This is a genomic window from Mumia xiangluensis, assembly GCF_010994095.1.
GTDB classification, from domain to species: Bacteria; Actinomycetota; Actinomycetes; order Propionibacteriales; family Nocardioidaceae; genus Mumia; species Mumia xiangluensis.
Genome location: NZ_WJYO01000001.1, coordinates 966,453 through 1,022,574 on the forward strand (window position 1 = coordinate 966,453; position 56,122 = coordinate 1,022,574).

Sequence of the window (56,122 nt, forward strand, 5' to 3'; positions counted from 1 at the left end):
CCGCCACGACAGCCACGAAGCGTCGCGGTTTCTCGACCACCGACCTCGCCCTCATCGCGGCCTTCGCCGCCCTCATCTCGGCCTGCGCCTACATCGGCGCGATCCCCGTCGGCTCTGCCGGCGTACCGATCACGCTGCAGACCTTCGCCGTGATGCTCACCGGCTGCCTTCTCGGCCCGGCCCGCGGGTTCGCCGCGGTGTCGCTCTACCTCGCGCTCGGCGCGATCGGCCTGCCGGTCTTCGCCGAGCACTCGTCCGGGCTCGGCGCGTTCACCGGGGTGAGCGCCGGCTACCTGATCAGCTTCCCGTTCGCGGCGGCGCTCGGCGGCTTCCTCGTCAAGTACGTCGCCGGGCCGACGCGCAAGACGCGTGCGGTGTGGGTGTTCGCGTGCTCGATCACGGCCAGCATCCTGGTGATCCACCCGATGGGCATCATCGGCATGATGCTGCACCAGGACGTCTCGTTCCTCACTGCCGCGAGCTGGGACACCCCGTTCTGGCTGGGTGACCTGGTCAAGACGACGTTCGTCGCGATCATCGCCGCCGAGGTGCACCGGGCCTTCCCGAAGCTGCTCCACCCCTGACCGTGCCCACCCTCACCTTCGACGCCGCCGGCGTCACCGTCGACACGCCCCACGGTCCCAAGGTCGTCCTCGAGCCCACGACGCTCGAGCTGACCGAGCGACGCGTCGGCGTCGTCGGCGCCAACGGCTCCGGCAAGTCCACCCTGGCCCGCCTCGTCAACGGTCTCGTGACCGCCACGACGGGGCGGGTCGTCGTGGACGGCGTCGACGTCTCCAAGGACCCCTCACGCGTACGCCGTCGCGTCGGGTTCGTGTTCACCGATCCCGCCGCGCAGGTGGTGATGCCGACGTGCGTCGAGGACGTCGAGCTCTCGCTGCGCCGGCACGTCAAGGGCGCGACCGCTCGTCGGGCACGAGCGATCGAGATGCTGGCGTCATTCGGGCTGGCCGACCTCGCCGACACCAGCGTCCATGCGCTCTCGGGCGGGCAGCGCCAGATGCTCGCGCTCGCCGGGGTGCTCGCGGTGGAGCCCTCCGTCGTCGTCGCCGACGAGCCGACGACCCTCCTCGACCTCGCCAACACCCGCCGCGTCGGCGACGTCCTGCTCGGGCTCGAGCAGCAGCTCGTGCTCGTCACCCACGACCTCGACCTCGCACGACGGTGCGACCGCGTGCTGGTTGTCGAGGACGGGCGGATCCGGTACGACGGCGCGCCCGACGCCGCCGTCGACGACTACGTGGCGTCCGTCGAGGCGCGCGAGGGCGCCGGGCTGTGAGCACGCCGCAGCTCGTCGGCAGCTACCAGCCCGGCGACTCCCTGGTGCACCGGCTCCCCGTCGGGGTGAAGGTCAGCACCCTGGCGGTGTTCAGCCTCTGCGTCGTCGCCGTCCGCAGCATGCCCGCGTCGTGGGTGTTCCTCGCCCTCGCGCTCGGAGCCGCCCTGCTCGCGCGCGTCTCGGTCACCGCGCTCGCCCGGGCGGCCCGCGGCGTGCTTCTCGTGGCGGTCGTCGTCGCAGCGTTCCAGTGGTGGCTCAAAGGACCCGACCGGGCGATCGAGACGGTGGTGGACCTCTTCGCGCTGGCTCTCGTCGCCGTCGTGCTGACGGCAACGACCCCGGTCAACGCGATGCTCGACGCGTTGGTCCGCTGGATCACGCCGTTCCGCCGCCTCGGGGCCGAACCGGACCGCGTCGCGCTCACCGTCGGGCTCGCCGTCCAGGCCATCCCGGGCACGATCGCGATCGCGGTCGAGACCCGGGACGCGGCGCGGGCGCGTGGCCTCGAGCGCCGGCCCCGGGCGTACCTCTCACCGTTCGTCATCCGTGTCGTCGCGCGCGCCCAGGAGACCGGCGACGCCCTCGCGGCGCGCGGCCTCGGCGACGACTGACGCGCGACCCGACGTCGTCACCAGCTCGCGTGCAGCGGGCGCCCCTCCTCGTACCCGGCGGTGCTCTGCAGCCCGACCACGGCACGCTCGGCGAACTCGGGGATCGACCGCGCGCCGGCGTACGTCGCCGAGGAGCGCACGCCCGCGATGATCTGGTCGACCAAGTCCTCGACGCCCGGGCGCTCGCGGTCGAGGTACATCCGGGAGCTGCTGATGCCCTCCTCGAACAGCGCCATGCGCGCCCGCTCGAAGCCGGCCGCGTCACGGGTCCGGTTGGAGACGGCGCGGGCGGACGCCATGCCGAACGACTCCTTGTACGCGCGGCCGTCCGCGCCGATGCGGAGGTCGCCGGGGCTCTCGTAGGTGCCGGCCAGCCACGAGCCGATCATCACGCTCGCGCCACCGGCGGCGAGGGCGAGCGCGACGTCGCGCGGGTAGCGCACGCCGCCGTCGGCCCACACCGTCCCGCCGAGCTCGGCTGCTGCGGTCGAGCACTCCAGCACCGCCGAGAACTGCGGGCGCCCGACGCCGGTCATCATGCGGGTCGTGCACATCGCGCCGGGACCCACACCGACCTTGGCGACGTCGGCGCCGGCCTCGAGCAGGTCGCGCGTGCCGTCGGCGGACACCACGTTGCCGGCGACGATGGGGACGCGGCGACCGGTCTCGGCCTCGTACGCGTCGCGCTCGGCCACGACCAGCGGCAGCGCCTGCAGCATCTTGGCCTGGTGGCCGTGCGCGGTGTCGACCACCAGCACGTCGACGCCCATCGCGAGGAGCTCCTTGGCCTTGCCGCTGACGTCGCCGTTGATGCCGATCGCGGCACCGATCACGAGGCGGCCCTGCGGGTCGAGCGCGGGTGTGTAGAGCGTGGAGCGCAGCGCCCCCTTCTTCGTCGCGACGCCGACGAGGACGCCGTCCTCGAGCACCGGCGCGTACGACAGGTGACGCTCGCTGAGGGCGTCGAAGATCGCGCGAGGCTCGTCGGCGACGTCGAGCGCGAGGACGTCGGAGCTCATCACCTCGTGGACCTGCGCGAAGCGGTCGATCTCGGCACCGTCGTGCTCGGTGACGACTCCGACGGGCTTGTCGCCGTCCACGACCAGGATCGCGCCGTGGGCGCGCTTCGGGAGGAGGCTGAGCGCCTCGCCGACGGTCGTGTCAGGGGTGACGGACACCGGCGTGTCGTACACGGGGTGCGCCGCCTTGACCTGCGTGACGGACCGGGCGACGACGTCGAGCGGGATGTCCTGCGGGATCACAGCGATGCCACCACGCCGCGCCAGCGTCTCGGCCATCCGGCGTCCCGACACGGCCGTCATGTTGGCGGCGACGATCGGGATCGTCGTGCCGATGCCGTCGGGCGTCGTGAGGTCGACATCGAAGCGCGAGATCACGTCGGAGCGTGACGGCACCATGAAGACGTCGCTGTAGGTCAGGTCGCCCGACGGCTGCAGGTCGTTGAGGAATCGCACCCCTCCAGCCTACTGATCGGCACGACCGGACCGCTGCCCCTGGAGCGCCGCGGGCTCGCGACCTGTCAGCCCTCGGTGGGACGGTGGCCGTATGCCTGCACACCAGCACCTCGTCCCGCGGTCCGTCGACTACATCGAGATCGCCGTCACCGACCTTCCCGCCGCGTCAGCGTTCTACCGGGACGCGTTCGGGTGGGAGATCGTCCCGTACGGCGACGAGTACGCCGGCTTCCGCACCCCCGCGGAGTCCGGGAGCGACGAGGCAGGAGGCCTGCGCCTCGCGGCCGAGGTCACGCGCGGCAGCACGCTGGTGCTCCTGTACGCCGACGACCTCGAGGGGTGCGCCACGGCCGTCGTCGCAGCGGGCGGTCGTGTGACCGAAGGCCCGTACGCGTTCCCGGGCGGGCGTCGGTTCCACTTCCTCGACCCGAGCGGCAACGAGCTCGGGGCCTGGTCGCAGGCCTGACCTCGGCCGTACGACCGGGTTCAGGAGCCTGTCGTCTTGGCGGCGCGCAGCCGCTCCCAGCCGAGCGCCCCGAAGGGCTCGGCTCCGCTGCGGATCGCGGCCGTGACGTCGAGTGCCGACTGCTCCGCCAGCGTCACGAGGTCGTCGGGGTAGCCGTAGTCGCTGCTGTGCTCCGCGAGCTCGTCCTCGTCGAGCACCTCGACCGTGCCGTCGATGGTGAGCACCACGTCGAGGTCGAGGTCCAGCATCGTCACCCGGTCAGGGCGCTCCCACGCGGCGGGCGTCGTCATGTCGACATAGAGACGCCAGCGGAGCCGACCCGGTGGGGCGTCCTCGACGGCATGGAAGGTCGCGACGTACGGCGCGGTGTGCGGGACGAGGGTGAGGCTCGCGACCACGGTGCGCACGTCGCGGCCCGGTCGGACCATCCGCGACCCGGGGGGCATGAAGAGCCACGCGCCGTGCTCGTCCGCACCGGCGAACGTCGTGTCGAACTCCCAGTGGGGGCGGCCGCCGTACTTCGTCGTGACCTGACGGACCGGGGCACCGACAGCAGGCCATACGTGCTGCTGCGGTGGCGTCACGCGAGGGTCAGGCGGCCATCGCGACCGGGCACGGCGGTGCACCGGCGGAGCGGATCGGCCCGTGGCCCTCGTGCAGCGCGTACGTGCGGGCGACCGAGGCGACCAGGTCGAGCATCGTGATGCCGAGCGCCGTGCACACAGCGGCGATGATCTCCGACGAGGCCTCCTTCTGGCCGCGCTCCACCTCGGAGAGGTAGGCCAGCGAGACCTGGGAGGACTTGGCCACGTCGCGCAGCGTCCGACCGCGGGTCCGGCGAACGTCTCGCAGCGCGTCACCCAGTGCCTGGCGAAGCAGCGGTGCGGGCTCCGGTGCGGGCGGGACGGGTGCGAGCGACGTGGTCACCCCTTCACGCTAGGCGGGTGACCCAAGCCCGCGCTATCCGGAATCGCCCTCGTTCGCTCTCAGCGGACGGCGACGAGCGCCTCGTCGGCTACGATCTGCGGCTGTGAGCAAGTCGGCGTCAGACGGTCAGGTGCGGCGCACCAACACCGCACTCGCTGTCTTCGCCGCCCTCCCCCTCGTGCTCGCGGGGCTGGTCCTCTGGCGCGGGTACGACGACCTGTCCGACCCCGCGGACGGCATCCCGATCACGGCGATCCTCGCGATGTGCGTCGGCGGGTCGCTGTATCTCGCGGGTGCGCTGGTCGGTGGTGAGGCGGGGTCGTGGATCACGCGGTTCGGAGGCCTGGTCGTCAAGGTCACCGTCGGCGGGTTCCTCGTGCTCGTCGTGGGCGGCTGGCTGCTCGGGTCGGCGATCGGCGTCGACGGGGTCGGCCGCGGTCCCGAGACGTCGGGTCAGGCCCGTACGATCGCCGTCCTCGCGGTCATCGGTCTGCTCGCGCTCGTCATCACGTGGATCGGCGAGCGGCGACGCAAGCGTGAGCGCACACGCGACGAGTCGCCTGCGGGGAGGCCCTAGCTAGCCGAGGTCGACGTGGAACTCGCGGCCCGGAGCGTCCGGACTGTTGAGCGCGTCCTTGTGCACGACGGCGCGGTAGCAGCGTGTCGCGTACCGCATGCGGAGCCCGTTGTGGCCGCTCGCGTGGCTGTCGTACAGCCCGCGGACCTGACGCAGGATGGCGTCGCGTTCGCTCGGCGGCCTCGCGGCGATGGAGGAGCGGGAGGCGACCAGGTCGAGCAGCGCATCGAGGTCGAGCTGCTGCCAGAACCCGTAGCTCGTCGTCGCAGGCAGGTCGAACAGCCCTGAGAGGGGGAGCGAGTCGGCGATCTCATCCAGGTCCTCCGGCTCCGCGTCGATGATCGAGGTGAGGCGGCGGACCCACGGCACGGACTCGTCACGGGTGTTCCACACGAGGGAGAGATGGCCGTCGGTGCGGAGCACACGCGCGATCTCCGGCAGGCAGCGCAGCGGGTCGAACCAGTGGAACGACTGTGCGGCGACGACGACGTCGAACGCGCCGGCGTGGAAGGGCAGCCGCTCGGCCACTCCCCGGGCGACGGGGACCTCGAGGTGCTCGGCGAGCTGCCGGAGCATCTCGGCCGAGCGGTCCAGCGCGACCACGTCGTGACCGGCGCGGAGCAGCGCCTCGGTCATCTGGCCGGGGCCGGCGCCGAGCTCCAGGACGCGGACGGGCTCGTCACCGACCAGCCACCGCACGGCACGCTCGGGATAGGACGGCCGCGCGTTCGCGTACTGGCCGGCACACCCGTCGTACGCCGATGCACGCTCCGAGGACCTGTCCACAAGGCCGAGGCTACCAACGGACATCGGACGCCCAGGTACTCTGCAGGGCGTGCCTGACCCGTTTTCCGCCCTGATCGACCTCGACGGCGTCCCGTCGGCGTTCGCAGCGACCCGCGACGGGATCGACTCGCTCCTGCGCGACCGAGGCCTGCGTCGCAGCACCCCCGAGATGACCGCCGACTCGCTCCTGCTCGGGGCCGCGGCGAGCGCGGCGATCGAGGGTGCCCCGTACGACCCGGACGGGCTGCGCCGTGGAGACGCGGATCCCCTCGCGCTGGCCGTGGCACGGATGACGACCGAGCTGCTCGGCCTGGTCCCGACCTGGAACCGGGCGCCGCTGCAGGCTGTCGCGCGCATCCACTCCCTGGTCGCGCGCGGTCGCGTCGACGACGACGAGCTCGGCCGTCCGGTGTCGCCCGAGGGGGCGCGCCGGCTCGGGACGCTCGCACAGGCGGTCGTCGCGCCGACCGAGGCGCCCGGCCTGCTCGTCGCGGCCGTCGTGCACGCCGAGATCGCGACCGCGGGAGCGTTCGCGTCCGACAACGCCGTCGTCGCCCGTGCTGCCGAGCGGCTGGTGCTCGTGGCCAAGGGCGTCGATCCGGCGAGCCTGACGGTCCCCGAGGCCGGACACCTCGCGGCGGGACAGGGCTATGCCAAGCTCCTCGGCGAGTACGAGGCAGACGGGACTCCGGGCGTGCACCGGTGGCTGCTCTACGCTGCGCAGGCCTACGCGGACGGTGCCGAGGCGGCGCCGGTCGATCCGCCGAAGGGTCCGCGACGTCGCGGGTGAGGCGGCACCCCGGCCCTCGTGCGTGACCGCGTCTGGCTTGACCGGCGCACAAGGCAGACGCGCCATCTGCGAGAGATGACGCGTCCTCGGTTCGCCTTGTTCTCGGTTACCAAGCGTCCTGAACTCCGTAGTACCACTTCGGGGCCTCGATGGGTTCTCCCGTAAGCGGAATCCCTCTAGGACGGGAAGGTCGCCGCGTGGGTACCGAGTGTCCGGCTTGCCGCCTTCTTGTCTCCTTTGTACCTGCTTGACCCTCGTTCGGCTACCCCTCGCGGATAACAATCTTCGGGCGGGGCGTGCCCCTGGCGCGACACGCCCGAGGAGTCAGTCGGGGTCCGTACGGCGTCGCCGCAGCTGATGCAGGGCCACCCCCGCCGCGGCCGAGACCGCCGCTGCAGCAAGCCCGGCGACCGCCACCTTGCTCCCGGTGGAGTCCAGCGACATGCGCGACTTCAGAGCGACCGGCTGGGCGAACTCGAGGATCGGCCAGCCCTCCTCGCCCGCCACGCGGCGCAACGTCTTGTCGGGGTTGACCACGAACGCGTTGCCGACCGCCGCGAGCATCGGGACGTCGGTCTCGGAGTCGGAGTAGGCGTACGAGGCGACGAGATCGTAGCCCTGCTCCGCGGCGAGGTCGCGGATGGCGTCGGCCTTGTGCTCGCCGTACGCGTACATCTCGATCTCGCCCGTGTAGAGACCGTCGGCCTCGACGAGCCGGGTCGCGATCACGTGGTCGGCCCCGAGCATCGCGCCGATCGGATCGACGACCTCTGAGCCCGAGGCAGACACGATCACGACGTCGCGGCCCGCCGCGTGGTGGGCCGCGATCAGCTCGACCGCCTCGACGTAGACCAGCGGGTCCACGACGGTGTGCAGGGTCTCGGCGACCACCTGCCGGACGGTGTCGACGTCCCAGCCCTTGACCAGCTGGGTCAGATAGGCGCGCATGCGCTCCATCTGGGCCTCGTCGGCGCCCTGGAGGGCGAACACGAACTGGGCGTACGCGCTGCGCAGCACCGAGCGGCGGTTGATGAGTCCCGAGCCGTAGAAGTGCTTGGAGAAGGCGAGCGTGCTCGACCTGGCGATGATGGTCTTGTCGAGATCGAAGAAGGCCGCAGAGCGCGTGGTGGCGGGAGGGACGGACGCCGCGTCGGACCTGGTCACGCGTCCAGCATAGACAGCGGCACTGTCAGAGCGCGCCGCGTTATCGGCCCCCGCGCGTCGCGGGACGGCTCGTCCACAGGCGACCGTGGTCCCCAGGTCGCCGGTCGTGCGGCCCCGCCGAGGCGGTGGACGATCCACTGTGAGTCCATGCCTTTCTCGTACGCCTCCGCGCCGCGTCCGTTGATCGTGACCGGGTCGGAGGAGCACCTCGACGCCGTGCTCAGGTTGTGCGCTGCCGCCGCGATCGAGCCGTTGGTGTGCGCCGAGCTGGCGACGGCACGGCCCCACTGGCCTGCCGCGCCGCTGGTGGTGCTCGGCGACGACGTCGTCGCCGGCCCTGGGCCAGACCTGCCCGTGCTGGAGCGGCGCCGAGACGTCGTGGTCGTCGTCCGAGATGACCCGCGCCCTGCGGTCTGGACGACCGCGCTCGCGCTGGGTGCGGAGCAGGTGCTCGTCCTGCCGAGGGACGACGACGCGCTCGCGCAGCTGCTGGCCGACCGCGCCGACGGGTCCGGTCGGACCGCCCCGGTCGTGGCGTTCGTCGGGGGTTCAGGCGGTGCCGGTGCGTCGTCGCTCGCGGCGAGCGTCGCTCGGACGGCCGCCCGCGCACCTGGCGGCCGTGACGCGGACGGCGACGTCCTGCTCGTCGACGGCGACCCGCTCGGCGGTGGCCTCGATCTGCTGCTCGGTGACGAGGCGCGGCCCGGCCTGCGATGGAACGACCTCGCGGCCACCCATGGACGGTTGAGCGGCACGGCCCTGCGGCGCTCGCTCCCGCGCGCGGACGGGCTTGCGGTCCTGTCGTGGGAGCGGGGAGCGCGGGACGTGCCGAGCGACGAGGTCGTCGCCGCCGTGCTCACCGCCGTGCGCCGAGCCCACGCCCTCGTGGTCGCCGACCTCCCACGCCATCTCGATGCTGCCGCCGCGGAGGTCGCCGCCCGCGCGGCCGTGAGCGTCGTGGTCGTCAGCGACGACGTGCGCGGGGTCGCTGCGGCCACCAGCGTCGTACGACGGCTGACCGGGTGGTCGAGCGACATCCGGCTCGTCGTACGCCGCCGGCGGGGCGGACTCCCGCCGGCCCTCGTCGCCGAGACGCTGGCCCTGCCGCTGCTCACCACGATGAGCGAGGACTCCCGGTTCCGCCGGGCCGTCGAGGACGGCGTCGGGCCCGTGGCTCGACGCTCCTCGGTCCGTGCGGCCGGGCGGAGCGTCTGGTCCCTGCTCGCACCCGAGCTGGCGCGATGAGGCGGCTCACCGACACCGCCCCCGACCACGCGCTCGTCATCGAGGTCCGCGACCGGATCGCGGCCGCCGGAGAGCGCCCGACCCCGGAGCGTGTCGCGGCCGCGCTCCGGGCGGGCGGACACGTCCACGGCGACCGTACGGTGCTGGCGGTGGTCGACGCCCTCCATCGCGAGACCGTCGGCGCCGGCCTCCTCGAGCCGCTGCTGCGCACCCCCGGTGTCACGGACGTCCTCGTGAACGGCCCTCGGGAGGTCTACGTCGATCGGGGTGACGGGCTCGAACGGGCAGGCATCGTGTTCGAGGACGACGATGCCGTGCGCCGGCTCGCGCAACGGCTCGCCGCAGCGGCAGGGCGACGACTCGACGACGCCTCGCCGTTCGTCGACGTGCGGCTCCCCGACGGCACCCGTCTGCACGCCGTGCTGGCTCCGATCGCCCGCCCTGGGACGGCACTCTCGCTGCGGGTGCCGGCCCGTCGCACGTACTCGCTCGCCGAGCTCGCCGCCAGGGGAGCGTTCGGCGACGAGGTCCACCGGATCCTGCGGGCGGTCGTCGAGTCGAGGGCGGCCTTCCTGGTGACCGGCGGGACCGGCACGGGCAAGACGACGCTGCTGTCGGCGATGCTCGGCGCCGTCAGCGACACCGAGCGGATCGTCGTCGTCGAGGACGCGAGCGAGCTGCGGCCTGATCATCCGCACGTGGTCGCCCTCGAGTCACGACCGGCGAACGTCGAGGGCGCGGGCGGCGTGGTGCTTCGCGACCTCGTGCGGCAGGCGTTGCGGATGCGTCCCGACAGGCTGGTCGTCGGCGAGGTCCGTGGCGCCGAGGTGGTTGATCTGCTGGGGGCGCTCAACACCGGGCACGAGGGCGGGTGCGGGACGCTCCACGCGAACACCCCGCACGACGTGCCGGCCCGGCTGGAGGCGCTCGCGACGGCGGCGGGACTCCCGCGCGCCGCGCTGCACAGCCAGCTCGCGGCGGCGCTCCACCTCGTCGTGCACGTCGCGAAGGGCCGGCGGAGCGGGACGCGGCGGGTCGCGGAGATCGCCGTCTTTCGTCCCGGGTCGGACGGCGTCGTCGAGTGCGTGCCGGCGCTCGACGTCGCCGAGGACGGGACCGTCGCCCTCGGGCCCGCTGCGGCGGAGCTGCACCGGCTCGTCGGTGCAGGGCCCGTGCCGGACGGCGGACGGGAAGCGGTGGGTGCGTGACGGGCGCCGCGTCGTACGACGTCGGTGTCGTCGCGGCAGGTGCGCTCGCGGCCACCGCCGGCTGGCTGCTCGCTGGACGGACTCTGGCAACCCGACAGCTCGCCACGGTGTCGCCGGCGCGGGAAGGCGCCTCCGACGAGCCGGCCGCACCACGCGGTCGGCTGCCGGGGGCACTTCCGATCGCGGTCGCCGTCGCGACCGTCGTCGTCCTCGCGGCGACGGGTGTGACCGTCGTCGCGGTGCTCGTGGCAGGCTGCGTGGCGTGGCTCGTCGCCGCACTCCGGCTGAGGTCGCGGGCACGCACCGCCCGTCGAAGGACGCACGCCCACGTCACCGCGGCGTGCGAGGCGCTGGCGGCGGAGCTCGCAGCGGGACTTCCGCCCTCGCTGGCCCTCGAGCGGGTCGCCGCCGACCACGCCGAGCTGCGTCCGGTCGACGCCCGTGTCCGCCTCGGCGGTGACGCCGCCGCCGCGTTCCGGGCGGCAGCCATGCAACCAGGTGCCGAGGGCCTGCGCGACGTCGCCGCCGCATGGAGCGTCAGCGTACGGTCCGGGGCCGGGTTGGCAGCGGTTCTGGACCGCGTCGTCGAAGGGTTGCGAGCCCGCGACGACATCGTCCGCGAGGTCGACGCCACCCTCGGCCCGCCTCGCGCGACCGCGCGACTGCTGGCGGTGCTGCCGCTCCTGGCCCTCGCTCTCGGAGCCGCGCTCGGCGGCAACCCCGTCGCGTTTCTCCTCAGCGGCGGCATCGGGTCGTGGTGCCTCGCGACCGGCGCCGCTCTGGCGGTCGCCGGCGTGCTGTGGGTCGAGCGCATCACCGACGGCGCAGCACGATGACGTTGCTCGCCACGCTCCTCGCCCTGCTCGCCGCCGCTCTCGCTGGTGACTCGGTCCGTGAGCGACGCCTGATGTCCACCCGCGAGGACGGCTCAGCGCGGGGGTCGGGGTCGACGCTGGGGCTGGGTCTGGGGCTGGGGTCGGGCTCGGGGACGGGGTCGACGGCACACGACGTGCCACGGACGTCTTCGGGGCTCCCGGCGTGGCTGACCGCGCCCTGGTTCGCCGGCCTGATGGCGGGCGTACTGATCCTCCTTCTCGTGGGTGGAGTGGTCGGGCTCGTCGCGGGCGTCGCAGCGGTACTCCCGGTCTCACGGTGGATCGGGCGCCTGGAGCCGGCGGCAGCGGCTCGGCGGCGTGCGGCGGAGCTCGCCGATCTTCCGCTCGCGCTCGACCTCGTGGTCGCCGCGGTGGACGCGGGTCGCCCGACCGGGCACGTCCTGTCGCTGGTGGCCGACGCCGTCGGCGGTGCGCTCGGCGAACGCCTCGACGGCGTCGCGGTCCGGATCGAGGTAGGCGCCGACCCGGTGACCGTGTGGCGCGAGCTGGTCGACGACCCGGTCCTCGCACCGCTCGCCCGCGCACTCGCCCGCGCTTCCCGCAGCGGAACGTCCGTCCACCGGTCGCTGGTTCGCAGCGCCGACGACCTGCGCTCGAGCGCGCGGGCCGAGGCGCTCGAGCGGGCGCGCTCCGTCGGAGTACGCACGGCGGCGCCTCTCGGGGCGTGCTTCCTGCCCGCGTTCCTCCTCGTCGGCGTCGTCCCGACCGTCGCGTCGACGTTCGTCGAGCTCGGTCTGTGACCCGTCCACACCCGAGCCTCGTCCCCAGGTCGTCGCGAGCGGCCGTTCGGCCGGTGCTCCAGGACCCACCTTGTCGGCGTGGCCGGGTCCACCGTCCGCAACACGTCCAGAGGAGAGCCCATGAAGTTCCTGATGACTCGTCGTGCCCACGCAGGTGAGCAGGGCATGACCACCTCCGAATACGCCGTCGGCACCGTCGGGGCCTGCACGGTCGGCGGCGCGATCTACACGATCGCGACGTCCGACTGGTTCAACGACTTCATCCAGAACGTCTTCGAGAAGGGGATCGAGCTCCTGCCCTTCATGTGAGGCCCGCGGGGCGCGGGCCCGGGCAGGTGCTCGAGCCCGCGCGCCCGGCAGGCCATCGGGCGCAGCTGCCTCGTCGAGCGCAGCCGGGGAGCAGGTCGCGGTGCGGAGCCGCGAGGACGAGGGAGGGACGTGCGATGGAGGCACGACGACAGGAGGAGCACGGCATGGTGACGGCGGAGACGGCGATGGTCGTCCCGTTCCTGGTCGCGCTGACGCTGGTGCTGGCCGCGGCCGCGATGGTCGGCATCACCCAGGTCCGGCTCGTCGACGCGGCGCGCGAGGGCGCTCGGATGGCCGCGCGCGGAGATGATCGCCGCGCCGTCGTCGAGGGCGTCGAGGGGATGACCCCGCTCGGAGGGGCGGTCGCGGTGACCGAGCGCGCGGACGGCACGGTCGAGGTCACGGTGCGCTATCGCGCGCGGCTCGACCTGCCCATCGTCAGAGCGTTCTCCGTGCCGCTCGTGGCGACAGCGGTGAGCGCCACCGAAGACGCGACGCAGCCGTGATGGCGCCACGAAAGGCCGACGAGAGCGGCGTGGCCACCGTGTACGCCGCGACGATCGCGGTCCTTCTGGCCGCCGCCTGCGTCGTCGTGCTCCAGGTCGCCGCTGTCGCGCGCCTCCAGCACCACGTCTCGTCCGCGGCCGACCTGACAGCGATCGCCGCGAGCCAGGCGGCGGTGAGCGGGGCGGACGCCTGCGGTGCGGCCCGCCGGATCGCCTCGGCCAACCGCACGGTCCTTCGGGAGTGCGAGCTCCGGGCCGCGGCGGCGACCGTGGTCGTCGAACGCACAGCCCGACTCTGGGGCCGCGAGCTCAGCGTGCGCCGTACGGCGCGGGCGGCACCGTCCGACTACGTCCCAGCGCGGGAAGGCCGGCGATGACGGCTCGTCTGCGGAGCGGCGGTTCAGGCGCTGGTACGCGGAGTGTTCCGGTCGTCGGGCGACTCCGCGGGGCCCGAGTCGGTGTCCGCGGGGCCGGAGTCTGCGTTGTCCGCGGGGCCGTCGGGGTCCGTCGCGTCCTGGGTGTCGCTCTCATCGGGGGGCCTTGGAGAGCCCCCGGCGGTGTCATCGACGTCGGTCGACCCCGCCGTGGTGGCAGGCTCGTCGTACGGCTCCGGAGTCGAGTCGTCGTACGGCTCAGCCGTCGCTGGGGCGTCGTACGGGTCCACGATCGAGGCGTCGGCGCCGAGGTCCGCGTCGTGCGCCGGGTCGTACGCACGCTCGCTCTCGGGGTCGTACGCAGGGTCGCCGGCCCGACCGTCGGGGTCTCCCGCGAATGCGGCGGGTGCCCCGGTGCGAATGCTGGCCTGCTCCTTCTCGTACCGCTTGTGCTCCTTGCGGAGCTCGCGGTTCTCCCGGCGGATGCGGTTGCCCCGGCGGATCCCACGGGCGATGAGCCAGGCACCGAGGACGGCGACGAGCGCGGTCACCGCGCCCGCCCAGAAGACCCCGATCCCGTCGGTCGAGATCGTCCACCCGAGGACGTCCACCGACACCGAGTCGGTCGCCTCCACGGTGGCGACGACCCCCGCCAGCACGGCAACCGCGAGGAGCAGCAAACCCAGAGCGATCATCGGACCCCCACCTTCCGATCGTGTCGCCACCATAGCCTCAGGAGCGGGGGTTCTCCGGGAGCACGCGCGGGTGGGTCAGGGACGGGCCGCGTCGCGTCCCTCGTCCTCGCCGCTCGTGACGTCGACGGCGTCGGCAAGGAGCGCGTCGAGGAGGATGACAGCGCCGTGCTTCGACAGCGGGTTGTTGCCGTTGCCGCACTTCGGCGACTGCACGCACGACGGGCACCCTCGCTCGCAGGCGCAGGAGGCGATCGCGTCGCGCGTCATCGCCAGCCAGTCGCGCGCGACGTCGTACCCCCGGCGAGCGAAGCCGGCGCCGCCGGGAAGCCCGTCGTGGACGAAGACGGTGAGCATCCCCGTGTCCGGATGCATGGCCGTGGAGACGCCGCCGATGTCCCACCGGTCGCACGTCGCCAGCAGCGGGAGGAGACCGATCGACGCGTGCTCCGCCGCGTGCGCGGCGCCGGGGATCTCGGCGGGATCGAGGCCGAGCGCCTCGACGACGCGGCCCGGGAGCGTCCACCAGACGGCGGTCGTCCGGAGCGTGTGCTCGGGCAGGTCCAGCGGAATCTCCGCCAGCACCTGCGCCGACCCGGACCGCCGCTTGACGTAGGAGACGACGCGGCTCGTCACGTCGACGTCCCCGAACGCGATCGACGCGCGACCCCAGGCCGTCACGGCACGCTCGGCGACGATCGAGATGTCGGTGACCGACCGCGCGGTGGTCGTGTAGTCGGGCCGGTCCTGACGGACGAGCGCGATCTGGTCGGTCGGGTCGTAGTGCTCGACGACGTAGGTCTCGCCGCGGTGGACGTAGACCGCGCCGTCGTGGACGGTCGCGTCCGCCCGCCCACCGTCGACGGTCCCGAGCAACCGCCCGGTCTCGTCGTCGACGATCTGCACCGCGGGACCACCGACCGATCGGATGTCGACGAGGTCGGCAGCCCGCTCGCGACGCGTCCAGAACCACCCTTGCGGGCGACGGCGGAGCCACCCCGCGGCGGTGAGTGCACCGACACCCTCGGCCGCACCGTCGCCGAACAGCGCCAGGTCAGCGTCGGTGAGAGGCAGCTCCTGCGCTGCGGCGGCGAGGTGCGGCCCGATCACGTGCGGGTTGGACGGATCGAAGACGGTGCCTTCGACGGGTGCGCCGAGGAGCGCCTCAGGATGGTGGACCAGATAGGTGTCGAGGGGGTCGTCGCGGGCCACGAACACCCCTGCAGCGCGCGACGCGCCGCGGCCGGCACGCCCGAACTGCTGCCGCAGCGCAGCCCGGGTCCCGGGGAACCCGGTCGTGACCACGGCGTCCAACCCCGCGACGTCGATCCCCAGCTCGAGCGCGTTGGTGCTCGCCAGACCGAGCAGCGCGCCGCTGCGCAGGTCGCTCTCGATCAGCCGGCGCTCCTCCGGCAGGTATCCGCCCCTGTAGGTCGTGATCCGGCTCGCGAGGTCCCCGTCGACCTCGGCGAGCATGCGCTGCGCCGACATCGCGACCGACTCGGCGCCGCGTCGCGACCGGACGAACGCGAGCGTCCGGACGCCCGCCGACACCAGGTCGGCGAGCAGGCCCGCGGCCTCGACCGACGCGGGTCGGCGTACCGGTGCGCCGTTCTCGCCACCGGCCGCCTCGACGAGCGGCGGCTCCCACAACGCGTAGGCGACCTCGCCCCGCGGCGCTGCGTCGTCGGTGACAGGACGCACGGCGAGGCCGGTGAGCCGGGAGGCGGACACGGCCGGATCGGCGACCGTCGCCGACGCCAGCACCAGCACCGGGTCTGCGCCGTAGTGCGCGGCGACCCGCCGCAACCGGCGAAGGACGTGCGAGACGTGCGAGCCGAAGACTCCTCTGTACTGGTGACACTCGTCGACGACGACGTACTGCAGCCCCGACAGGAACCGAGCCCATCGCGCGTGGGACGGCAGGACCGTACGGTGCAGCAGGTCAGGGTTCGTCACCACATAGTTGGCGTGGTCGCGAGCCCACTGGCGCTCCTCGCGCGTGTTGTCGCCGTCGACGGCAGCGGCGCGCACGGCATCCCACCCCGCGGTGAGCTGGTGGAGTCCCTGGAGCTGGTCGTGCGCCAGTGCCTTCGTCGGAGCCACGTAGAGCACGGTCGGGCCTCGGCCACGGCGCTGGTCGGCCGCGCGGCCCGCCTCGAGCGCGCTGAGCGCCGGGAGCTGGTAGGCCGTGGACTTGCCCGAGGCCGTCCCGGTGGCGACCACCACGTGCTCGCCGGCGTGCGCCAGCTCGGCCGCCTCCACCTGGTGCGCCCAGAGCGTGTCGATCCCGTTCTCCCTGTACCGCGTCCGCAGGGCGTCGCTGACCCACGCAGGCCACGGCGCGTACACCGCCTCGCGCGCGTCCTCGCGTGCCAGGTGCAGCAGACGACCGTCCGTTGCGCCCGGCAGCCGCAGCAGGGTCTCGATCGGATCGGGCACACCCCGAGTCTCCCAAGGGCGACAAGGACGGTGTTCCGCAGGCGGGGACCCGGCACCCGAATCCCGCCCGTCCGAGGGAGTCCGCGTGGTTCAATGGCCGAGTCCGCCGCCGTACGAAAGCAGGTCACCGCGTGGATCTCTCGCTCGAGGTGCGACCTCTCGACGGCTTCCAGGTCGTCGAGGTCGCGGGCGAGATCGACGTCTACACGGCGCCCAGGTTGCGGGAAGCCCTGGCCGACCTGATCGAGAGCGGCCACCACTTCGTGATCGTCGACGTCGAGCACGTCGACTTCCTCGACTCGACCGGGCTGGGCGTCCTGGTCGGCGGCCTCAAGCGCGTCCGGGCCAACGACGGGACCCTCGACGTCGTCTGCACGCGCGAGCGCCTGCTCAAGATCTTCGAGATCACGGGCCTCGCGAAGGTGTTCGGGATCTATCCGTCGGTCGACGACGCACTCCGCGCGCACCACGACTGACGACGTCCCCCCGCGACCGTCCCTGCGCCGGGACCGTCCGGATGCGGCCCGAGCCCTCGGCGTCCAGACTCTGGGAACCACCGAAATTCTCCCTAGCGAAATGGTTGTGGCCCAGGTCACATTGCTGGTTGTCTGTTCGGGCACGCCCGAGCCCAGCGCATTTCGTGCCGAGGAAGGATCCGTATGTCGTACGCCCCCCTGGCTGCATCCGAAGACTTGTCCCTGACCGGGGCCAACCTCACTCTTGTCGTCGTCGTCGCGGCGATCGCAGTGGTGGCGTTGGTGATGGCCGCCGTATTCCGCAAGCAGGTGCTCGATGCCGCTGAAGGCACCGAACGGATGCAGGAGATCGGCAGAGCCGTCCAAGAGGGTGCGTCGGCCTACCTAGCCCGCCAGTTCAAGACGCTCGGCGTCTTCGTCGTGCTGGCCTTCCTCCTGCTGTTCGTCCTCCCCGGCACGGCCGAGATCCGGGTCGGTCGCTCCATCTTCTTCGTCGTCGGTGCGCTGTTCTCGGCGACGATCGGCTACCTCGGCATGTGGCTCGCGGTGCGCGCCAACGTGCGCGTCGCCGCCGCCGCCCAGAATGAGGGCCGTGACCCCGCGATGCGGATCGCCTTCAGGACGGGCGGCTTCGTCGGCATGTCGACCGTCGGGCTCGGCCTCCTCGGCGCGTCGGTGGTCGTCCTCATCTACAAGGGCGACGCCCCGTCGGTGCTCGAGGGCTTCGGCTTCGGCGCGGCGCTGCTCGCGATGTTCATGCGAGTCGGCGGCGGCATCTTCACCAAGGCCGCGGACGTCGGCGCCGACCTCGTCGGCAAGGTCGAGCAGGGCATCCCTGAGGACGACCCGCGCAACGCCGCCACGATCGCGGACAACGTGGGCGACAACGTGGGCGACTGCGCGGGCATGGCCGCGGACCTCTTCGAGTCGTACGCCGTGACGCTCGTCGCGGCCCTGATCCTCGGCTCGGTGACCTTCGGCGAGCAGGGGCTCGTCTTCCCGCTGATCGTTCCGGCCATCGGTGCGCTGACTGCCATCCTCGGCGTCTTCATCACCCGTCCCCGTGCGGGCGAGAGCGGCCTCACCACGATCAACCGATCCTTCTACATCTCGGCGATCGTCTCCGCGGTCGCCTGCTCGATCGCCGCGTTCCTCTACCTCCCGTCCAGCTCGAGCGACCTCGACGGTGCGGGTGGCACGACGCTGCTGGAGGGCCTGTTCTCCCAGGTCCAGGGCATCGAGCAGCCGGGCACGTTCAACCCGCAGGTCGTCGCGGTCGTGGCTGTGCTCATCGGCATCGTGCTCGCGTCGGTGATCCTGGCGCTGACCGGCTACTACACCGGCACCGATCACCGACCGGTCAAGGACGTGGCCGAGACGTCGCTGACCGGTCCGGCGACCGTCATCCTCTCGGGCTTCTCGCTCGGTCTGGAGTCGGCCGTCTACACGGCGCTCGTGATCGCCGCTGCCGTCTACGGCGCGTTCCTGCTCGGCGGTGGCGCCATCTTGGTCTCGCTGTTCGCTGTCGCCCTGGCCGGCTGCGGGCTTCTGACGACGGTCGGTGTGATCGTCGCGATGGACACCTTCGGTCCGGTGAGCGACAACGCGCAGGGCATCGCGGAGATGTCGGGCGACGTGGACGAGAACGGCGCCCAGATCCTCACCGAGCTGGACGCCGTCGGCAACACCACCAAGGCCATCACCAAGGGCATCGCGATCGCGACGGCCGTGCTCGCCGCGACGGCGTTGTTCGGCTCGTTCACCGACATCGTCGGCGGCGCGTTCGAGGACGTCTCCTCGGGCATCACGAGCCTCACGACCGGCGAGTACCTCGGCCTGCTCGGTGTGCTCAACATCGCCGACCCGAACAACCTCGTCGGCCTCATCGTCGGTGCCTCCGTGGTGTTCTTGTTCTCGGGGCTGTCGATCGCAGCGGTCGGCCGCGCGGCCGGAGCCGTCGTGTACGAGGTGCGTCGCCAGTTCCGCGACATCCCCGGGATCATGGAGGGCACCGGTCGTCCCGAGTACGGCCGCGTGGTCGACATCTGCACCCGCGACTCGCTGCGGGAGCTCGCGACGCCGGGCGTGCTCGCGATCTTCGCCCCGATCGCGGTCGGGTTCGGCCTGGGCATCTCAGCGCTCGGCGCCTACCTGGCAGGCGCGATCGCCACCGGCACCCTGATGGCGGTCATGCTCGCGAACGCCGGTGGTTCCTGGGACAACGCCAAGAAGCTGGTCGAGGACGGACACCACGGCGGCAAGGGGTCCGCCGCCCACGAGGCGACGATCATCGGCGACACGGTCGGTGACCCGTTCAAGGACACCTCGGGGCCGTCGATCAACCCGCTGCTCAAGGTGATGAACCTGGTCGCGCTGCTGATCGCCCCGGCGATCGTGACGACCTCGTTCGGCGACGACGCCAACGCCGCACTCCGATACGGCATCGCGGGTGCCGCGGCCGCGATCATCGTGGCGGCCGTCATCGTCGCCAAGCTGCGCTCCAGCACCATCACGGACGACCCGGGGTCGGGCGACACCACCCCGGGAGGCAGCGACGGCGGCGCAGAGCCGGATTCGCGGACGACGCCGTCCGGCGTCGACTACGAGCCCACGAGCGACGACGACCGCGAGCCTCGCCACGGTCCCGTCCCGGATGCTCCGCAGTACGACCAGTCGGGCTGGGAAGACCCGCGACCGGTGTAGGAGGGACACAGGTTGCGTGGACCGGAGGGTCGTGCCGTCACGGTGCGGCCCTCCGGCACGTCCGTCGTCTCGTCCACGTCCGTCGTCTCGTCCACGTCCGTCGTCTCGTCCCCGTCCGCCGTCGGCCGGACGGCAACCCGGCAACCTACGCTTGACCCATGCTCCGCGACTCCGACGCTGCCGCCCTGCGTGACGCCCTTCGCGCCGCTCCCTACACGGTCGAGGCCGTCGCGGACCTCCTCGGTGCCGACGCGCACCGGGCGCTCATGCGCAACGAGACCACGCCCGCACGTCGCGCGACCTCGGACGGGTCGCCGCTCTCCACGCTGACCCGGCTCTTCGCCCTCCAGGTGCCGGTGCCGGTCGCCGACGCCGAGCGCGCGCTGCCCGGTCTCGTCGACTCCCTCGCGGTGGCGGGAGTCCTCGAGCGCTCCGTCGGTGAGGTGGCCGCCCGCGTCGACCTCAGGGCGTACGGCGACGACGTGAACGACTGGTGGGTCGTGTGCGACCTCACCCCCGGCCTCGACGGGACGCCGCGCACCGTCGGGCCGGAGCACGTCCTCGGCATCAGCGAGGCGTCGACGTCTCTGGCGCAGCTGACCGTCCGCAACCCGGTCGGGAGCGCGCTGGACCTCGGCACCGGCTGCGGAGTGCAGTCGCTCCACCTCGCCACGCACGCCGGCCGCGTCGTCGGCACCGACGTGAACCCGAGGGCGCTCGCGATGGCCCGCTTGACGGCGGCCATCAACGCCGACGACCCGGCGACACCGGCGTACGAGGTCCGCGACGGCAGCCTGTTCGCGCCGGTGCAGGGCGAGCGGTACGACCTGATCGCCACCAACCCCCCGTTCGTCGTCTCACCTGCCACCGGCGAACGCCTCGTCTACCGCGACTCGGGACTGCCCGGCGACGAGGTCGTGCGCCGCATCGTGACCGAGGCCCCTGCGCACCTCAACCCCGGCGGTTGGTGCCAGGTTCTCGCCAACTGGGTGCACGTCGAGGGTCAGCCGTGGACCGAACGCATCACGGAGTGGCTGACCGGCACCGGCTGCGACGCCTGGGTGCTGCAGCGTGAGGTCGCCGACCTGCCGACGTACGTCGAGATGTGGCTCGCCGACGCCGGCCTGCAGGGCGCGCCCGACTACGTCCAGCGGTACGACACGTGGCTCGGCTGGTTCGAGGAGCAGGGCATCGAGGCGATCGGGTTCGGGTGGCTCAGTCTCCGCAACGCCGGCCGCGACGTCCCGGTGCTGCGGCTGGAGGAGTGGCCGTACGAGATCGAGCAGCCGATCGGCCCGCACGTCGCCGCGTGGGGGGCGCGCACCGACGCGTACGGGTCGGCCACGGACGCTGACCTGCTGGCCGCGCACCTCGTCCAGGCGGAGGACCTCGTTCAGGAGACCGTCGGGCCGGCCGGGGCGGCGGACCCCGAGGTGATCATGGTGCGGCTGCAGCGCGGCGTGCGGCGGGCCAAGCAGCTCGACACCGTCGAGGCGGGCCTCGTCGGCGCCTGCGACGGCGACCTGTCCGTCGGGCAGATCCTCGACGCGCTGGCCCAGATCCTCGACCTCGACGAGGACGAGGTCCGGCGTACGACGCTTCCCGCCGTTCGGGCCCTGGTGGCGGACGGCTACCTGCACTGACCTGGCCCCAAGGTGGGCCAATGCCCACCCTCCTTGCGATCACGCGCTACCTTGGCCGCGTCGCGACTTTGCGACGCACTGTGGCATGCCGTGAGGCGCCGCGGACACTGTCCAGGACCAGGAGCACCGAGCACCGTGACCTCTCTTGTCATCGTCGAGTCGCCGAAGAAGATCGCTCAGATCGCCGGCTATCTCGGCAAGGGCTACGTCGTCGAGGCGTCGTTCGGGCACGTCCGCGACCTGCCCAACGGGGCGGCGGAGGTGCCCGCGAAGTACAAGGGGCAGCCGTGGGCGCGGCTCGGTGTGGACGTCGAGGGCAGCTTTGACCCGGTGTACGTCGTGCCGGCGGACAAGAAGGCACAGATCACCAAGCTCAAGAAGCTCCTCAAAGAGTCTGATGAGCTCATCCTCGCGACGGATGAGGACCGCGAGGGCGAGGCCATCGCGTGGCACCTCGTCGACGAGCTGAAGCCGAAGGTCCCGGTCCGCCGGATGACGTTCAACGAGATCACCCCTCAGGCCATCGCCCACGCCATCGAGAACACCCGCGACATCAACACCGACCTCGTCGACGCCCAGGAGACGCGCCGGATCCTCGACCGCCTGTACGGCTACGAGGTCAGCCCGGTCCTGTGGAAGAAGGTCATGTCGGGCCTCTCGGCCGGGCGTGTCCAGTCCGTCGCGACGCGGATGGTCGTCGAGCGGGAGTGGGAGCGCATCGCGTTCCGCGCCGCCTCGTACTGGGACCTCGACGCCCGCTTCGACGCCGGCGCCGGCAAGGATCCGCGGGTCTTCCCGGCACGGCTGCTCTCGGTGGCCGGTGCCCGCGTCGCACAGGGCCGTGACTTCAGCTCCGAAGGCGAGCTCACCAGCAACGACCCCACGGCCGTCGTTCACCTCGACGAGGCACGCGCCGCTGCCCTCGCCGAGGGGCTGCGCGAGCAGACCTTCACCGTGCAGTCGGTCGAGTCGAAGCCCTACACGCGCCGTCCGTACGCCCCCTTCCGCACGGTCACGATGCAGCAGGAGGCCGGTCGCAAGCTCGGCTGGGGCGCGCAGCGTGCGATGCAGGTCGCGCAGCGCCTGTACGAGGGCGGCTACATCACCTACATGCGTACGGACTCGACGACGCTGTCGCAGACGGCGCTGGACGCCGCACGGGCGCAGGTCCGCGAGCTGTACGGCCCGGACTACCTGCCGGACGCCCCGCGGACGTACGCGTCGAAGGTGAAGAACGCGCAGGAGGCGCACGAGGCGATCCGCCCGGCCGGCGAGTCGTTCCGTACGCCGGCGGAGACCGGGCTGTCCGGCGACGAGTTCCGCCTGTACGAGCTGATCTGGATGCGCACGATGGCATCGCAGATGAAGGACGCCAAGGGCAACACCGTCACAGTCCGCATCGGAGCCACTGCGACCTCCGGCGAGGAGTGCGTGTTCACCTCCTCGGGGCGCACGATCACGTTCTACGGGTTCCTGAAGGCGTACGTCGAGGGTGCTGACGACCCCGAGGCGGACTCCGACGACAAGCAGACCCGGCTCCCCGACGTGGCCGAGGGCGACTCGGTGACCGTGGACGCGCTCGACGCATCCGGTCACACCACGAAGCCCCCGGCGCGGTTCACGGAGCAGACGCTGATCGGCGAGCTCGAGAAGCGCGAGATCGGCCGCCCGTCGACGTACGCCTCGATCATCCAGACCATCCTGAACCGCGGTTACGTCTACAAGAAGGGGACCGCGCTGGTCCCCTCGTGGGTGGCGTTCTCGACCGTGCGGCTGATGGTGCGGCACTTCGAGCGACTCGTCGACTACGACTTCACGGCGATGATGGAGGACGTCCTCGACGAGGTCGCGGCGGGGCGCGAGGAGCGGTCGAGCGTCCTGCACGGCTTCTACTACGGGGGCAAGGACGAGGACACCGGCCTCAAGAAGCTGGTCGACGGCCTCGGGGACATCGACGCGCGCGAGCTCTCGACCTTCGAGCTCGGGGACGGTGGCGAGGGCATCGCGCTGCGCGTCGGACGGTACGGTCCATACCTCGAGGGACCCGACGCCGACGGCGTGCTCCAGCGGGCCAACGTCCCCGACGACCTGCCGCCGGACGAGCTGACGCTCGACAAGGCCAAGGAGCTCCTTGCGAACCCGGCCGGTCAGGACCGCGAGCTCGGCACCGACCCGACCACGGGTCGCGTCGTCGTCGCGAAGAACGGTCGCTTCGGGCCGTACGTGACCGAGGTGCTTCCCGAGGACGCCCCCAAGAAGGAGAAGCCTCGTACGGGGTCGCTCCTCAAGTCGATGGACCTCGACTCGGTGACGATCGACGACGCCGTCAAGCTCCTCGCGCTCCCGCGCGTGGTCGGCGCCGACCCCGAGACCGGCGACGAGATCACGGCCCAGAACGGCCGCTACGGGCCGTACCTCAAGAAGGGCACCGACTCGCGTTCTCTCGAGACCGAGGAGCAGATCTTCGACATCACGCTGCCCGAGGCACTCGCGATCTACGCGCAGCCGAAGCAGCGCGGTCGTCGCGCGGCCGCCGCCCCGCTCAAGGAGCTCGGCGAGGATCCGGAGTCCAAGAAGCCGGTCGTCGTGAAGGACGGGCGCTTCGGTCCGTACGTCACGGACGGCGAGGTCAACGCGACGTTGCGCAAGGGCGACGAGGTCGACACGATCACGCTCGCGCGGGCGGCGGAGCTGCTCGCGGAGAAGCGCGCCAAGGGGCCGGTCAAGAAGACGGCCCGCAAGGCGCCCGCCAAGAAGGCGACCGCGAAGAAGGCGACGGCGAAGAAGGCTGCAGCGAAGAAGACCGCAGCGAAGAAGACCGCCACGAAGACCGCGGCGAAGAAGACCGCCACGAAGAAGACCGCGGCTTCGACGCCGGAGTCCTGAGGGTGGGGATGCGTGTTGCGTCCGCGCTGGCCGGCCTGACGGCAGTCGGAGTCCTTCTCGCGGGGTGCGGCTCGGAGGAGTCGCCCGCGAGCGAGGCCACGGCATCGGCGTCCCCGACGGCCGGTGACGCGACCGCTTCGCCGCCCGAGGTCGACGGCGGAGGGAGCATCGACCTCCAGGGCTACGCCAGTGTCGAGGAGCTCGCGGACGCGTCCCCCGTGGTGGTCCTGGGGACGGTCGCGTCGTGGGAAGAGGGTCCGATCGTCGATCTCGGCGACGAGCGCGCGCCGTACGCCGTCCTCCTCGTCGCGGTCGACCAGGTCGTGAAGGATCGCGACGGCGTCGCGAGCGGTGACACCATCGCCGTCCCCGTAAGCCTCGAGGGCGAGGCCGTGGCCGCTTACGCCGAGCGCGCCCCGGAAGGATCCAACGTCGCGTTCCTCGGCGGTGCGGACGTCGGTCTGTCGATGTTCGACGGGCCGAAGGCAGCGGAGGTCGAGAATCCCGACGCCGGTTCCGGTGACGGGAGCACCCTGCTGTGGGGTGACGTGCAGGGCGTCATCGTCGAGACCGGGTCCGGTGAGCTGGCGAACCTCGACGACTACGGGCGTGGTGCCTTGTGGGCGGAGCTCGTCAAGGTTCCTGCCGGCGAGCAGTTCGGGATGCTCGCGCAGCGGATCATGGCCGCCCGCGGCTGAGCTGCGCCGTACGCCCGCCGGCTCACTCTGTCGACGGAACGTGTCCTAGGGAGACGCCGCTACGGCAGCGCGGCCAGGACTTCGGCTGCGGCGCGCTCGCCGGACGCGATCGCGCCGTCGACGTACCCGCACCACCGCTCCGCCGTCTCCGTGCCCGCCCAATGGATCCGACCGACCGGCGTACGGAGTGCTGAGCCGACCTGCGTCCAGGCGCCCGGCGGTAGGTGCGCGCCGTAGCACCCGCGGGTCCACTCCTCGGCCGTCCAGTCCTTCGCGAGGTAGCCGACCGGGTCCATCGCCTTCGGTCCGAGGTGGCTCGCCAGTCCGCGCAGCACGGCGTCGCGGGCGCGGTCCGCGTCCATGGACCCCAGCCGCACCGCGTCCTCGCCGTCGACGAGCACGGTCAGGACGCCGTACGCATCGTCGGGCGGACTCGTGTCGAACACGACCTTCGTGGGGCCCTGGTCCGAGGCGATCTCGCCGGACAGCGCGGCGTCGCGCCAGAACGGGCGGCGATAGACGGCGTGGACCTTCACGACGCTGCCGTGCGGCATCCGCTGCGTCAAGAGAGTGCGGTCCTGCGGGAGCCCAGGGAGGTAGTCGATGCTCGACGCCAGCGCCGGCGGCACGGTGACGACGACCCGGTGCGCGGTCGTCGCGCCGGACTCGCTGTGGACGGAGATGCCGTCCGCGTCGTGCATGATCGTGCTGACCGGCTCGTACAGGCGGACCCACTGCCCGAGGTCCTCGGCGAGGCGCTCTGCCACCTGCTGCATCCCGCCGACGACGCGGGCGTCGTGGGCGCCGCCGCCGGTCGTGAGGAGGTGGAGCAGACCACCGCCCGACTGCGCGTAGAACAGCACGTGGAGCAGCGACACGTTCTGGGGCGCGGTCGCGAGCACGGCCTCGCAGGCCAGCCGGAAGTAGTCGCGCCCCTTGCCTGTCAGGCAGGTCCGCCGGATCCAGCTCTCGAAGGTCTGGGCGTCGTACCGAGCAGCGTGCTCGCCGCGCCACGGTGCCGCGACGTCGACCTTCTCGGCGGCTGCGGAGAATCGGAGCATCCCTTGGGCGATGTCGGCCGTGGTGACGGGATCGAAGGAACGTGCGGCGTCGGTGTACCGGCGCGACTTGCCGCGCATCGACATGAGCGCGTCCCCGGGGCGTACCTGAGGTGTCGTCGCGATCCCGAACCGCTCGAGCTCGGCCAGCAGCAGGGTCTGGTCCGGGGCGACCCAACCGGCGCCCGAGTCGACCACGAGGCCGGCGAGCGGCTTGGGATCCGCCTCCGAGTCGGTGCCGACGGGCGGCACGGGCTCGGAGAGCGTACGGCCTCCCACCCGGCCGCGTGCCTCGAGCACGACGACAGTACGGCCGGCCGCGCGGACGCGGTCCGCCGTCACCAGACCGGACACGCCGGCTCCGACCACGACCACATCTACGTTCGCCACGCGACGATCCTATGCAGAGGCGGCCCGGGCCTGCCGCTGGTCAGCCCGTCGAGGCGTCGCGGTCGCGCGGCTGGACGAGCCCGGTCTCGTAGGCGAACACGACCAGCTGTGCCCGGTCTCGCACCCCGGTCTTGGTGATCGCCCGGCTGACATGGGTCTTCGCCGTCGTCGGGCTCACGACGAGCAGGTCGGCGATCTCGTCGTTGCTGAGCCCGCGCCCGACGAGCGCGACGACCTCTCGCTCACGGTTGGTGAGGTCGCCGACGGCTTCCGTCGTGACGACATCGGCAGGGCGGGCCACGAACTCGCTGATCAGCTGGCGGGTGACGCCGGGAGAGAGCAACGCGTCACCGTCGGAGACCACCCGGAGCGCCTGGACGAGCTCGGCGGGCTCGGTGTCCTTGACGAGGAACCCGCTCGCGCCCGCGCGGAGCGCGTCGAAGACGTACTGGTCGAGCCCGTAGTTGGTCAGCACTACGACGCGGACGGCCTCGAGGCGCGGATCTGCGACGATCTGCCGCGTCGCCTCGATCCCGTCGAGCACCGGCATCTGGACGTCCATGAGGACGAGGTCGGGGGCGAGCTCGACCGCGAGCGCGACCGCCTCCTCGCCGTTGCTCGCCTCGGCGACGACGTCGACGTCGTCCTCCGCGTCGAGGAGGGCGCGCAGACCCGTGCGGATCAGGGGCTGGTCGTCGACGAGAAGAACGCGCATCACACGCGGGATCCCTGGGCCACGGCGAGCGGCAGGTGCGCGACGACCGAGAATCCGCCGCCCTCGCGCGGACCTGCGCTCAGGTGACCGCCCAGCGCGACCGTCCGCTCGCGCATGCCCACCAGGCCGAGGCCCGGCCGCGTCGGTGATGCGGACGGGGCAGGGCTGGCGCCATCGTCCTCGACGCTCACGGTGACGGCGTCAGCGGTGTAGTCGACGGTCACTCGGGTCCCGACCTGCCCCGCGTGGCGGGCGACGTTGGTCAGCGCTTCCTGAACGATCCGGTACGCGGCGGCGTCGACCTCGGCGGGGACGTGCCCGCGGTTGCCGGTGACCGTCAGCGTCGGCTCCAGACCGGCGCCACTGGTGCGCGCGACCAGTCCCGGCAGGTCCTGCAGCCCGTACCCGTTGACCTGGTCGTCGCGTCGCAGCACGCTCAACGTCTCGCGCAGGTCGCGCGACGCCTCGCCGGCTGCCTCTTGGATCGCTGCCAACGCGTCGGGAACCGTCTCTCCACGCTTGCGGGCGAGGTGCGCCGCCACGCCCGCCTGCATGGTGACGACGGAGATCGAGTGCGTCAGCGAGTCGTGGAGGTCGCGGGCGATCCGCAGGCGCTCCTCCGCGGCGCGGCGGCGCAGGACCTCGTCCCGAACACGCTCCGCCTCGTCGAGCCGCTCCTGCATCTCGGCGAGCCGCCCCTTCCACTCGTGCACCGCGACAGCACCGACGACGGCCGAGACCGCCCAGCCTGCCGTGTAGAGACGTCTCCAGCCGCGACCTGTACGCACTCCGGCACTGTAAGCGACCGCGGTGTCTGACCACATCCTCCGCAGGGAGCGCCCACGGCCTACTCCCCAGGGAGTACGCCGTGCCCTCCGCGTCTGCCGGTGGCCCGCGCGGAACTGCCCTCCCTGGGACGACGACCGGGACACCTCCGACGAGCGAGCCTGGGGCCTTCCGACGAACGAGGAGCACGAGATGCGCGACGATCCGACGGCGCCGGCGGTGGAGACCGCGGGCCTCACCAAGACCTTCGGGCAGACACGAGCGGTGGACGGGCTCGACCTGGTCGTGCCGCGCGGCGGCGTGTACGGCCTGCTGGGCCCCAACGGCGCCGGCAAGACGACCACCGTCCGCCTGCTCGCGACGCTGCTGCGACCCGACGACGGCCGCGCGGTGGTCCTCGGCCACGACGTCGTGGACGACGCCGCCGCCGTGCGTCGCGAGCTCTCGCTGACCGGACAGTTCGCGTCGCTCGACACGGACCTGACAGGCCGCGAGAACCTCGTCGTCCAGGCTCGGCTGCTCGGCCGCTCCCGCCGGTCGGCGCACGCGCGGGCCGACGAGCTGCTGGCGGCGTTCGGGCTCGACGAGGCCGCCGGTCGGCTCGTCAACACCTACTCCGGCGGCATGCAGCGACGTCTCGACATCGCCGCCAGCCTCGTACGGACGCCGCGGCTGCTGTTCCTCGACGAGCCCACGACAGGTCTCGACCCGCGCAGCCGCCGACACGTCTGGGACGTCGTCCGTGAGCTGGTCGACCGCGGGACCACCGTGCTGCTCACGACCCAGTACCTCGACGAGGCCGACCAGCTCGCCGACCTGATCGGTGTCGTGTCGGGCGGGCGCCTGGTCGCGACCGGCTCCCCGGACACGCTCAAACGATCGGTCGGCGGCGACGTCCTCGAGGTACGCGTCGCGGCCGCCGACGCCGTACGCGCGACGGAGAGCCTCGGGTTGCCTGCCGACGCAGCCCGGCCACCCGCCTCCGGAGCGGAGCACGACGCCACGACCGTGCTGTCCCTTCCGCTGACGAGGCCGGTGCGGGAGGTGCTCGACGTGCTCGACGACGCCGGGATCACGCTCGCAGGGTTCGACGTCCGCCGACCCACGCTCGACGAGGTCTTCCTGGCCCTGACCGACGAGGCGGTGCCGGCATGACCGCCACGATCCCGGCCGTGCGGGTCTCCGTGCTCGCGGACCCGGCCGCAGACACGACGCCGTCGACTGCGTGGGGTGCCGTGCGCGTGTTCGCGTGGCGCTCGCTGCTCAAGCTCCGCCACACCCCCGAGCAGGCGGCGGACGCGATCCTGATCCCGTTCATCTTCACGGTCCTCTTCACCTTCCTGTTCGGTGGCGCGCTGGCCGGATCGCCGCGGGAGTACCTCCAGTTCCTGCTGCCGGGCACGCTCGTGATGGCGATCCTGCTGATGACCGTGTACGGCGGCCTGTCGCTCAACACCGACGTCAGCAGGGGCGTGCTCGACCGGTTCCGTTCGCTGCCGGCGTGGCAGCCCGCGCACGTGGTCGGGACGCTCGCGGGCGACCTGGGGCGCTACCTCGTGGCGTCGGCCATCGTGGTCACGCTCGGGCTCGTCCTCGGCTGGCGTCCCGACGGCGGGGTCACCGGAGTCGTCGCCGGCATCGGTCTCGCGCTGGTCTTCGCGTACGCCCTCTCCTGGGTGTGGGCCGCGATCGGGCTGGTCGCGCGTTCGCCGCAGGCGGTCTCGATGCTGAGCTTCGTCCTCCAGTTCCCGTTGACCTTCGCCAGCAACGCCTTCGTCGACCCGGCCACGATGCCCGACTGGCTGCAGCCCTGGGTCGAAGCGAACCCGGTCAGCCTCCTCGTCACGGCCGAGCGCGAGCTGTTCGCGGGCACGGCCTCGTTCGGCGACGTCGCGTGGGTGCTCGTCGCCTCCGCGGTGGTCGTCGCCGCCTTCGCGCCACTCACCTTCCATCTCTACCGAAGGAGAACAGCATGACCTCGTACGGCACACCCGACACCGTGGTGCACGCCCGCACCGCCGCCGACGTCGCGGGGGCGATCCACCACGCTCGCGACACCGGCACACCTCTGACCGTCCGCAGCGGCGGCCACAGCATCGCCGGTCACAGCACCGCCGCCGGCGGGCTCCTGCTCGACCTCCGAGGGCTCTACGGCATCCAGGTCCTCGACGCCTCCCGGGGCCTCGTCCGGGTCGGGGCGGGCGCGACCTGGGGGCTGGTCGCACGGCGGCTCGCGCCGTACGGGCTGGCGATCAGCGCCGGCGACACGGCGAGCGTCGGGGTCGGCGGGCTGACCCTGGGTGGCGGGATCGGCTGGATGGTCCGCCGCTACGGCCTGGCGATCGACTCCGTGGTCGGGGCCGAGATCGTCACCGCGGATGGGCGTGTCCGAACCGTCGACCGGGATCGCGACCCGGACCTGTTCTGGGCGCTGCGCGGCGGCGGCGGGAACGCCGGCGTAGTCACGAGGCTCGACTTCGTCGCCGCGCGGGTGTCGAAGGTGGTGACGGGCACGATCGCGTACGACGCCGGTGAGCCCGCAGCGGTGCTCCGCGGGTGGCGCGACCACCTCCGGACCAGCGACGACCGCCTGACCTCGGTCGCGTCGCTCGTGCCGGAGACGCCGGCGGGGCCTGCGCAGCTGGTCGTCCGATGGTGCTTCTCCGAGCACGACCCGGTGGCCGCCGATCGTGCGACCGCCCCGCTTCGCCGGATCGGCTCGGTCGTCGGCGACGACGTGGCGGTCATCCCGTATGCCGAGGTTCTGGAGGAGCACGTCATGCCCGACGGGATGCAGGTCGCGATGCGCAACGCGCTCGTCCCGAGTCTGTCTGACGACGGACTGGACGCTGCGCTCGCGCTCGCGGCGGCCACCCCTACCGTCCTCGCGTTCCGCGGGCTCGGCGGAGCGGTCGAGTGGGTCGATCGCGATGCGACGGCCTTTGCCCACCGCGACGCCGAGGCGATGGTGATCGCCGCACGAATGGCGCCACCGGGAGCACCAGTGCCGTCCCTGGACGGACCGGGTGACGACTGGGCGGCCGTGGCACGCCACGGGACCGGCGCGTACGTCGGGTTCCTCGACGAGTCCGACCCCGCGGCCGTGGCCAGCGCCTACCCGGAGGAGACGTACGCCCGACTGGCCGCGGTCAAGCACGCGTACGACCCCGAGAACCTGTTCCGGCGCAACCACAACGTGGTGCCGGAGCGGGGCGCGACCCCTACGCTGAGCGGGTGCCGAGCCTCCGTCTCTCCGGCCTGACCGCGCGCGATCCCGCTGAGCAGCACCGGGCTGCGACGCCGCTGGAGCTTCTCACCGACCTGTGCTTCGTGGTCGCCGTGGCTCAGGCGGCGACGCAGCTGCACCACTTCACGACCGAGGGCGACCTCGCGAGCGGTCTCATCCGCTACGGGATGGTCTTCTTCGCGATCTGGTGGACCTGGCTGAACTTCGCGTGGTTCGCGTCGGCGTACGACGACGACGGCATCGCGTACCGGTTGCTCACCCTCCTGCAGATCGTCGGCTCGCTGGTGATCGCGGCGGGCGTGCCACGGATGTTCGAGGGCGACTTCACGCTGGTCGTCGTCGGCTACCTGATCATGCGGGTCGGCCTCGTCGTCCAGTGGTTGCGGGCAGCGGCCGGCGACCCCGACCACCGGCGTACGTGCTTGAGGTACGCCGTCGGCATCCCGGTCGTCCAGCTGTTGTGGCTGGTGTTCCTTACGGGCGACGTCGGGCTCGTCTACTTCCTCGTCTGCGTCGCCTGTGAGCTGGTCGTGCCGGTGTGGGCCGAGCGGCCCAACCAGACGCGATGGCACGCCCATCACATCGCCGAGAGATACGGCCTGTTCTTCATCATCGTGCTCGGCGAGACGATCCTGTCGGTCACGCTCGCGATCCAGGAGTCGGTCGACGAGCACGACCTGCAGCGCGGCCTGGCCTACGTCGTGCTCGGCGGCGTCCTCATCGTCTTCTCGCTCTGGTGGCTCTACTTCGCCCACGGCTCCGGCGACGCGTTGGAGCGGGCCCGAGGCACCGGCACGGAGTACGTGTGGGGCTTCGGCCACTACGCGGTGTTCGCGTCTGCGGCGGCGATCGGGGCGGCGCTGGCGGCACGGGTGGACTACTGGGAGCGCGAGCTGGTCCACGGACATGCCGTCGAGTCCGGTCCGAGCGCGACCCTGCTGTGCCTGTCGGTCGCTGCTCTGCTGGCGGCGAGCTGGGTGGTCAAGGTGCGACCCGACGATCCCTCCGCCGCGACAGCCGGCCGATGGGGCGCGGCCGTCGGTGCGGTCGTGGTCCTGGTCCTGGTCCCGGCGCCGGAGATCTGGGTCGGTCTCGTCTGCGTGGTCCTGTTGTTCACAGAGCTCCGCGGCCAGGCCCGCGGTGCGGATCGGGGTGCGCGCAGCCCCGCGTGACGGCTCCGGTCGATACGCTGGCCACGTGGGAGACGATCCGGCAGGCAGTTCAGCCGACACCGAGACGACCGGCATCCGTGCAGTGATGCAGATCCCGGCGTTCCGCCGGTTCTGGGCGGCGCTGGGTGTGGCCTCGCTCGCCGACTGGATCGGCCTGCTCGCGCTGACGGCGTTCGCGAACGACATCGCGACCGGATACGCCGGCAAGAACTTCGCGATCGCGGGTGTGCTGTTCGCGCGTCTGGCGCCGGCGCTCGTGATCGGACCGTTCGGCGGCTACGTCGCCGACCGGCTCGACCGGCGGCTCGTCCTGACGACGGGGCTGTTCCTCCGCGCGGTCATCTTCGCAAGCATCCCGCTGGTCGGCACGCTGTGGTGGCTGCTCGTCGCGACCGTTCTGATCGAGGCGGTCAACGCGGTGTGGATGCCGACGAAGGACGCGACCGTCCCGACGCTCGTCTCGCGCGAGCAGCTCGAGGACGCCAACCGCATCAACCTCGCCACCACGTACGGTTCCGCGCTGCCGGCCGCGATCCTCTTCATCGTCGCAACCTTCACCACGAAGGTCGTGGACGGTCTGTCGTCCGTGACGATCCCGCCTGTCGACCCGGTGATGTACGTCGTCGCCGCCGCGTTCGCGATCGGCGGTCTCATCTTCCTCGGCGTCCGCGACATGCCGTCGGGTGCGGCCATCCCGGAGGACGAGCAGGTCGGCATCTTCCGCACCATCGTTGAAGGCTGGGCGTACGTCTTCAAGACCCCGCTGGTCCGTGGACTGGTGGTCGGCATCGTCGGTGCGTTCGCGTGCGGCGGTGTCGTGATCGGCCTCGGACGCGTGTTCGTCGGCGACCTCGGCGCAGGCGACCCCGGCTACGGCACGCTGTTCGGCGCGGTGTTCCTCGGCCTCGGACTCGGCATGTGGCGTGGCCCGTCTGTGCTCCCGCAGGTGAGCCGCCCGCGGCTCTTCGGCGTTGCGCTGCTCGGCGCGGGCATCGGGCTGTTCGTGACGGCGCTCGTGCACAACATGGCGCTGGTCGCGCTGCTCGTCATCGTCGTGGGCTTCTGTGCGGGCGTCGCCTGGATCACCGGCTACACGCTGCTCGGCCTGGAGGTCGACGAGCAGATGCGCGGCCGGACCTTCGCGTTCGTGCAGTCGATGGTGCGGCTGACGCTGGCGGCGGTGCTGGCTGTCGCGCCGCTGGTGTCGGGCGTCATCGGCTCCCACACCGTGCAGATGCGCGACCTCGGCCAGTACACCTACACGGGCTCCCAGATCACGATCCTCATCTCGTCGCTGTTCGCGATCGTGTTCGGTCTGCTGGCGTTCCGGCAGATGAACGACCGGCACGGGCTGTCGTTCTTCGCGGAGGTGCGCCAGGATGCGCGCACCGCCCCCGCGTACGCACCGCACGGCCTCTTCATCGCCTTCGAGGGCGGCGAGGGCGCCGGCAAGTCCACGCAGTCGTGGATGCTCGCCGAGGCCCTGCGCGCGGACGGCTACCGGGTGCTCCTGACGCGAGAGCCGGGTGCCACGGAGGTGGGTGCCACGGTCCGTTCGATCGTGCTCGACCCGGCGACGGGTGAGCTGTCGCCGCGGACGGAGATGCTCCTGTACGCCGCCGACAAGGCCGAGCACCTCCGGCAGGTCGTCAGTCCGGCGCTGGAGCGCGGCGACGTCGTGATCACCGACCGCTACGTCGACTCGACGCTCGCCTACCAGGCTGGAGGGCGGGGGCTCGATCTCGCCGAGGTCGAGTCCGTGGCGCGCTGGGCGACGTCTCGGCTGCGGCCCCACCTGACCGTCCTGCTCGACGTCACCCCGGGGCTCGGACGGTCGCGGTTCGGCGAGGCCGACCGGCTCGAGGCAGAGCCGGAGGAGTTCCACCAGCGCGTCCGAGAGACCTTCCTCGAGCTGGCGTCGAAGGATCGCGACCACTACATGGTCGTACGCGCCGAGCGCGCCGTCGTCGACATCGCCGATGCGGTGCTCGACCGGGTCCAGCCGCTGCTCGGCCACGTCGAGCGCGTGATCGACCCGATGCGGCCGCCGCCCGCGGGGTCGCCGTTCGAGCACAAGCCCTCACCGGTCGCCCCTCCGGGAGGCGGTGACGGACCCGGGTCGCGCGCACCGGTCGACCCGTCGGCACTCGAGGAGCACATCGAGTCCGTCGAGGAGGCGTTCCGCGGGTTCGACGCGTCGGAGCGCCCGGACCCGTCGTACGCCGACGAGCCCACGACCGAGCCCCCCTTCGAGACGCGCTCGCAAGCTCGCGCTCCTCAGGACGAGCCCTTCGAGACGCGCTCGCAAGCTCGCGCTCCTCAGGACGAGCGGTGACTGTCTGGGACGACCTGGTCGGTCAGGACTCGGTCGTCGAGATCCTCCGTACGGCGGTGGCCTCCGCCCAGGAGCGTCTGGCCGGAGGCAAGGGTGCGGCGATGACGCATGCGTGGCTGTTCACAGGGCCGCCCGGCTCGGGGCGCTCGAACGCGGCGCGGGCGTTCGCGGCGGCGCTCCAGTGCCTCGACGGCGGCTGCGGCGAGTGTCAGACATGCCGTACGACGCTGGCCGGGGCGCACCCCGACGTCTCGCTCGTCAGCACCGACGGCCTGAGCATCGACGTCGCCGAGGTGCGCGAACAGGTCCGGCTGGCCGCGCTGCGCCCGGGCAGCGGTCGCTGGCAGGTGGTGGTGGTCGAAGACGCGGACCGACTCACCGAGAAGGCCGCCGACGCGTTGCTCAAGAGCCTCGAGGAGCCCCCGCCCCGGACGGTCTGGATGCTGTGCGCCCCGACCGCTGAGGACGTGATCGTCACGATCCGCTCGCGGTCACGCCAGGTCGTCCTTCGTACGCCGCCGGTCGCCGCCGTCGCGCAGATGCTGACGGCGCGCGAGCAAGTGGCTCCCGACCTGGCACTGCAGGCTGCACGCGCCGCCCAAGGACACGTCGGCCGCGCTCGCGCCCTCGCGACGAAGGAGGCGGTGCGCGAGCGACGGCGTGCGGTGCTCGCGATTCCGGGTTCGCTGACGTCGGTCGGTGCCTGTCTCGACGCGGCCGCGACGATCACGCAGACCGCATCCGCGCAGGCCGACGAGGTGGCTGAGCGCTTGGAGGACTCCGAGCGCGACGCCCTCAAGATGGAGTTCGGTGTCGAGGACCGCGGCCGTCGACCGGCCGGCTACGCGGGTCGGCTCGCGACGCTCGAGAAGGACCAGAAGCGTCGGCGCACGCGCATCGCCCGCGACTCGATCGACGGTGTCCTCATCGACCTGCTGTCGTACTACCGCGACGTGCTCGCGACGCAGACCGCGCCAGGTGCCGAGCTGGTGAACGCCGACGTCGCCGATGGCGTGCGCCGTCTCGCGGACGCGGGTTCGCCCGAGCAGACCCTTGTCCGGATCGAGGCGATCCTGGGCTGCCGTGAGGCCCTCGAAGCCAACGCTGCGCCGCAGCTCGCGCTCGAGCACCTGCTGCTGACGCTGCGCCACTGAGACCTCAGCATCGCCTGTGGATGGTCTCAACCGGTTGTCAGGAATCTCCCGTACGGTGGCTTGCACGGCACGATTCCACACCCGGAGGGAGACTGCATGCGCCGCCTGAAGGCACTGCGTCATCGAGGGCCCGTCGTCCTCGTCGCCGCAGCACTGGTGGCGCTCAGCGCCTGCGGTAGCGCCGCAGACTCGCGCGATGCTGGGCTCACCGCCGGCACGCCGACGAGTGCTGCACCCAGCGCCGACGAGGTCGATCCGGCACTGTCCGAGTTCTACGAGCAGGACATCTCGTGGGAGAAGTGCGGTCGCTACGAGTGCGCCAGCGCGGAGGTGCCGCTCGACTACGCCGCACCCGACGGCGACCGCTTGACGTTGAAGCTGCGGCGCCTGCCGGCGAACGATCCGGGTGCAAGGGTCGGCTCCCTGTTCATCAATCCCGGAGGACCGGGCGGGTCGGGTGTCGACTACGTCGCGTCCTTCACGGCGGTCGCCGGTGACGACGTCCTCGACGCGTACGACGTCGTCGGGTTCGACCCGCGCGGCGTCGGGGCGAGCACGCCGCTCGAGTGTGCCGACACCGCTCAGCTCGACGCCTACGTCAACACAGACCCGACGCCGGACGACGCGTCCGAGGAGCAGGCCTACTACGATGCCGCCGAGGAGCTCGGAGCACGCTGCGAGACCCAGTCGGGTGCACTCGCCGCACACGTGTCGACCGTGGAGGTCGCCAAGGATCTCGACATCCTGCGGGCCGCCGTCGGTGACTCGACACTGCACTACCTGGGCGCCTCGTACGGGACGATGATCGGCGCGACCTATGCCGAGCTCTTCCCGAAGCGCGCCGGACGTCTCGTGCTCGACGGGGCGATCGACCCGACGATCGACTCCGAGGGCCTCAACCGTGGCCAGGCCGAGGGCTTCCAGACGGCACTCGTCGCCTACCTCGAGTCGTGCACCAGTCAGAGCGACTGCCCGCTCGGCGACGACGTGGCCGCTGCCCAGCAGAAGCTGTCGACCTTCCTCGACGACCTCGACCAGGAGCCGCTGCCGACGTCGACGCGTGACCGTCCGCTGACGGAGGCGCTCGGCTTCTACGGGATCGCCGTCACCTTGTACGTCGAGGACTACTGGGAGCTCCTGACGCGGGCGCTCCGGCAGGCGTTCGACGGCAACGGCACGCAGCTGCTGTTCCTCGCCGACCAGTACCTCTCCCGTGACGAGAGCGGATACAAGGACAACTCCGTCGTCGCCCTCAACGCGGTGAACTGTCTCGACGATCCGTCGACCCTGACGCTCGAGCAGGCGCGCGACTCGCAGCCGGAGTTCACCGATGTCTCGCCGGTGTTCGGGCGCAGCTTCGCGTGGTCGCCGGTGACGTGCACCGCGTGGCCGATCAAGCCCGCCGAGCCGGCTCCGGAGATCGATGCGGAGGGCGCGCCCCCGATCGTGGTCGTCGGCACCACGCGAGACCCCGCCACCCCGTACCAGTGGGCCCAGGCTATGGCGGAACAGCTCGACTCCGGTGTCCTCGTGAGTCGCGACGGTGACGGGCACACCGGCTACGCGATGGGCAACGAGTGCGTCGACGATGCGGTCGACGACTTCCTGGTGACGGGCACTCCACCGAAGGACGGCCTCGAGTGCTGATGCCTTCTCGCCTCGCCCCGCCCGCTGGTTGGGGCTTGCTTCCTCCCGATGGTTGGGGCTTGCTTCCTCCCGCTGGTTGGGGCTTGCTTCCTCCCGCTGGTTGGAGCGCTCCTCCTCCCGCTGGTTGGAGCGCTCCTCCTCCCGCTGGTTGAGCGAGCGTAGCGAGTCGAAACCCCAACCCCCTGACCGCCGGGTCGGGTGCGTGATCCCCCCGTCCGCACTCGGCCCGGCTTCCAACCCTCGTCCTGCAAGGTCCTACGGCAGGCGGCCCATGATCCGGTCGACGTCGACGATGATCGCGACCCGGTCGGGGTTCTCGCGCGGCTGGCGGTAGCGCTCCGCGTAGCGGCGTACGGCTTCGGCGATCTCGTCGGGGTCGCGGGTGACCCGGGCGACGCCCTCCAGGGTCAGCCAGTGTGCGCCGTCGATGTGGCCGAACGCGATCCGTGCCGGACCGTCGCTTGCCTCGACGTTGCGGACCTTGACCGATCCCTCGTTCGTGATGACGCGGGCCGTTCGTGTCGTCGCGTCGTAGGTGACACCGACTGGCACGACGTGTGGGGTTCCGTCCGGACGGAGCGTCGTGACGGTCGCGAGGTGGTAGGTGCTCATGAAGTTGACGAGCGCCGGCTCGTCGAAGGCGATGCGCGGCATCAGCCGCGGAACGCTTCGTGATGGCGGATGACCTCGGAGATGATGAAGTTGAGGAACTTCTCGGCGAACGCAGGGTCGAGATCGGCATCGACTGCGAGCGCGCGGAGCCGAGCGATCTGGCGCGCCTCGCGCTCGGGATCGGCCGGTGGGAGGTCGTACTCGGCCTTGAGCCGTCCGACCCGCTTGGTGCACTTGAACCGCTCCGCGAGGATGTGGACCAGCGCTGCGTCGATGTTGTCGATGCTCGCGCGCATCGACTCCAGCTCGGCCAGGGCAGTCGGGTCGGCGGCTCCGCCGGTGGTCGGATCGAGGGGTTCGCTCACGCGACCAGAGTCTACGGCCCCCGCTTTGGGCCGCTTGGGGCGTCTCGGCTAGACTCTCCTTCGGCCAGCGGGCGATCCTCGCGAGGCCGTCGCCGCCTTAGCTCAGTCGGCAGAGCGTCTCACTCGTAATGAGAAGGTCGTCGGTTCGATTCCGACAGGCGGCTCCAACAGCAAGTACAGGTCAGAGGCGGTCTTCGGACCGCCTCTGACCCGTTTTAGGGCCTCATCTGGCCGACTCCTGCCACGGCGCGCCGCGGTGGCTCTGACGGCCAGGTCACAGGTTGCGTACGCGCTCGACCTCGGCGCGGGAGTGGGCTACCGCTGGGCTGTCCTCCCCGTAGCTGGAGGCGAGGTCCTCGTTGAGGTCGAGGACGGCGGCGATGATGCGGCGGTGGTGCCAGCGCGAGGCCTTACCAGCGCGCTTCTTGCCGTCAGCGGGTGACTTGATGAAGGCCTTGCGTGCCTTGCGCCCGAACAGCGCGTCGACCTCCGACTGGTGCACGACACCGGTCGCGACCTCAGGCGCGAGCACCTTCGCGGCGTAGGGGGCCGCCTGGTGGGTCGCCCATTCGAAGACCCACCACAGCGCGACCAGCGCGACGGTTGCAACGCCGACCATGAGCACGAACGAGGCGACACCGTTGCCGCGGGCGAGTGCCGGCATGCCGTCCCAGACGCCGTGGATGGCCATGGCGCTGAAGACGAGCAGCAGGCCACGTCCGACTCGGCGCGGCTGCACCCGGCTCCCGACGAGGTAGATCAGCCCGGCACCGAAGAGGGCGGTGAAGAGCGGGTGGGAGACGAGGTCGGAGTAGATCCGGGCCGCGTTCATGTGGATGGACGTGTCCACCTGGTCCGCACCGAACCCCGCGCTGGCAGCGCGGCCGGAGTAGATGAAGTCCTCGAGCGCTTGAAACCCCAGACCGACGAAAGCGCCCAGGATCACGCCGTCAGCGACGGAGACGACGATGTGCCTGGCCAGCCCGATCAGCAGGAGGATGCCCGCACCCTTCGCCAGCTCCTCGGTGAACGGTGCCGACAGCGATGCCGCCCAGTCGGTGCTGAAGTCACGCCCGAAGAGCTTGCCGTACAGGTAGTTGAGAGCCGTGTTGGCGTCGATGGCCATGGCGAAGACCGCGGCGAATCCACCCCAGAGGAACGCGACGGTCACCATCGACCAGGGCTCGCGCTCGAACTTGTCCAGGTGCCGGAACCAGATCGCCCAGGCAGCGGTGAACAGGATCCCGATGCCGCCGCTGAGCGTGACCGCAGTGGCGAAGTAGTCCAGCTGCGGTGTGAACTCCGACCACGCCTTCACGACTCCGAACCCGACGATGACCAGGAAGGTCCAGAAGCACAGGTTCCGAGGCTGGAAGAACCGGAAGGGGAGACCCCACCCGGTCGCGTCGAGCGCGTCCCGGCGCTGCTGACGCAGGGTCGTCAGATCCTCGGTGCCGACCGTGGCGCTGCTCATGACTGCTCCTGGGTATCGACGGGACCGAGGCTCTTGATCATCTGGTCGATCTCGGCTGCAAGGCGGTCCATCTCGTCGCTGGGACCGCCGACCTGGATCTCGATACCGGTGCCGTCGTCGGTGAGGGCGACGACCCGGCCGGTGGCGTTCGCTCCCTGTACGGTCTCGGACACGCCGGTGATGCCGGAGCTCGTCGTCACCGTGCTGCGCGCGGTGGCGGGCTTGAACACCCCGGGATCGGAAGCCTCGGAGACGCGCTCGATCTGGTCGAGCAGAGCAGTGGCGTCTCCGTCGAAGTCGTCGGCCTGGACGACGAACTGGACCCCGCCCTTCGTCAGCTCGATCGTCTCGGGGTCGCCGACGGCGTCGTCGGTGGTGCGCAGTCCGAGCTCGACCTGCCAGTCCGCGGTCGGTGTGATCGCGAGTGATCTCGTAACGAGCATCCGATCACCGGCGGCGGTGCTGTCGTCGCCAGTGATGGCCTCGTTGAGATGGGGAATCGCAAGATGCATGACCAGCCACAGGGCGAGGACGATGAACGCGAAGGGGAAGCTCCGTTTGTCGAGACCGAGGAATCGGTGCTCCACCGGGACACGGAACTCGTCCGCCCCGGGGCGCGGCGGTGACGTCGTGGCACTGGGCATGCTGCTCCTGGTCCGAGAATGGCTGGAGAGACGATTGAACCCTTCTCGATCCTCGAGCGCCACCGGAGTCCCGCGGTGTGTCGGCCGCGTCGGTTCAGGCGGGCGGCAGGAGTACGACCTTTGCCGCCACGCCATCGCGTTGCGCCTTCAACGCCGCGTCGAACTCATCCAGCGTGAACGTCGCGACGAGCCGGTCCAGCGGGAGCAACCCCTCGCGGTACAGCGCGACCAGGCGGGGGATCGTCACCGCAGGTACGGCGTCCCCCTCGACGCAGCCCCGCAGCTGGAGGCCGCGCAACATCACGTCGCGCAGATCGATCTCGCCGAGCACCTTGCCCAGGCCGACCAGGGCGAGGACCCCGCGTGGTGACAGTCGCTTCAGCGTCGCTGCGATCACGTCAGCGCGGCCGGTGGTGTCGAGGGCGTGGGTGATCGACGGGAGCTGGTCCTCGAGACCTGCGTACGCCGTCGCGCCGAGCGACTGCGCCAGTGCACGCCGCTGCTCCATCGGATCGATGACGACGACCTCCACGCCGACGGCGAGCGCGGTTGCGGCCGCAGCCGCGCCGACTCCGCCTGCGCCGACCACCAGGAGGCGATCGCCGGCGGTCGGGGCCAACGTGTTGAGGACCGCGCCAGCGCCGGTGAGAAATCCGCAGCCCAGGGGAGCGGCGACGTGCGCAGGCACGTCGGCGGCGACGCGGACGCAGGACTGCGCGGGAGCGATCGCGTGGGAGGCGAAGGACGACTGTCCGAAGAAGGACGCGAAGACCGGCTGACCGTCCACGGTCACCGTCGGCGTACCGTCCGGGCGTCGTCCGGAGCTGTTCAGGTGAGCGGCGTGCTCGCAGTACGCGGGGTGGCCGGCGTCGCACTGCGCGCAGCGGCCGCAGAACCGGAAGGAGATCACGACCCGGTCTCCTGGGACGAGGTCCGTGACTGCCTCGCCGACGCGTTCGACGAGCCCGCACCCTTCGTGACCGAGCACCGCGGGTGCGCCGCGGAGTCCGGCGAGCGTCACGAGGTCGGTGTGGCAGAGCCCGGTCGCCTCGACACGGACGAGGACCTCATCGGGCCGCAGCGCGTCGAGCTCCGCGTCGACGAGTGCGGCCGGCTCGTCACTGCGGTGCAGGAGGACGGTCGTTCTCACTCGCGCTCCAGACCGAAGTAGAAGTGCTTGGCGTCAGCCAGCACCAGCTCCGGCTTGCCGTTCATGATCCCCATGAGCGTGGTGTCGTCGACCCGCTTGAAGTGGTCGAAGATCGGCATCCCGTCGTACACCATCGTCGCGGTGACCTCGCCGCGGAACTCGACGTTCCAGAGGCTCGCCTCGCCACGCCCGGACTTGAGGTCGGAGACCAGCTCGCCGTCGTCGTCCGCGCAGATCAGGGGCTGGGCCCACTGCAGCGAGTGGAACCGCTTGCCGTGCCAGCGGCTCTTCGTGAGCGTGATCTGGAGCGGATGATCGGTCGGGAAGGCGAACCCTTTCCAGCTCCCGAGGATCTCGCCGGCGTCGACGGTCTCGAGGCTGGCCCACAGCTCGTCGAGCAGCTCCGTGTCCACCGGACCCTCGCTCGAGCGCAGCTCGTCCCACAGGCTTCGTCCGGTGTGCGAGTCCGTGAGCATGTGAACCTCCGTTAATTTAATCCGCTGCAAACCCAATGTCATGAAGGCGAACAGGCGCCAGAGGCTGAGGGTAGTAGAGATTCACTTGTACGGCGAGCATCAGGTGCACCTGCTGGGCCGTGCTGCGCCTGTATCGACATGTGTCAACATAGACGTATGTCGATACAGGCTCCCGTGCGCCTCTCCACGCTCGACCGCTGGCTCCCGCTGTGGATCGGTCTGGCCATGGCTGCGGGTCTCGTGCTCGGCCGCTTCGTCCCCGGCCTCTCCGACGCCCTCGCGATGCTCGAGGTCGGCGGCATCTCCGTGCCGATCGCCCTCGGCCTGCTCGTGATGATGTACCCGGTGCTCGCCAAGGTCCGCTACGACCGGGTCGCCGCCGTGACGGGCGACAAGCGACTCCTCGTCAGCTCGCTCGTCCTCAACTGGCTCCTCGGCCCGGCTCTGATGTTCGCGCTGGCGTGGGTCTTCCTCGCCGACCTCCCGGAGTACCGCACCGGCCTCATCATCGTCGGACTCGCTCGTTGCATCGCCATGGTCGTCATCTGGAACGACCTCGCTTGCGGCGACCGGGAAGCCGCGGCGGTCCTGGTCGCGATCAACTCGGTCTTCCAGGTCGTCGCCTTCTCGCTCCTCGGCTGGTTCTACCTGACGGTCCTTCCCGAGTGGCTCGGCCTCGACACGCAAGGCCTCGAGGTCTCTGCCGGACAGATCGCGCTCAACGTGCTCGTCTTCCTCGGCGTCCCCCTCGCGGCCGGCTTCGCGTCGCGCTGGATCGCGGAGCGTCGCCGCGGCCGGGACTGGTACGAGGCGCACTTCCTCCCACGGGTCGGCCCCTGGGCGCTGTACGGCCTCCTCTTCACGATCGTTCTGCTCTTCGCGCTGCAGGGCGAAGCGGTCACGTCGCACCCGTGGGACGTCGTCCGGATCGCCCTCCCGCTGCTCGTCTACTTCGCCGTGATGTGGGGCGCCGGCATGGTGACCGGCAAGGCGTACGGCATGGGCTACCCGCGGTCGGCCACGCTTGCGTTCACGGCAGCGGGCAACAACTTCGAGCTCGCGATCGCGGTCGCGATCGGCACGTTCGGTGCGACCTCGGGTCAGGCGCTCGCGGGCGTGGTCGGCCCGCTGATCGAGGTGCCGGTCCTGGTCGGCCTCGTGTACGTGTCGCTGTGGCTCGCACGCCGGTGGTTCGGTGTCGACCCGTACGGCGCTGCGACCGCCGCGCAGTCGCGTGAGGAGGTGCCCCGATGACGCTGGACTGCACTCCGGCGAGCGCCGCGCACGCGATCGGCGAGGGCGTCGCCGTCTCCCTCGCCGGCACGCTCAAGGCGCTCGCAGATCCGCTGCGGCTGCGGATGCTGTCGGCGATCGCTGCCAGCCCGACCGGCGAGTCGTGCGTCTGCGACCTCGCGGAGCTGGCCGACGTCTCGCAGCCGACCGTGTCCCACCACCTCAAGGTCCTCAAGGACGTCGGCGTGCTCGTCTCAGAACGCCGCGGGACCTGGGTCTGGTACCGCGTGGCCGACGCGTTCAAACCAGCCGTCGCGACGCTGCTCGACTCGTTCGCTCCCGCGGCGCTGGACCACCGGCTCGACGCGCGTGGGCGCACCGGACTGGCCGACGCGGATGCCGCGCTCGCGCACCTCGCCGACGACCTCGCGGCGGCGTACGGGTCGACGAGTCCGGCGCTGGTCCTCGCGACGGTGCGCGAGTCGTACACGGCGCTCGCCCGTGCCGCGTCCGTCACCCCGCACCTGATCGCGCTGACCGAGCGCTTCGCCCGCCAGCGTCTCGACGACCTCCAGCCCGACCGTACGGGCGCGCCGCCGCAGGTGCTCTTCGTCTGCGTCGCGAACGCGGGACGGTCGCAGCTCGCCGCAGCACTCGTGAACCACTACGCGGGCCCGCAGGTCGTCGTACGCTCTGCCGGTTCGGCGCCTGCCGCCGACCTGCACGCCGGGGTCGGCGAGATGATCGTGGCCCTCGCGCCCGACTCGGCGCCGGCGTTCCCCAAACCGCTGACCGACGACGCCGTGCGCGCCGCCGACGTCGTCGTGACCATGGGTTGCGGCGATGTCTGCCCGGTCATCCCCGGAGTCCGGTACGAGGACTGGCCCGTCGGCGATCCCGCGCTCGCCTCACCCGAAGGCCTGAATGCGATCCGCGCCGAGATCGACCGTCGTGTCCGCGCCCTGCTGGCCGACCTCGTCCCCGACCTGACGCTTTCCCCCGTCCGAAGGAGAGCCTCGATGACCGTGTCCCGCCCCCAGGTCCTGTTCGTCTGCGTACACAACGCCGGTCGGTCCCAGATGGCTGCCGGCTTCCTCGGAGCCCTCGCCGGTGACGCGGTCGTCGTACGCTCGGCCGGCTCGATGCCCGCCGAGCAGATCAACCCGGTGGCCGTCGAGGCCATGGCCGAGGTCGGCATCGACATCCGCGCCGAGGTCCCCAAGCTCCTGACGGCCGAGTCGGTCCAGGAGTCGGACGCCGTCATCACGATGGGCTGCGGTGACGCGTGCCCGTACTTCCCGGGGAAGCGCTACGAAGACTGGAAGCTCGACGACCCCGCTGGGCGGGGCATCGACGCCGTGCGTCCGATCCGCGACGAGATCCGCGCCCGCGTCGTCACCCTGCTGGACGAGCTGGGGGTCTGAGCGGCCGTTGGTCAGCGCTCGCCGCAGCAGCCGTCGGTGCATGCTGTGGACGTGTCTCCGGTGAGGGCGCCGACGGGGCTGCAGCAGACTTCGCCGCGCCATGCTTCGCGGCCCTCGCGGACGGCGAACCCGGCGATCACGAGTGCAGCGATCGGATCCGCCCAGGACCAGCCCAGGGTGCTGTTGAGGAGCAGGCCGACGAGCAGCACGGCGGACAGGTAGGAGCAGATGAGCGTCTGCTTCGAGTCGGCGACTGCAGACGCCGAACCGAGCTCGCGTCCTGTTCGGCGCTCGATCCAGGACAGCAGCGGCATCACGGCGAGACTGACGGCGGCGAGGGCGATGCCGACGGAGGAGTGGTCCGGCTCGGAGGCTCCCGCGAGCGCTCGGATGGCGTCAGCGCTGACGAAGACAGCGAGACCGAAGAACGAGAGCGCGATCAGCCGCATGGCGACCCGCTCGCGCGAGTGCGGGTCGGGTGCGGCGAACTGCCAGGCGACGGCCGCCGCCGACAGGACCTCGACGAGCGAGTCGAGGCCGAATCCGACCAGGGCCGACGACGAGGCGATGCGTCCGGCTGTCAGCGCGATGACGGCCTCGACAAGGTTGTAGACGATGGTCGTGGCGACGATCCACCGGATGCGCCGCTGAAGTCGGGTCCGGCGCTCCGCGGTCAAAGGTGGTCGGCCGATCGAGATCGACGTCATGAGCAGCCGCACTCCTCGCCTGCGCAACAGTCGGGATCGACGAGGAGGACGACGCGAAGAAGCTCGCTCAACGCGGGCGCGAGGTGCGGGTCGGCCAACCGGTACGAGGTCCGACGTCCCTCTGGGACGGCCTCGACCAGGCCGCACCCGCGCAGGCAGGCCAGCTGGTTCGACATCACCTTTCGCGACACGCCGAGCGCGTCCGCGAGGTCGGAGGGGAACGCGGGAGCCTCACGACGGGCGCTCAGCTGCACCCTCCGCCCGCGTCCCCCGAGCGGCCGTGCTCGACGCCGGTCGCGAAACCGACCCCGGCGGGTGCGGAGGTCAGTGTGAGAAGTGCGGGCTCTGCCGGCGTGCTGCCGCAGCACGCGGCGCCCGCCTGCTGGCCGTCGGCGTCCAGCGCTAGGTCGGACGAGCACACACCGGTCTCGGGAAGGTTCAGCTCGACGGTGTCGGCGGCCGTGCGGTCACCGGCCAGCGCGGCTGCGATCGAACGCACCTGCTCGTAGCCGGTCGCCATGAGGAACGTCGGCGCACGGCCGTACGACTTCATGCCGACGATGTAGAAGCCGTCGTCGGGCTGTGCGAGGAGCTTCTCCCCGTGCGGCGGGACGGTGCCGCACGAGTGGAAGTTCGGGTCGATCATCTCGGCGATCCCGGCAGGGCACTCGAGCGCCGGGTCGAGGTCGAGGCGGACCTCGCGGATCACGTCGAGGTCGGGGCGGAAGCCCGTCGCGTTCACGATCGCGTCCACCGTGACGTCGAGGACGCCGTCACGTGACCGGCCGACGACCCGCACATCGTCCTCGCCAGCGTCGAGCCGGTCGATCTCGACGAACGTGAGGAGTCGCACGCGTCCCGCATCGACGGCTGCCTTCAGGCGTGTCCCCAGCAGGCCGCGAGCGGGCAGCTCGTCGTCTGCACCGCCGCCGTACAGGCGACGCGCCGAGCCGCCGCGGATCGCCCAGACGACCTCGGTGCCGGGCTCGTCCTCCGCGAGCTGAATGAGGCTGAGCAGCGTGTTCGCGGCCGAGTGTCCCATGCCGACGACGAGGGTGCGCCGGCCGGCGAACCGGACGCGGTCCTTCCCCTCGACATCGGGCAGGGGGCCGGTGACGTACGCCCGTGCATCCGCCTCGCCCAAGGCGGGGAGCCCGCCGACGCCGAGCGGGTTGGAGGTGCCGTAGGTGCCGGAGGCGTCGATGACCGCGCGTGCGAGCAGGTCCTCGACCGCGCCGTCCGGGCCGACGACGCGAACCCGGTAGCCCTTGCCTTCGCGGCCGATGGTCCGGGTCTTGTCGGCGGTGAGGCGGGAGACGCCGAGCACCCGCGTGCGGGTGTGGATGCGCCCGCTCAGCTGGGGTGTGTCGGCGAGCGGGGTCAGGTAGTCGTCGACGAGCTCACCCCCGGTGGGCAGCGCGTCGAGGTCGGGCACCGACCAGCCGGCGGGCTCGAGCAGGCGCCGGGCAGCGGCGTCGATGTTGTAGCGCCATGGCGAGAAGATGCGGACGTGCCCCCACGACGCCACCGCTGCGCCGACCTGCTCGCCGGCCTCGAGGACCAGCGGGTCGAGCCCGCGCTCCAGCAGGTGTGCCGCCGCCGCCAGCCCGACTGGGCCCGCGCCGATGACGATGGTCGGGAGGCTGTCTCGTGCCGGGTCGCTCATGGGTCACTCCTAGGGGATCGAAGAACGTCGATGTTTGCCGCCTCGAATATATCCACGTTCTTCGATGCGTGGCAAGATGGAGGTATGAGCGCGACGATCCCTCTCGAGGTCATCCCCACCGCTGGTGCCTGCTGCGCCCCGCTGGTCGGGACGGCCGTCACCCCGGAGACGGCACGTGACCTCGCCCGTCGCTTCAAGGCGCTCGCGGACCCGGCGCGGGTGCAGCTGCTCTCGATCGTGGCTGCGCACGAGGGTGGGGAAGCATGCGTGTGCGACCTGACCGAGCCCGTCGGCCTCAGTCAGCCGACCGTGAGCCACCACCTCAAGATCCTCGTCGACGCCGGCCTCCTCAGTCGCGAGAAGCGCGGCGTCTGGGCGTACTACTCGCTCGTGCCGGGTGCGCTCTCCGACCTCGGCGCCGCGCTCGACGAGACCGCTGGAGCGTCCTGATCAGGGGAGGACCGGGCGTCGCGGCATGGTCAGTGGAGTGAGCAGCGTCGCCGCGACGGCCAGCCCGGCGAGGACGCCGAACGCCGCAGGGTAGCCACCCAGGTTCTCCGCGAGGACCGTCCCGAGCCACGGCGAGAGCGCGACCGCGAACATCAGCGGTGCCGAGAGCAGCCCGTTGAGCGTGCCGTAGCGGTGCACGCCCCAGCGATCTGTCACGGCGGTCGCCTGGATGAGTGTGCATGCGCCCCGAGCGGTTCCTGCGAGGAACGAGACGACGGCCAGGAGTGCGTACGGCCCGGGTACGACGGCGAGGAGCAGTGTCGTCGCTGCGACCGCGGCGACGACCAGCGTCGTACGGGTTCGCACGCTGGTCGCCGCCTCCAGGCGTCGGTAGCCCAGCCGGCCACAGACCTGGCCGACTCCGCCGACACCGAGGACGACCGCCGCAGACTCCGTGCTGAGGCCGCGTTCGAGCAGCATGGGCACGAGATTGATCACGCCGGCGTAGATCGCAGCCGCCGCCAGGCAGATCGCCGCGGTCAGCGCGAGGAACGCGCCCGACCGCCACACCGGTGGTCCGTCCAGGCCAGCCGTGGGCTCCGCCCGGTGGTGGGGGCCTGGCCACGGATGGCGCAGACCCCACCAGTGCATCGGCACGGTGATCAGGAGGATGGCGGCAAGGACGCCGTACGTGTCACGCCACCCCAGGGGGCCGAGCAGGACGGCGGTCAAGGGGGCGAAGACCGTGCTCGCCAGACCTGCGACCAGCGTCACCGCTGTGAGCGCCTTGACTCGGTCCGCCCCGCCCCAGTGGGTCAGTGCGGCGAAGGCCGGCGCGTACAGGGTCGCGGCGCAGGCGACGCCGACCATCAGCCACGCGGCGACGAACCACGCGAGGTTCTGCGTCGCCGCCATGCCTGCCACGGCGACGACGGCCAGGCCGGACCCTGCCGTCATGACGCCGCGCGGCCCGTGAGCGTCGATCCAGCGACCGACACCGACCCCCGTCACGCCGGCCACCACCTGGCTCAGGGAGAACGCGGCGACGACCGCCCCCATCGGCCACCCTGTGTCGGCCACGAGGTCCGCCAGGACGACAGGAAAGGCGTAGTAGAGGACGCCCCAGCTCACGATCTCGGTCGCGCACAGCACCGCCGTGACGCGTCGCAGCGCCGGTGTCGGCAGGACGCGTTCGTCGGTCGCGAGCTCCGCCATTCGACCTCCGTCCAGTGCGGGAGCACGAGCATACATCGAAGGCTGTCGATGGCATGGAGAGACGTGCTTCCAGCAAATGGAACTGCGTTCCATTTGCTGGAAGCCGGTTTGGAGTACCCGTCAGTAGTACGTACGGTCGACGGTGGGGCGTACGAGGTGTGCGCCTTCGTCATGAGGGAGAACCATGGACAAGATCGGTGTGGTCGGCTGCGGCCTGATGGGTGCGGGCATCGTCGAGGTGTGCGCGCGATCGGGCGCACAGGTGATCGCGGTGGAGTCGTCGCCCGAGCGTGTCGAGGCCGGTCTGGCCCGGATCACGAAGTCGCTCGAGCGCGCCGAGTCACGCGGCCGGATCGACAGCGCCGCCGCCGTCCTGGAGCGCATCGCCGTCGTCGAGGACATCAACGCGCTGCGTGACCGCGACCTCGTGATCGAGGCGATCGTCGAGGACGAGGCCACCAAGGTCGCCCTCTTCAAGCAGCTCGACGAGCTGGTCGAGTCGCCGGACGCGATCCTCGCCTCCAACACCTCGTCGATCCCGATCATGAAGCTCGCGGTCGTCACCAAGCGTCCTGACAAGGTCCTCGGGATCCACTTCTTCAACCCGGTGCCCGTCCTGTCCCTCGTCGAGCTGGTCCCGAGCCTGCTGACGAGCGAGAAGACCACGCTCGAAGCCCGCAGCTTCGTCGAGGGCGCGCTCGGCAAGCACGCGATCCTCAGCCAGGACCGTGCCGGATTCGTCGTCAACGCGCTCCTGATCCCGTTCGTGCTGCAGGCGATCCGGATGCTCGAGTCGGGCTTCGCGACGGCCGAGGACATCGACGAGGGCCTGGTGCGCGGTGCCGCCCACCCGCAGGGCCCGCTCGCCCTGGCCGACCTCATCGGCCTCGACACGACGAAGGCCGTGGCCGAGTCGCTGTACGAGGAGTTCAAGGAGCAGCTGTACGCCCCGCCGCCGCTGCTCGCGCGCATGGTCGACGCGGGCCTGCTCGGGCGGAAGTCCGGTCGCGGGTTCTACACCTACGAGTAGAGGTCTCGATCACTTCGTGCCTCGACCAGCGGTGAGGTGGTAGAGGTCTCGATCACTTCGTGCCTCGACCAGCGTGAGGTGGTCGAGGTCTCGATCACTTCGTGCCTCGACCAGCGTTGAGGTGGTGGAGGTCTCGATCACTTCGTGCCTCGACCAGCGTTGAGGTGGTGTCACCCCCAGCGCGAGGCGAACCACGGCTGATGCAGGTCGAGGTACGACACGTCGGCCATCGCGGCCTCCATGTCGGCGCGTACCTCCTCCGGCATGTCCTGCTGCTCACCCCGCCGTGCCGACTCCTCGTCAGTGAAGGCGACGGTCTCGGTGAACGTGCCGTCGTCGGAGATCGCGAGCGTGGCGCCGATGATGTCCGGCCGGGCCTCGTGGAGCTGGTCGGTGTCGGTCAGCATCGACTTGAGACGGTCGGCGTCGGCGACCCTGCCCTGGATGACCTGCACGAACCCGGCGTCGTCCGAGCCGCCGTCGAGCGCGAGCGTGACGTCGGTGCAGTCGTGGAACTGCGGCTCGCTGTCGAACAGCCCGCGCGTCCGCTCCCACCAGTCGCTCTGCTCACGGCTGTCGGAGTTGGACCGTGCTGACTCCTCGGAGTCGAACCGTACGACGGCCACGAACATGCCGTCGTCGGTGAATCCGTAGGTGCCGCCGAGCCAGCCGACCACGTCGTCTGCGCGCTCGGTCCGCCACTGCTCCATCGTCGCGCGCATCTCGTCCTGCCGGGTGCACGGACCCTGGATGACCTGGATGAACATGTCTGCCTCCTGTGTCTCGGTCCCTATCCCCACCGGTTCGCGAACCACGGCTGCCTGAGGTCGAGGCGTCGTACCCCGTCCGCAGCCGGAGCCGGAGGGTTCTCGCCATGGCGGGCCGACGCCTCGTTCGTGAACGCGACCGTCTGGGTGAAGGTGCCCGACTCGTCGACGGCGAGGGTGGCGCCGATGATCTCCGGCCGTTCAGTGAGGATCTCCTGCATCTCCGCGGCCATCGCCTCGAGGTGGTCGGGGTCGTCAGCACGACCCTGGATCACCTGGACGAACCGCGCCTCTTCGAACCCTTCGTCGACGGCCAGCGCGACGTGCGAGCAGTTGTGGAACACCGGGTCGCCGTCGAAGAGGCGCCGTGTGCGCGCCCACCAGTCGCTGTGCTCGCGGGTCTCGGTGTTCTGGCGTGCGTCCTCGCTGGACCCGAACTGGACGACAGCAACGAACACGTCGTCGTCGGTGAAGCCGTACGTGCCGCCGAGCCATCCCACGACATCGGGTGCGCGCTCGTCCCGCCACTCCTCGATGGCGGCCCGCATGTCGTTGCGGCGGTAGCACTTTCCCTGGATGACCTGGATGAACACAAGGGCTCGCCTCCGGCGGTCGATGGGGAGGACCCTTCGAAACTACCGTTTCGCCCGCCCCGTTGGAAGGGGAGGCTGAACCGCCGGCCGAGGCTCATCGCTGCGGACGGACCAGCGCCTCCTGCGAGACCTGGCAGACCGCGTCGCCCGAGGTGTCGAACACCGCGGCGTTGATCAGCGCTCGACCGGCGTGCGCCATCGGCGTGGTGTGCTCGAACAGCAGCCACTCGTCCGATCGCAGGTCACCGCGGAACCACAGGGTGTGGTCGAGCGAGACGGCCCACCAGTCGGCCGCCATGGTCCGCTCGTGCCCGGTGACCGCTCCGTGCGGGGCGACCGCGGTGGCCATCAGCATCAGGTCGCTGGCGTACGCGAGCGCGGCCCGGTGCACGAGGGGGTCGTCGGGCAGCCGGTCGCTGGCGCGCATCCAGATGTTGCGCGGCGCGACCGCCGAGTGCGGCACGCGGTCGTTCTCGTCGATCGGTGCGACGCGCACCTCGATCGCGGTGAACCCGTCCCAGAACTCGCCGAGACCGCCGTCGTCCTCGGCGAGCACCTGCAGGGGAACACTGTCCTCCGGTCCGACCACCGCCGGCGCGGGGCGTTCGTGCCGGACGCCGTCGTCGTCGGTCGCCGACGACACGATCGTCCGGCAGACGAGCCGCTCGTCCTGCCACGCGCTGACCTCGTGCACGGAGAGCCGGCGGCCGTCGCGCAGGGACTCCACGGAGAAGCGGACCGGCACGTGCGACACGCCTGGCCGGAGGAACGCCGTGTGCGACGAGTGGACCCGCTTGCCCGCGCCCGCCGACCGGCCCGCCGCAACGATCGATTGGGCGACGAGCTGCCCGCCGAACAGCTGCGGGAGGGGGATCACGTCGCTGCCTCCGACCCAGGTGTCCGGACCGGCCTGCTCGAGGTCGAAGAGGCCTGCGAGGGTGCCCTCCGACTGGGCTGTCGTCATCCGGCGACCTTGCCTGCCGTCGCCGTACGCCGCGGGGGACGGGGGAAGAACCCGCTGGTGCGTGCCACGTACTCGTCGTACGCCGCTCCCTTGCTGCGGCGCATGCCCTTCTCCAGGAGCGCCTTGCCGCTGAACCGCAGGAGCAGGACGGTCATCACGATCGGCGAGATCACGGTGACGATGCCGATCGGGTGCCCGAGTGCGAGCAGCCACAGGCCGAACCACACGCAGGAGTCGCCGAAGTAGTTCGGGTGCCGCGTCCACGCCCACAGGCCGCGGTCCATGATCTTGCCGGCGTTCGCCGGGTCAGCCTTGAAGCGCTTGAGCTGCCAGTCGCCGATCGCCTCGAACGAGAAGCCCACGAGCCAGACCAGGATGCCGAGCGTGCCGAGGATGCCCAGCGACGAGCTCTCGTACATCGCCACCTGCACGGGGAGGGACACGACGAACAGCAGGACGCCCTGGAGCCCGTAGATCTTGCGGATCAGGTAGCCGACGAGCGAGCCGGTCTGGTGACGCATCAGCGCGGTGTAGCGCTTGTCCTCGCCGTGGCCGCGGTTGCGGTTGCCGATGTAGATCCCGAGGCGCAGACCCCACGCGGCGGTGAGGAGGAGGACCACGAGCCTGCGGGTGTCGTCGCCGGAGGACGACGCCGAGACGAGGTAGGAGACCAGGGCGACCACGACGAAGCCGGGGCCCCAGAAGATGTCGATGATCGACTGGTTCTTGATCGCGATCGCGGTGGCCATGATGGCGCCCATCAGGACGAGCACGGCCGCGGCGCTCACGATCAGGTTCAGGGCGAGATCGCCCCAGGGGAAGTCGGACATGGGTGTGGTGTTCGCTCTCGCTCGGTGGGGTCAGACCAGGTCGGCGGCGAAGCCCTGGAAGGCTGCCTGTGCTTCGGGATACGTGTGCTGCTCGCCGGCGCGGCTCTCGTCCACGAGGGCGGCAAGCGTCTCGGGGTCGAGCGGCCCGTCGGGGATCCGTACGGTGCCGTGCTCGACGGAGTCGGCGACGCGGATGCCCGCAGCGCCCGCGACGACCACCTGGCCGTTGAGGGTCGATCGGGGGTCGACCAACGCGGAGGCGATCGGCGCGACGGACTCCGACGTCATCACCTCGGCGTAGCGGGGATCCATCCCTGCCTCGGTCATCTGCGTCGTCGCGTACGGGAGGAGGACGTTCGTCAGGACGCCTCGACGTGCACCCTCGACGGCGACCGTACGACCGAGCGCGATGACCGCGCCCTTGCTGGCGGCGTACGCGGAGACCGTCGGCTCGCCGTGGAGCCCCGCGGTCGAGGCGACGAGCAGGATGCGTCCGGAGCGTGCCTCGCGCATGACCTTGAGTGCCGCGGCCGCGACGAGCGCGGTGCCGGTGACGTTCACGCCGAGCACCTGGGCCAGGTTCTCGGGTGTCGTGCTGTGGAACATCTGTGGACTGCTGATCCCGGCGCTCGTGACGCAGATGTCGAGGCGGCCCCAGCGCGAGACGGCGGTCTCGACGAGGCGTGTCGCCGTCTCGGGCTCTTCGACGGCGCCGTAGTCGGCCACCGCGGTGCCGCCCGCGGCCTCGATCTCGTCGACCACGTAGTCGGCGGCGCTCCGGCCGTCTGCGTCGACGACCCGGTTGCGGTTGTTGACGACGACCGCGGCACCGCGCGCGGCGAGGTCGAGGGCGAAGGCCCGTCCGAGGCCCTTCCCGCCGCCGGTGACGATGGCGACCTGGCCGTCCAGCGGACGGGCGCTCACGCTGCCGCTCATGCGTCGACCAGCCGCTCGACCAGGACGGCGACGCCGAGACCTGCTGCGCCGCTGACCGCGGCGACGCCGTACCGGCCGTCGCGGCGCTCGAGCTCCTCGACGCAGCTGCCGACGAGGATGGCGCCCGTGGCGCCGAACGCGTGGCCCATGGCCATGGTTCCTCCGTTGGGGTTCATCCGGTCGGGGCCGGCGTCGAGGTCGCGGCGGAAACGCAGGCACAGCGCCGAGAAGGCCTCGGCGAACTCGAAGACGTCGATGTCGGACGGTCGCAGGCCGGCGCGGGCGATGACGGTCTCGACGGCGGTCTGCCCCGCGGTGAGCATCAGCACCGGGTTGACGGAGGTGGAGGCGGCGCCGATCACGCGCGCCCGTGGCCGCAGACCGGTGCGCTCGGCTGCTGCGTGGTCACCGATCAGGAGGAGCGCGGCGGCGTCGGCCATCGCCGGGGAGGTGCCGACGGTGTGGAGGTGCTCGATGGCGTCGACGACCGGGTACGCGCCGAGGGCGATGGCGTCCTGGCCCTGGGCGCCGAGCTCGGCGAAGGCGGGCGGAAGCTCGGCGAGGCCCTCGAGCGTGGTGCCCGGTCGTACGAGCTCGTCGTGGTCGAGACCCGGGCTGGACTCGGTCGGGCGGATCGGGATCAACGAGCCCGCGAACGCGCCGGCGGCCTGGGCGGCTGCTGCCTTGGTCTGCGTCTCGAGCCCGTACGCATCGAGCTCGGCGCGGGTGAAGCCTTCGATCGTCGCGTTCAGGTCGGCGGCGACTCCCATGTGGACGGAGCCGATGCGCTTGATGGTGGCCGGGTCGCTCCACAGCGGGCCGCGGTCGACGAACATCGGCACGCGGGAGACGCTCTCGACGCCGCCGGCGACGGCCAGCGAGAGGTCGCCAGCGCGGACGCGTGCGGCGGTCTGGCCGACAGCGTCGACGCCGGACGCGCAGAAGCGGTTGATGGTGGCACCCGGGACGTCGTCGCCCCAACCGGCGAGGAGCGCGGCGGTCCGCGCGATGTTCGAACCCTGCTCGTCGACCTGCGACGCACAGCCCAGGGTCACGTCGTCGACACCCGCAGGGTCGATCCCGGTCCGCTCGACGAGCGCATTCTGGAGGTGGACCACGAGGTCGGTCGGGCTCTGGGAGTGCAGGGATCCCTTCGGGGACGCCTTGCCCCGTGGGGTGCGGACGTAGTCAAGGACGAGTGCCTCAGCCATAGGGGCTCCTTCTCGGGCGTTGTCACGGGGGGTGACAACGTCGGCAATGTGATCTAGCGCGCTTCAACTGGTGGTGTAACTCTGTTAGTTGTAGTACGGTTAGGCAGCAGTTGGCAACCCGGCGCGGGCTCGCGTCTCGCCGGAGACTGAAGAGATGGAGCGACAGATGAGCGACAGTGACGTCTGGGTCCTCGGTGGCTACCAGAGCGACTTTGCCCGAAACCTCACTCGTGAAGGCCTCGATTTCGCCGACCTGACGCGCGAGGTCGTCGACGGCACGCTCGCCGCCGCCGCCATCGACGGCTCTGCCATCGGTGTCGTGCACGTCGGCAACGCGTTCGGGCAGCTCTTCGCCCACCAGGGACAGCTCGGGGCGATGCCGGCGACCGTCCGTGAAGACCTCTGGGGACTTCCGGCCTCGCGCCACGAGGCCGCGTGCGCCTCCGGCAGCATCGCCGCCCTCGCCGCGATGGCCGACCTTCGCGCGGGGTCGTACGACGCAGCACTCGTCGTTGGCGTCGAGCTCGAGAAGACCGTGTCCGGTGACGCCGCCGCCCACAACCTCGGTGCCGCCGCCTGGGCAGGGCACGAGGGCGAGGACGCCACGTTCATGTGGCCGTACATGTTCGCGCGTGTCGCCGACGAGTACGACCGTCGCTACGGTCTCGACGACGCGCACCTGCGCGCGATCTCCCAGCTCAACTTCGACAACGCCCGTCGCAACCCCCTCGCGCAGACCCGCGGCTGGGACGTCCCGGACCTCGCGGCGAACGGGCTCGACGACGACGTCAACCCGGTCATCGAGGGCCGCGTACGTCGGTTCGACTGCAGCCAGATCACCGACGGCGGCGCCGGGGTCGTGCTCGTCAACGACGCCTACCTCCGCAACCACCCCGAGGCCCGTCCGATCGCCCGCATCGACGGATGGGGCCACCGTACGGTCGGCCTGGGTCTGCA

General features: G+C 71.3%; 56 protein-coding genes, 1 tRNA gene and 1 pseudogene (2 of these 58 only partly in view). 32 read left to right on the forward strand and 26 right to left on the reverse strand.

Annotated elements, in window-relative coordinates:
* The 3 genes in view from GH747_RS04380 to GH747_RS04390 are tightly spaced (at most 2 nt apart) and all read left to right on the forward strand, a layout consistent with a single transcriptional unit that may run on beyond the window.
* Positions 1-584, forward strand: partial view of a biotin transporter BioY gene (locus GH747_RS04380; protein WP_228552768.1) — the 3' portion only. 79 nt of this gene lie to the left of the window's left edge; only the last 584 of its 663 coding nucleotides appear in the window; its start codon lies off the left edge, out of view; its stop codon occupies positions 582-584.
* A gap of 2 nt (positions 585-586) precedes the next feature.
* Positions 587-1,300 carry an energy-coupling factor ABC transporter ATP-binding protein gene (locus GH747_RS04385; RefSeq protein ID WP_149768296.1) on the forward strand — a complete coding sequence of 238 codons (714 nt, stop codon included), beginning with the start codon at positions 587-589 and terminating at the stop codon, positions 1,298-1,300.
* A complete protein-coding gene (locus tag GH747_RS04390; RefSeq protein ID WP_149768297.1) occupies positions 1,297-1,911 on the forward strand; it encodes an energy-coupling factor transporter transmembrane component T family protein in 615 nt (204 codons plus the stop codon). The genes GH747_RS04385 and GH747_RS04390 overlap by 4 nt, the downstream gene beginning before the upstream one ends.
* 17 nt (positions 1,912-1,928) lie before the next feature.
* Here GH747_RS04390 and GH747_RS04395 read toward each other — a convergent pair whose 3' ends face one another.
* Positions 1,929-3,386 carry a GuaB1 family IMP dehydrogenase-related protein gene (locus GH747_RS04395; RefSeq protein WP_149768298.1) on the reverse strand — a complete coding sequence of 486 codons (1,458 nt, stop codon included), beginning with the start codon at positions 3,384-3,386 and terminating at the stop codon, positions 1,929-1,931.
* Between the two features lie 91 nt (positions 3,387-3,477).
* Here GH747_RS04395 and GH747_RS04400 point away from each other — a divergent pair, with 91 nt between their 5' ends.
* Entirely contained in the window at positions 3,478-3,852 is a 375-nt protein-coding gene (locus tag GH747_RS04400) for a VOC family protein (protein ID WP_149768299.1), read from the forward strand.
* A 20-nt stretch (positions 3,853-3,872) separates the two neighbouring features.
* Here the strand turns inward: GH747_RS04400 and GH747_RS04405 are convergent, their stop codons facing one another.
* The gene (locus GH747_RS04405) at positions 3,873-4,436 is read right to left on the reverse strand and encodes a ribonuclease FAU-1 family protein (RefSeq protein ID WP_149768300.1); all 564 of its coding nucleotides are present in this window, start codon (positions 4,434-4,436) and stop codon (positions 3,873-3,875) included.
* A gap of 7 nt (positions 4,437-4,443) precedes the next feature.
* The gene (locus tag GH747_RS04410) at positions 4,444-4,779 is read right to left on the reverse strand and encodes a helix-turn-helix domain-containing protein (RefSeq protein WP_149768301.1); all 336 of its coding nucleotides are present in this window, start codon (positions 4,777-4,779) and stop codon (positions 4,444-4,446) included.
* A 103-nt stretch (positions 4,780-4,882) separates the two neighbouring features.
* Between GH747_RS04410 and GH747_RS04415 the strand changes: the two genes are divergently transcribed.
* Complete coding sequence (locus GH747_RS04415; RefSeq protein ID WP_149768302.1) at positions 4,883-5,356, forward strand: hypothetical protein; 474 nt, start codon at positions 4,883-4,885, stop codon at positions 5,354-5,356.
* Here GH747_RS04415 and GH747_RS04420 read toward each other — a convergent pair whose 3' ends face one another.
* Complete coding sequence (locus GH747_RS04420) at positions 5,357-6,142, reverse strand: class I SAM-dependent methyltransferase (RefSeq protein ID WP_163695289.1); 786 nt, start codon at positions 6,140-6,142, stop codon at positions 5,357-5,359. It lies immediately after the preceding gene.
* A gap of 49 nt (positions 6,143-6,191) precedes the next feature.
* Between GH747_RS04420 and GH747_RS04425 the strand changes: the two genes are divergently transcribed.
* A complete protein-coding gene (locus GH747_RS04425) occupies positions 6,192-6,932 on the forward strand; it encodes an oxidoreductase (RefSeq protein ID WP_228552769.1) in 741 nt (246 codons plus the stop codon).
* Positions 6,933-7,256: 324 nt separating this feature from the next.
* Here the strand turns inward: GH747_RS04425 and GH747_RS04430 are convergent, their stop codons facing one another.
* The gene (locus GH747_RS04430; protein WP_149768305.1) at positions 7,257-8,096 is read right to left on the reverse strand and encodes an HAD family hydrolase; all 840 of its coding nucleotides are present in this window, start codon (positions 8,094-8,096) and stop codon (positions 7,257-7,259) included.
* Between the two features lie 147 nt (positions 8,097-8,243).
* Here GH747_RS04430 and ssd point away from each other — a divergent pair, with 147 nt between their 5' ends.
* From ssd to GH747_RS04460, 7 genes are all read left to right on the forward strand, one after another.
* Positions 8,244-9,341: a septum site-determining protein Ssd gene (gene ssd, locus GH747_RS21980; RefSeq protein WP_205602753.1), complete on the forward strand. Its 1,098-nt coding sequence runs from the start codon at positions 8,244-8,246 to the stop codon at positions 9,339-9,341.
* Positions 9,338-10,549 carry a TadA family conjugal transfer-associated ATPase gene (locus GH747_RS04435; protein WP_205602754.1) on the forward strand — a complete coding sequence of 404 codons (1,212 nt, stop codon included), beginning with the start codon at positions 9,338-9,340 and terminating at the stop codon, positions 10,547-10,549. Before ssd ends, GH747_RS04435 begins: the two co-directional genes overlap by 4 nt.
* Positions 10,546-11,385, forward strand: a complete 840-nt coding sequence (locus GH747_RS04440) for a type II secretion system F family protein (protein ID WP_149768307.1) — start codon at positions 10,546-10,548, stop codon at positions 11,383-11,385. The genes GH747_RS04435 and GH747_RS04440 overlap by 4 nt, the downstream gene beginning before the upstream one ends.
* Positions 11,382-12,185, forward strand: coding sequence for a type II secretion system F family protein (locus GH747_RS04445; protein WP_149768308.1), 804 nt, complete (start codon positions 11,382-11,384; stop codon positions 12,183-12,185). The genes GH747_RS04440 and GH747_RS04445 overlap by 4 nt, the downstream gene beginning before the upstream one ends.
* Before the next feature lie 132 nt (positions 12,186-12,317).
* Positions 12,318-12,494 carry a DUF4244 domain-containing protein gene (locus GH747_RS04450; protein ID WP_149768693.1) on the forward strand — a complete coding sequence of 59 codons (177 nt, stop codon included), beginning with the start codon at positions 12,318-12,320 and terminating at the stop codon, positions 12,492-12,494.
* 134 nt (positions 12,495-12,628) lie between these two features.
* Positions 12,629-13,000 carry a TadE family type IV pilus minor pilin gene (locus GH747_RS04455; protein ID WP_149768309.1) on the forward strand — a complete coding sequence of 124 codons (372 nt, stop codon included), beginning with the start codon at positions 12,629-12,631 and terminating at the stop codon, positions 12,998-13,000.
* 29 nt (positions 13,001-13,029) lie between these two features.
* Positions 13,030-13,377: an Rv3654c family TadE-like protein gene (locus GH747_RS04460; protein ID WP_163695291.1), complete on the forward strand. Its 348-nt coding sequence runs from the start codon at positions 13,030-13,032 to the stop codon at positions 13,375-13,377.
* A 23-nt stretch (positions 13,378-13,400) separates the two neighbouring features.
* Here the strand turns inward: GH747_RS04460 and GH747_RS04465 are convergent, their stop codons facing one another.
* Together GH747_RS04465 and GH747_RS04470 are read right to left on the reverse strand one after the other, a co-directional pair.
* Positions 13,401-14,069 (reverse strand): DUF1049 domain-containing protein, encoded by a 669-nt coding sequence (locus GH747_RS04465; RefSeq protein WP_149768311.1) that lies wholly within the window; start codon positions 14,067-14,069, stop codon positions 13,401-13,403.
* A gap of 75 nt (positions 14,070-14,144) precedes the next feature.
* The gene (locus GH747_RS04470; RefSeq protein ID WP_149768312.1) at positions 14,145-16,508 is read right to left on the reverse strand and encodes a DEAD/DEAH box helicase; all 2,364 of its coding nucleotides are present in this window, start codon (positions 16,506-16,508) and stop codon (positions 14,145-14,147) included.
* A gap of 131 nt (positions 16,509-16,639) precedes the next feature.
* Here GH747_RS04470 and GH747_RS04475 point away from each other — a divergent pair, with 131 nt between their 5' ends.
* The 5 genes from GH747_RS04475 (at position 16,640) to GH747_RS04495 (ending at position 24,914) form a co-directional block, all read left to right on the forward strand.
* Positions 16,640-16,984, forward strand: a complete 345-nt coding sequence (locus GH747_RS04475; protein ID WP_149768313.1) for an STAS domain-containing protein — start codon at positions 16,640-16,642, stop codon at positions 16,982-16,984.
* A gap of 183 nt (positions 16,985-17,167) precedes the next feature.
* Entirely contained in the window at positions 17,168-19,687 is a 2,520-nt protein-coding gene (locus GH747_RS04480; protein ID WP_149768314.1) for a sodium-translocating pyrophosphatase, read from the forward strand.
* 158 nt (positions 19,688-19,845) lie between these two features.
* On the forward strand, positions 19,846-21,330 hold the full coding sequence (locus GH747_RS04485; RefSeq protein WP_149768315.1) for a DUF7059 domain-containing protein: 1,485 nt from the start codon (positions 19,846-19,848) through the stop codon (positions 21,328-21,330).
* A 135-nt stretch (positions 21,331-21,465) separates the two neighbouring features.
* A complete protein-coding gene (gene topA / locus GH747_RS04490) occupies positions 21,466-24,216 on the forward strand; it encodes a type I DNA topoisomerase (RefSeq protein WP_149768316.1) in 2,751 nt (916 codons plus the stop codon).
* Between the two features lie 8 nt (positions 24,217-24,224).
* Entirely contained in the window at positions 24,225-24,914 is a 690-nt protein-coding gene (locus tag GH747_RS04495) for a hypothetical protein (RefSeq protein WP_149768317.1), read from the forward strand.
* Between the two features lie 59 nt (positions 24,915-24,973).
* Here GH747_RS04495 and GH747_RS04500 read toward each other — a convergent pair whose 3' ends face one another.
* Genes GH747_RS04500 through GH747_RS04510 form a run of 3 tightly spaced genes read right to left on the reverse strand, consistent with a single transcriptional unit; the run spans position 24,974 to position 27,865 of the window.
* Positions 24,974-26,362 (reverse strand): flavin monoamine oxidase family protein, encoded by a 1,389-nt coding sequence (locus GH747_RS04500; protein WP_149768318.1) that lies wholly within the window; start codon positions 26,360-26,362, stop codon positions 24,974-24,976.
* Positions 26,363-26,402: 40 nt separating this feature from the next.
* Positions 26,403-27,080 (reverse strand): response regulator, encoded by a 678-nt coding sequence (locus GH747_RS04505; protein ID WP_149768319.1) that lies wholly within the window; start codon positions 27,078-27,080, stop codon positions 26,403-26,405.
* Complete coding sequence (locus GH747_RS04510) at positions 27,077-27,865, reverse strand: sensor histidine kinase (RefSeq protein ID WP_205602756.1); 789 nt, start codon at positions 27,863-27,865, stop codon at positions 27,077-27,079. Before GH747_RS04510 ends, GH747_RS04505 begins: the two co-directional genes overlap by 4 nt.
* Positions 27,866-28,055: 190 nt before the next feature.
* On the opposite strand from GH747_RS04510, the gene GH747_RS04515 reads away from it, so the two are divergent.
* The 7 genes from GH747_RS04515 (at position 28,056) to GH747_RS04545 (ending at position 37,418) form a co-directional block, all read left to right on the forward strand.
* Complete coding sequence (locus GH747_RS04515) at positions 28,056-29,018, forward strand: ATP-binding cassette domain-containing protein (RefSeq protein ID WP_149768321.1); 963 nt, start codon at positions 28,056-28,058, stop codon at positions 29,016-29,018.
* Positions 29,015-29,839 (forward strand): ABC transporter permease, encoded by an 825-nt coding sequence (locus tag GH747_RS04520; protein ID WP_149768322.1) that lies wholly within the window; start codon positions 29,015-29,017, stop codon positions 29,837-29,839. Before GH747_RS04515 ends, GH747_RS04520 begins: the two co-directional genes overlap by 4 nt.
* On the forward strand, positions 29,836-31,125 hold the full coding sequence (locus GH747_RS04525) for an FAD-binding oxidoreductase (protein WP_149768323.1): 1,290 nt from the start codon (positions 29,836-29,838) through the stop codon (positions 31,123-31,125). Before GH747_RS04520 ends, GH747_RS04525 begins: the two co-directional genes overlap by 4 nt.
* Positions 31,098-32,282: a low temperature requirement protein A gene (locus GH747_RS04530; RefSeq protein WP_149768324.1), complete on the forward strand. Its 1,185-nt coding sequence runs from the start codon at positions 31,098-31,100 to the stop codon at positions 32,280-32,282. The genes GH747_RS04525 and GH747_RS04530 overlap by 28 nt, the downstream gene beginning before the upstream one ends.
* Before the next feature lie 25 nt (positions 32,283-32,307).
* Positions 32,308-34,617 (forward strand): dTMP kinase, encoded by a 2,310-nt coding sequence (tmk, locus tag GH747_RS04535; RefSeq protein ID WP_149768325.1) that lies wholly within the window; start codon positions 32,308-32,310, stop codon positions 34,615-34,617.
* A complete protein-coding gene (locus GH747_RS04540) occupies positions 34,614-35,771 on the forward strand; it encodes a DNA polymerase III subunit delta' (RefSeq protein WP_149768326.1) in 1,158 nt (385 codons plus the stop codon). Before tmk ends, GH747_RS04540 begins: the two co-directional genes overlap by 4 nt.
* A gap of 96 nt (positions 35,772-35,867) precedes the next feature.
* Positions 35,868-37,418 carry an alpha/beta hydrolase gene (locus GH747_RS04545; RefSeq protein WP_149768327.1) on the forward strand — a complete coding sequence of 517 codons (1,551 nt, stop codon included), beginning with the start codon at positions 35,868-35,870 and terminating at the stop codon, positions 37,416-37,418.
* Between the two features lie 255 nt (positions 37,419-37,673).
* Here the strand turns inward: GH747_RS04545 and GH747_RS04550 are convergent, their stop codons facing one another.
* Both GH747_RS04550 and GH747_RS04555 read right to left on the reverse strand, forming a co-directional pair.
* Positions 37,674-38,072, reverse strand: coding sequence for a pyridoxamine 5'-phosphate oxidase family protein (locus GH747_RS04550; RefSeq protein WP_149768328.1), 399 nt, complete (start codon positions 38,070-38,072; stop codon positions 37,674-37,676).
* The gene (locus GH747_RS04555; protein WP_267236160.1) at positions 38,072-38,344 is read right to left on the reverse strand and encodes a chorismate mutase; all 273 of its coding nucleotides are present in this window, start codon (positions 38,342-38,344) and stop codon (positions 38,072-38,074) included. The genes GH747_RS04550 and GH747_RS04555 overlap by 1 nt, the downstream gene beginning before the upstream one ends.
* A gap of 142 nt (positions 38,345-38,486) precedes the next feature.
* Between GH747_RS04555 and GH747_RS04560 the strand changes: the two genes are divergently transcribed.
* A tRNA-Thr gene (locus tag GH747_RS04560) sits at positions 38,487-38,562 on the forward strand.
* A gap of 107 nt (positions 38,563-38,669) precedes the next feature.
* On the opposite strand, the gene GH747_RS04565 is transcribed toward GH747_RS04560, so the two are convergent.
* From GH747_RS04565 to GH747_RS04580, 4 genes are all read right to left on the reverse strand, one after another.
* The gene (locus GH747_RS04565; protein ID WP_149768329.1) at positions 38,670-39,869 is read right to left on the reverse strand and encodes a PrsW family intramembrane metalloprotease; all 1,200 of its coding nucleotides are present in this window, start codon (positions 39,867-39,869) and stop codon (positions 38,670-38,672) included.
* Entirely contained in the window at positions 39,866-40,513 is a 648-nt protein-coding gene (locus GH747_RS04570; protein WP_153816614.1) for a hypothetical protein, read from the reverse strand. Before GH747_RS04570 ends, GH747_RS04565 begins: the two co-directional genes overlap by 4 nt.
* Before the next feature lie 94 nt (positions 40,514-40,607).
* Positions 40,608-41,663, reverse strand: a complete 1,056-nt coding sequence (locus tag GH747_RS04575; RefSeq protein WP_149768331.1) for an alcohol dehydrogenase catalytic domain-containing protein — start codon at positions 41,661-41,663, stop codon at positions 40,608-40,610.
* Entirely contained in the window at positions 41,660-42,139 is a 480-nt protein-coding gene (locus GH747_RS04580) for a DUF4334 domain-containing protein (RefSeq protein ID WP_149768332.1), read from the reverse strand. Before GH747_RS04580 ends, GH747_RS04575 begins: the two co-directional genes overlap by 4 nt.
* Positions 42,140-42,295: 156 nt before the next feature.
* Between GH747_RS04580 and arsB the strand changes: the two genes are divergently transcribed.
* From arsB to GH747_RS21995, 3 genes and pseudogenes are all read left to right on the forward strand, one after another.
* Positions 42,296-43,393: an ACR3 family arsenite efflux transporter gene (arsB, locus tag GH747_RS04585; protein WP_149768333.1), complete on the forward strand. Its 1,098-nt coding sequence runs from the start codon at positions 42,296-42,298 to the stop codon at positions 43,391-43,393.
* Positions 43,390-44,328, forward strand: a pseudogene (locus GH747_RS22465) (metalloregulator ArsR/SmtB family transcription factor); the annotation flags it as partial. The gene arsB and the pseudogene GH747_RS22465, both read left to right, overlap by 4 nt.
* A 63-nt stretch (positions 44,329-44,391) precedes the next feature.
* Positions 44,392-44,796: an arsenate reductase ArsC gene (locus GH747_RS21995; protein WP_205602807.1), complete on the forward strand. Its 405-nt coding sequence runs from the start codon at positions 44,392-44,394 to the stop codon at positions 44,794-44,796.
* Between the two features lie 11 nt (positions 44,797-44,807).
* On the opposite strand, the gene GH747_RS04595 is transcribed toward GH747_RS21995, so the two are convergent.
* Genes GH747_RS04595 through GH747_RS04605 form a run of 3 tightly spaced genes read right to left on the reverse strand, consistent with a single transcriptional unit; the run spans position 44,808 to position 47,169 of the window.
* Positions 44,808-45,503 carry a cation diffusion facilitator family transporter gene (locus GH747_RS04595; RefSeq protein WP_149768335.1) on the reverse strand — a complete coding sequence of 232 codons (696 nt, stop codon included), beginning with the start codon at positions 45,501-45,503 and terminating at the stop codon, positions 44,808-44,810.
* Entirely contained in the window at positions 45,500-45,757 is a 258-nt protein-coding gene (locus GH747_RS04600) for a helix-turn-helix domain-containing protein (protein WP_149768336.1), read from the reverse strand. Before GH747_RS04600 ends, GH747_RS04595 begins: the two co-directional genes overlap by 4 nt.
* On the reverse strand, positions 45,748-47,169 hold the full coding sequence (locus tag GH747_RS04605) for an FAD-dependent oxidoreductase (protein WP_149768337.1): 1,422 nt from the start codon (positions 47,167-47,169) through the stop codon (positions 45,748-45,750). The genes GH747_RS04600 and GH747_RS04605 overlap by 10 nt, the downstream gene beginning before the upstream one ends.
* Before the next feature lie 84 nt (positions 47,170-47,253).
* Here GH747_RS04605 and GH747_RS04610 point away from each other — a divergent pair, with 84 nt between their 5' ends.
* The gene (locus GH747_RS04610) at positions 47,254-47,619 is read left to right on the forward strand and encodes an ArsR/SmtB family transcription factor (protein WP_149768338.1); all 366 of its coding nucleotides are present in this window, start codon (positions 47,254-47,256) and stop codon (positions 47,617-47,619) included.
* Here GH747_RS04610 and GH747_RS04615 read toward each other — a convergent pair whose 3' ends face one another.
* Positions 47,620-48,834, reverse strand: a complete 1,215-nt coding sequence (locus GH747_RS04615) for an MFS transporter (protein WP_194842881.1) — start codon at positions 48,832-48,834, stop codon at positions 47,620-47,622.
* Between the two features lie 184 nt (positions 48,835-49,018).
* Between GH747_RS04615 and GH747_RS04620 the strand changes: the two genes are divergently transcribed.
* Positions 49,019-49,864 (forward strand): 3-hydroxybutyryl-CoA dehydrogenase, encoded by an 846-nt coding sequence (locus GH747_RS04620; protein ID WP_149768339.1) that lies wholly within the window; start codon positions 49,019-49,021, stop codon positions 49,862-49,864.
* Between the two features lie 170 nt (positions 49,865-50,034).
* On the opposite strand, the gene GH747_RS04625 is transcribed toward GH747_RS04620, so the two are convergent.
* From GH747_RS04625 to GH747_RS04650, 6 genes are all read right to left on the reverse strand, one after another.
* Positions 50,035-50,631 carry a hypothetical protein gene (locus tag GH747_RS04625; protein ID WP_149768340.1) on the reverse strand — a complete coding sequence of 199 codons (597 nt, stop codon included), beginning with the start codon at positions 50,629-50,631 and terminating at the stop codon, positions 50,035-50,037.
* Between the two features lie 23 nt (positions 50,632-50,654).
* Positions 50,655-51,224 carry a hypothetical protein gene (locus tag GH747_RS04630; RefSeq protein ID WP_149768341.1) on the reverse strand — a complete coding sequence of 190 codons (570 nt, stop codon included), beginning with the start codon at positions 51,222-51,224 and terminating at the stop codon, positions 50,655-50,657.
* A 94-nt stretch (positions 51,225-51,318) separates the two neighbouring features.
* On the reverse strand, positions 51,319-52,188 hold the full coding sequence (locus tag GH747_RS04635) for an acyl-CoA thioesterase (protein ID WP_149768342.1): 870 nt from the start codon (positions 52,186-52,188) through the stop codon (positions 51,319-51,321).
* On the reverse strand, positions 52,185-53,018 hold the full coding sequence (locus tag GH747_RS04640; protein WP_149768343.1) for a DUF1295 domain-containing protein: 834 nt from the start codon (positions 53,016-53,018) through the stop codon (positions 52,185-52,187). Before GH747_RS04640 ends, GH747_RS04635 begins: the two co-directional genes overlap by 4 nt.
* Positions 53,019-53,048: 30 nt before the next feature.
* The gene (locus tag GH747_RS04645; RefSeq protein WP_149768344.1) at positions 53,049-53,942 is read right to left on the reverse strand and encodes an SDR family NAD(P)-dependent oxidoreductase; all 894 of its coding nucleotides are present in this window, start codon (positions 53,940-53,942) and stop codon (positions 53,049-53,051) included.
* A gap of 8 nt (positions 53,943-53,950) precedes the next feature.
* Positions 53,951-55,165 (reverse strand): acetyl-CoA C-acyltransferase, encoded by a 1,215-nt coding sequence (locus tag GH747_RS04650; protein ID WP_149768345.1) that lies wholly within the window; start codon positions 55,163-55,165, stop codon positions 53,951-53,953.
* A gap of 166 nt (positions 55,166-55,331) precedes the next feature.
* Between GH747_RS04650 and GH747_RS04655 the strand changes: the two genes are divergently transcribed.
* On the forward strand, positions 55,332-56,122 hold the 5' portion of the coding sequence (locus GH747_RS04655; RefSeq protein ID WP_205602757.1) for an acetyl-CoA acetyltransferase. Its footprint extends 436 nt past the window's final position; only the first 791 of its 1,227 coding nucleotides appear in the window; it begins with the start codon at positions 55,332-55,334; its stop codon lies off the right edge, out of view.

What these genes read in the sequence shown, in the direction of transcription:
- ssd (WP_205602753.1), top strand. Translation starts at nt 8,244, where the DNA reads ATGCCTTTCTCGTACGCCTCCGCGCCGCGTCCGTTGATCGTGACCGGG.
- GH747_RS04640 (WP_149768343.1), bottom strand. Translation starts at nt 53,018, where the DNA reads ATGTCCGACTTCCCCTGGGGCGATCTCGCCCTGAACCTGATCGTGAGC.
- arsB (WP_149768333.1), top strand. Translation starts at nt 42,296, where the DNA reads ATGTCGATACAGGCTCCCGTGCGCCTCTCCACGCTCGACCGCTGGCTC.
- GH747_RS04620 (WP_149768339.1), top strand. Translation starts at nt 49,019, where the DNA reads ATGGACAAGATCGGTGTGGTCGGCTGCGGCCTGATGGGTGCGGGCATC.
- GH747_RS04565 (WP_149768329.1), bottom strand. Translation starts at nt 39,869, where the DNA reads ATGAGCAGCGCCACGGTCGGCACCGAGGATCTGACGACCCTGCGTCAG.
- GH747_RS04465 (WP_149768311.1), bottom strand. Translation starts at nt 14,069, where the DNA reads ATGATCGCTCTGGGTTTGCTGCTCCTCGCGGTTGCCGTGCTGGCGGGG.
- GH747_RS04435 (WP_205602754.1), top strand. Translation starts at nt 9,338, where the DNA reads ATGAGGCGGCTCACCGACACCGCCCCCGACCACGCGCTCGTCATCGAG.
- GH747_RS04580 (WP_149768332.1), bottom strand. Translation starts at nt 42,139, where the DNA reads ATGCTCACGGACTCGCACACCGGACGAAGCCTGTGGGACGAGCTGCGC.
- GH747_RS04515 (WP_149768321.1), top strand. Translation starts at nt 28,056, where the DNA reads ATGCGCGACGATCCGACGGCGCCGGCGGTGGAGACCGCGGGCCTCACC.
- GH747_RS04550 (WP_149768328.1), bottom strand. Translation starts at nt 38,072, where the DNA reads ATGCCGCGCATCGCCTTCGACGAGCCGGCGCTCGTCAACTTCATGAGC.
- GH747_RS04625 (WP_149768340.1), bottom strand. Translation starts at nt 50,631, where the DNA reads ATGTTCATCCAGGTCATCCAGGGTCCGTGCACCCGGCAGGACGAGATG.
- GH747_RS04595 (WP_149768335.1), bottom strand. Translation starts at nt 45,503, where the DNA reads ATGACGTCGATCTCGATCGGCCGACCACCTTTGACCGCGGAGCGCCGG.
- GH747_RS04450 (WP_149768693.1), top strand. Translation starts at nt 12,318, where the DNA reads ATGACTCGTCGTGCCCACGCAGGTGAGCAGGGCATGACCACCTCCGAA.
- GH747_RS04545 (WP_149768327.1), top strand. Translation starts at nt 35,868, where the DNA reads ATGCGCCGCCTGAAGGCACTGCGTCATCGAGGGCCCGTCGTCCTCGTC.
- GH747_RS04615 (WP_194842881.1), bottom strand. Translation starts at nt 48,834, where the DNA reads ATGGCGGAGCTCGCGACCGACGAACGCGTCCTGCCGACACCGGCGCTG.
- GH747_RS04635 (WP_149768342.1), bottom strand. Translation starts at nt 52,188, where the DNA reads ATGACGACAGCCCAGTCGGAGGGCACCCTCGCAGGCCTCTTCGACCTC.
- GH747_RS04650 (WP_149768345.1), bottom strand. Translation starts at nt 55,165, where the DNA reads ATGGCTGAGGCACTCGTCCTTGACTACGTCCGCACCCCACGGGGCAAG.
- GH747_RS04525 (WP_149768323.1), top strand. Translation starts at nt 29,836, where the DNA reads ATGACCTCGTACGGCACACCCGACACCGTGGTGCACGCCCGCACCGCC.
- GH747_RS21995 (WP_205602807.1), top strand. Translation starts at nt 44,392, where the DNA reads ATGACCGTGTCCCGCCCCCAGGTCCTGTTCGTCTGCGTACACAACGCC.
- GH747_RS04445 (WP_149768308.1), top strand. Translation starts at nt 11,382, where the DNA reads ATGACGTTGCTCGCCACGCTCCTCGCCCTGCTCGCCGCCGCTCTCGCT.
- GH747_RS04485 (WP_149768315.1), top strand. Translation starts at nt 19,846, where the DNA reads ATGCTCCGCGACTCCGACGCTGCCGCCCTGCGTGACGCCCTTCGCGCC.
- GH747_RS04400 (WP_149768299.1), top strand. Translation starts at nt 3,478, where the DNA reads ATGCCTGCACACCAGCACCTCGTCCCGCGGTCCGTCGACTACATCGAG.
- GH747_RS04480 (WP_149768314.1), top strand. Translation starts at nt 17,168, where the DNA reads ATGTCGTACGCCCCCCTGGCTGCATCCGAAGACTTGTCCCTGACCGGG.
- GH747_RS04570 (WP_153816614.1), bottom strand. Translation starts at nt 40,513, where the DNA reads ATGCCCAGTGCCACGACGTCACCGCCGCGCCCCGGGGCGGACGAGTTC.
- GH747_RS04610 (WP_149768338.1), top strand. Translation starts at nt 47,254, where the DNA reads ATGAGCGCGACGATCCCTCTCGAGGTCATCCCCACCGCTGGTGCCTGC.
- GH747_RS04455 (WP_149768309.1), top strand. Translation starts at nt 12,629, where the DNA reads ATGGAGGCACGACGACAGGAGGAGCACGGCATGGTGACGGCGGAGACG.
- GH747_RS04520 (WP_149768322.1), top strand. Translation starts at nt 29,015, where the DNA reads ATGACCGCCACGATCCCGGCCGTGCGGGTCTCCGTGCTCGCGGACCCG.
- GH747_RS04495 (WP_149768317.1), top strand. Translation starts at nt 24,225, where the DNA reads ATGCGTGTTGCGTCCGCGCTGGCCGGCCTGACGGCAGTCGGAGTCCTT.
- GH747_RS04605 (WP_149768337.1), bottom strand. Translation starts at nt 47,169, where the DNA reads ATGAGCGACCCGGCACGAGACAGCCTCCCGACCATCGTCATCGGCGCG.